Source organism: Flavobacterium aquidurense (assembly GCF_001404985.1).
Taxonomy (GTDB): domain Bacteria; phylum Bacteroidota; class Bacteroidia; order Flavobacteriales; family Flavobacteriaceae; genus Flavobacterium; species Flavobacterium aquidurense_B.
In genome coordinates, this window is sequence record NZ_JRLF01000006.1 from 403701 (window position 1) to 461371 (window position 57671).

Genomic DNA, 57671 nt, shown 5'->3' on the forward strand with positions numbered 1-57671 from the left:
GAGTTAAGCGCCCTGGCCGCATCATTGAATATTATGTCTCGAAGGCTTGAAAAAAATATTCACGAACTCGAAAACAAAAATGAGGAACTCAACAAATTTGCTTACGTAGTTTCTCACGATCTTAAAGCTCCTTTGCGTGGTATTTACAACGTTATTACCTGGATCGAAGAGGATTTTTCGCAAGAGGTTTCTCTTAATCTAAAAAATTATCTGGACATAATCCCTAAAAGAACCCAGCGTATGGAAGCGCTGATTAATGGTTTGCTGGATTATGCGCGTATCAATCGTAAAACTCCTTCTGAACTGGTAAATATCAATACGCTGGTTGCTGATATTACCCAATTGATCGTACCAAGAACGTTCATACTTACTATTGATCAGCTTCCTGAGCTTTATACAGAACGTCTTAAACTCGAACAATTATTCTCTAACCTGATTAGCAATGCTGTTAAATATGCGAAACCGGAAAACGCCCGCATCGAAATAAGATGCAAAAAAGTGGGCAGCTTTTACGAGTTTTCAATAAAAGACAATGGTATTGGCATTGATCAGGAATACCATCAAAAAATATTTGAAATTTTCCAGACCCTAAGAGAGAAAAATGAAGTAGAAAGTACCGGCGTGGGATTGGCAATAGTTAAAAAAATTATTGATGAACAGGGAGAAAACATCTATGTTGAATCAAAACTAGGCGAAGGCACCGAATTTACCTTTACATGGCGAAATAATAAATAATATGAGAACACCTAACATTTTACTAATTGAAGATGATGAACTGGACACTATTTCTGTAGAACGTTCCTTAAAAAAATTAGAAATCACCTATATTCTTCACACGGCATACAATGGGCTTGAAGCGCTTAATTTATTGCGGGATAAAAATAAACCCCTCGTTCCGGACGTTATTCTTTTAGATATTAATATGCCCAGAATGAACGGAATAGAATTTCTTAAAATTCTAAGATCAGATGAAAACCTAAAACATCTGAAAGTTTTTATTATGACCACTTCATCTGAAAGCAATGACAGGGTAATCGCAGAAGAATTGGGTATTTCAGGATATATCATTAAACCCTTAAATTATACTGATAATACGAAAAGACCTGATTCAATGGATGCCTTCGTGCAGTTTCACCTTCGGAAAATTTTAATAAATGCCGATCTCTAAATCTTAAAAAATATTTTACCAATAGCATACCAAAACCCAAAATCAAAAACTTAATCCTACACCAACGTACACCTAGCTATGAAAAAAATAAAACATATCGATAAAACACCAGACGATAAGTTGCTCATTGCCCTTCCTGTTATAACAAATGAAAATACAGCTGGCAGTAAAAGCAAAAAAAAGAATCCTGACGAGGAATCTATCCTGAGTGATGCGGAGTTTTTAAAAATTTTACTGAAAGTTAAAAATGGTAATTTCTCCCAGCGTTTTCCTACCGATCAAAACGGAATAAAAAGGTCGATCTGCGATACTTTAAATGAAATTATTGACCTGAACGAAAGGATGGTTTTTGAATTTCAGAAAGTAGGAAAAAGTATTGGTAAACAAGGAAAACTAACCAATCGTGTAGTGCTGGATGGTGCACGTGGTTCATGGAGTTCGTGTGTTGATTCTGTCAATACACTGATTTCTGATCTGGTTCATCCAACGATTGAAATAGCACACGTAATCACCTCAGTAGCAAAAGGAAACCTATCCCAGGAAATGCCTTTATCTATTGAGGGAAATCCGCTTCAGGGAGAATTTTTAAGAATTGCCAAAGAGGTAAACGGAATGGTGAAACAGCTGAACCTTTTCTCGATGGAAGTAACCCGTGTGGCACGTGAGGTAGGTACAGAAGGTAAATTGGGAGGTCAGGCAAAAGTGCGTGGTGTGGGCGGTGTATGGAAAGATTTGACCGACTCTGTAAATAAAATGGCCAGTAACCTTACCGGTCAGGTACGTAATATTGCCGATGTAACTACTGCGGTGGCAAAAGGAGATTTATCTAAAAAAATTACCGTTGACGTAAAAGGAGAAATCCTGGAACTAAAAAACACCATCAATACGATGGTAGATCAGCTGAACTCCTTTTCTTCTGAGGTGACGCGTGTGGCGCGTGAGGTTGGTACCGAAGGAAAACTGGGCGGTCAGGCACAAGTAAAAGGTGTTGGAGGAACCTGGAAAGATTTAACCGATTCTGTAAACCAGATGGCATCGAACTTAACCGGACAGGTACGTAATATTGCCGATGTAACAACTGCGGTAGCAAAAGGAGATCTTTCGAAAAAAATTACCGTTGACGTAAAAGGGGAAATCCTGGAACTTAAAGATACGATTAACACGATGGTAGATCAGCTGAATTCCTTCTCTTCTGAGGTAACACGTGTATCACGTGAAGTAGGTTCTGAAGGAAAACTGGGAGGTCAGGCAAAAGTACGAGGTGTGGGTGGAGTTTGGAAAGATTTGACCGATTCGGTGAATCAGATGGCGTCTAACTTAACGGGGCAGGTACGTAATATTGCCGAGGTAACCACAGCGGTAGCTAAAGGAGATTTATCTAAAAAAATTACAGTAAACGTTGAAGGAGAGATCCTGGAACTAAAAAATACCATCAATACCATGGTGGATCAGCTGAACTCATTCGGTTCTGAGGTAACTCGTGTGGCGCGTGAGGTAGGTTCTGAAGGAAAACTGGGTGGTCAGGCCAAAGTAAAAGGTGTTGGTGGAACCTGGAAAGATTTAACCGATTCGGTGAATCAGATGGCATCGAACTTAACCGGTCAGGTGCGTAATATTGCCGAGGTAACCACAGCGGTAGCAAACGGGGATTTATCAAAAAAAATTACCGCTGTAGCCGAAGGGGAAATTCTGGAATTGAAGAAAACCATCAATACGATGGTAGATCAGCTGAACTCCTTCTCGTCTGAGGTGACGCGTGTGGCTCTTGAAGTAGGAACCGAAGGAAAACTGGGCGGTCAGGCAAAAGTAAAAGGTGTTGGAGGAACCTGGAAAGATTTGACCGATTCTGTGAATCAGATGGCATCGAACTTAACCGGACAGGTGCGTAATATTGCCGAGGTAACAACAGCGGTAGCAAAAGGAGATTTATCACGTCAGATTACCGTTGATACCAAAGGAGAAATTTTAGAGCTTAAAAATACCATTAATACCATGGTGGGTCAGCTGAATTCGTTTGCCTCTGAGGTAACCCGTGTGGCGCGTGAAGTTGGTACGGAAGGAAAACTGGGCGGGCAAGCGCAGGTTGAAGGTGTTGGCGGAACCTGGAAAGATTTAACAGATTCCGTAAATCAGATGGCTTCTAACCTTACCGGACAGGTACGTAATATTGCCGAAGTAACCACAGCGGTGGCAAAAGGAGATTTATCGCTCCAGATTACTGTTGACGTAAAAGGAGAAATCTTAGAGCTTAAAAATACGATTAATACCATGGTGGATCAGCTTCGGGGTTTTGCCTCAGAAGTAACAAGGGTTTCACGAGAAGTAGGAACCGAAGGAAAACTGGGCGGACAAGCAAACGTTCCGGGAGTTGCAGGAACCTGGAAAGATTTAACCGATTCCGTGAACCAAATGGCAGGAAATCTTACTGCTCAGGTACGTAATATTGCCGATGTGGCGATTGCGGTTGCCAACGGAGATATGTCCCGAAAAATTACGGTTGACGTACGCGGAGAAATTCTTCAGTTAAAAGAGACCCTGAATACAATGGTAGATCAGCTTCGTGAGTTCGCCTCTGAAGTAACTCGTGTGGCGCGTGAGGTGGGTACCGAAGGAAAACTGGGCGGACAGGCAAATGTTCCCGGAGTTGCAGGAACCTGGAAGGATTTAACAGATTCCGTGAACCAAATGGCGGGTAACCTAACCACGCAGGTACGTAATATTGCCGAGGTAACCATTGCCGTGGCAAATGGGGATATGTCGAAAAAAATTACTGCCGACGTTCGTGGAGAGATTCTGCAATTGAAAGAAACCGTAAATACAATGGTGGATCAACTTCGTGCATTCGCCTCTGAGGTAACTCGTGTGGCGCGTGAGGTTGGAACCGACGGAAAATTGGGCGGTCAGGCATTCGTACCTGGAGTTGCCGGAACCTGGAAAGATTTGACCGATTCCGTTAACCAGATGGCATCGAACTTAACGGGGCAGGTTCGTAATATTGCCGATGTAACAAAAGCGGTTGCAAATGGTGACCTTTCGAAACAAATTACCGTTGACGTAAAAGGAGAAATCCTGGATCTGAAAAATACGTTTAATACAATGGTAGAACAGCTGAACTCCTTTGCATCTGAGGTAACCCGTGTGGCACGTGAGGTAGGTACAGAAGGAAAACTGGGCGGACAATCTCAGGTAAAAGGTGTTGCGGGAACCTGGAAAGATTTAACGGATTCGGTAAACGTAATGGCCTCGAATTTAACGGGTCAGGTTCGTGGAATCGCAAAAGTAGTAACCTCTGTAGCAAAAGGAAACCTGAAACAAAAATTATCTATTGATGCCAAAGGCGAAGTTGCACAACTAACCGATACGATCAACGAAATGATCGATACGCTGGCCACATTCTCTGATCAGGTAACTACGGTGGCACGTGAGGTGGGCGCCGAAGGAAAACTGGGCGGACAGGCAAATGTACCGGGAGCTTCAGGAACCTGGAAAAACCTAACCGAAAACGTAAACCAGCTGGCGGCAAATCTTACCACTCAGGTACGTGCGATTTCTGAGGTTGCATCTGCGGTAACACAGGGAGATTTAACCCGAACAATTGGTGTTGAAGCAAAAGGTGAAGTTGAAGCTCTTAAAGATACTATCAATCAGATGATTTATAATCTTAAGGCAACTACTTTACGTAATCAGGAACAAGACTGGCTGAAATCGAATTTAGCTAAATTTACCCAGATGCTTCAGGGACAAAAAGAGCTTAATGCTGTTACAAAAAAGATCTTGTCAGAACTTGCTGCCGTTGTTACTGCGCAACACGGGCTTTTCTATATATTGGAAGAAGGCGAACAATTTATGGATTCTAAACTGAATCTTATTGCTTCGTATGCTTACATCAAAAGAAAAAATTCCCCTACCTCCTACGCTATGGGCGAAGGACTTATTGGTCAGGTAGCAGTCGAAAAGGAACGAATTATTTTAAGTAATGTTCCAAAAGATTACATCAGGATCAATTCAGGATTAGGAGATGCAAAACCAAAAGATGTTATTATCCTGCCGGTTCTTTTTGAAGGACAGCTTAAAGCAGTTATTGAACTGGCTTCGCTTGATACCTTTAGCCAGACGCATTTAGATTTTCTTGAAGGACTAACAGAGAGTATCGGTATTGTATTGAATACGATTGAGTCAAATTCAAGAACCGAAGAATTATTAGTGCAATCCCAATCTTTGGCAAGCGAGCTGAAAAGTCAGCAGGAAGTACTGAAAAATACGAATGAGGAGCTGGAAGAAAAAGCTATTTTATTGGCGAATCAAAAAGAAGAAGTAGAACTTAAAAACCAGGAAGTTGAGGTGGCACGTAAAGCGCTGGAAGAAAAAGCAGATCAGCTTACGCTTACTTCAAAATATAAATCGGAGTTCCTTGCCAATATGTCGCATGAGTTAAGAACACCGCTAAACAGTTTACAGATTTTAGCTAATGAACTGATTGCGAACAGAGATGGGAATTTATCCGAAAAACAAATTCAGTTCGCGATCACGATAAACTCTTGCGGAGATGACCTTATCCAGTTAATCAATGATATTCTGGATCTTTCTAAAATTGAGTCCGGATATATTTCTGTCGATTATAATCCGATTAGTTTTGCTGAAATCAGCCGATTTGTAGAATCTACCTTCAACCCTATTTCTCAGGCAAAACACCTTCATTTTGAAATCAATATGGATAGAAACCTGCCAGAGGTTATGGAAACCGATTCGCAAAGGCTAAATCAGATTCTGAAAAACCTTTTATCCAACTCTTTCAAGTTTACAGAAAAAGGAGAAGTTAAACTGAATATTTACAAAGCCAATAATACCTGGAAAACCAAAAACATCAGTCTGGACAATGCAGAAGCAGTTGTAGCGTTTGAAATTTCGGATACAGGAATTGGAATTTCCAAAGAAAAACAAAACATTATTTTTGAAGCATTCCAACAAGCAGAAGGTTCTACCAGCCGTAAATATGGAGGAACAGGTCTTGGATTATCCATCAGCCGCGGTCTTTCGGATTTATTAGGAGGAAGCATCGAGCTGGAAAGCGATACCAATATAGGAAGTAAATTCACCCTATATCTTCCTTTAAAATTTGCTCATATTCCGGAATTAGAAGATATTACAGTCAATGAAGAAACCAATGTAATCCATGCCGGAAAAAGCCGTTTAAAATCACTTCCTTCTGCGAGTTTCAATACATCAGATATCGATTTATATTTTGTAGATGAAGTTGGCGATGACCGAACTGATATTAAACCTGACGATAAAATTCTTTTAATTGCCGAAGATAATGTAACTTTTGCCAAAGTATTGCTTGAAAGAGCCCATCAGCATGGCATAAAAGCAATTGTAACGACTAAAGGAAATGATGTCATTGACTTTATCAATCAGTTTCAGCCACATGCCATAACAATGGATCTTAACATGCCTGATACCAGCGGATGGAAAATTCTGGACCGATTAAAAACTGATTTTACCCTGCGCCACATTCCTGTTTATATAATTTCAGGAGAAGATGAAAGAAACAAAGGATTGAAACGCGGTGCCAGAAATTTCATGCTTAAACCTGTAAAAAATGAAGTCCTGACTTCGCTGTTTAATGACATTCATAATTTTAAAAACAAGAAAGAAAAAAATCTTCTGATTGTTGATGATAATGAAAGTGAACTACAACGTATTGTAGAGTCTGTTTCAGGTAATGATATTTCGATTTTTACAGCCCTGACAGCAAAAGATGCGGTGGTATTAATTGCTGAAAAATCGTTTGATTGTATTATTTTAGATCTGGCATTGCCTGATGCTGACGGACTTGATCTTATTAGCGATCTGGAAAATAATATTGCAGGACAGGAAACCGCTATCATTATACATTCTGCGGGAGATGTAAATAAAAAACAGCGCAGTAAATTAAGCAGGTTTGCACACAATATTATTACGAAAAGCGCAGTTTCTATTGACGAATTAGTAGACCAGACGGCGCTGTTTATGCATCGTGTACATAAGGATCTTCCTGAAAGTATGCGAGAAAGAATTGAAAAGTATTACCTGAAAGAAGATGTGCTGATCAACAAAAAAGTATTGCTGGTGGATGATGATGTTCGAAATTTATTTGCTTTAACCACAGCACTTGAACGTTTTGGACTGGATGTAATAAGCGCCGAATCCGGACATGAAGCTATTGATATTCTAAATCAGAACCTGAAAATTGATATTGTCTTGATGGATATCATGATGCCGGAACTCGATGGTTATGAAACAATGAAAATAATTAGAAAAAATATAAAACATAAGGATTTAACGATAATAGCTGTGACCGCCAAGGCTATGAAAGGAGACCGACAACGCTGCATTGAGTCAGGCGCATCAGATTATATTACCAAGCCTGTAAATGTTGAACAATTATCCTCTTTGATGAGAGTATGGTTAAAATAATTATTTTTAATACTAAGCCCCATGGAAGAACACGCTGTTAAAATACTAATCGTTGATGACAAAAAAGAAAACCTACTTTCTTTACAAGTTATCCTTGCTGATAAAGGCTATGAATTTGTTGAGGCAACATCCGGTAAAGATGCCTTACGAATTTTACTTAAAAATCAGGATTTTGCTATCATTTTGATGGATGTACAAATGCCTCTTATGGATGGATTTGAAACGGCAGAACTCATTCGCCAGAGCGATAAGCTAAAAGATGTACCCATTATTTTTTTGACAGCCAATATGAATACTACAGATTACATCTTTAAAGGCTATCAGTCCGGTGCTGTAGATTATATGATTAAACCGTTGTCACGTGAAATACTTCAGGCAAAAGTAGCCGTGTTTACGGAGCTGTATAAAAAAAACAGGGAATTGCGATTCAAGGAAGAAGAAACAAGAACGCTAAATTCTAAGATTACAAAGGCTAATGAAGAATTGGCAGCACAATATCAGGCAATTGAAAAATATGCCACAGAGCTTAAAAAGAAAAACATTGAACTCGATGCTTTTACTCATATTTCAAGTCACGATCTTCAGGAACCTTTGCGAAAAATACAAACCTTTACTAATATTATACTCGCAAATGAATATCCAAACCTGAGTGCTGAGGGCAAGAGCAAATTTGAAAGGATATTATATTCTACCAATCGAATGCGGGATTTAATCAACGATTTGCTGGTTTTTTCACGTACGAATATTGCTGATCGGGTTTTTGAAATTACAGATTTAAATAAATTAGTCGAAGACCTGAAAGAAACCATGCAGGAGAATATCTCAGAAAAAGGAGCCGCGATTATTACAGATCTTCATGGATCTGCTAAAATTATTCCGTTCTTGTTTGTGCAGCTTCTGGAGAATTTACTCAATAATGCACTCAAGTTCTCCCAAAAGGAAATTCCGATTGAAATTCAAATTAAAAGCTGCATTAAAAAAGGCGAAGAACTTCAACATGGCGAGTTGGCCTTATCTGAAAACTATTGCCATATCGTTTTTCAGGATAACGGAATAGGGTTTGAACCGGAACATAGTGAGAAAATTTTTGGTGTTTTTCAAAGACTTCATAGCAGAGATGTCTATGATGGAACAGGAATTGGCCTGGCGATTGTAAAGAAAATTGTCGAAAATCACAATGGCATAATTACAGCAACAGCATTCCCTATGAAAGGCGCTACATTTAATATCTATTTGCCGCAATAATCAGTAAACAATAAAAATTAAGGGACAGAAAAACTGTCCCTTTTTATATGAAGTAAAATGTTGCAATTCTTCCTTTCGAATATTAAAATTATCTCAAAAAACATCAGATTTACAAGCCCTTCCTTACTGGCAGCGTAACTGTAAACATTGTTCCTTTTGCAACAATTGATTGAACATCTATCGAGCCGCTATGTAAACTAACAATCTGTTTTACAACTGATAAACCAACACCATATCCTATTTCGTGATTTTTATTTTTTCCTCTGTAAAACAAATTATAGATTTTTCCGAGATCTTCCTCAGGAATACCAATTCCGTTATCAGAGAACGTCAGTATAATACTTTCAGCAGAAGCATTTATGTCTACATGACAAGAATGATCTGTTGAATATTTGCAGGCATTTTCCATAATATTAGAAAAAGCAATTTGCAGCAGATAAGGATTTCCGTTATAATTATAGAAATTTGCATCGCTGTCTTCTAAGTTGGTGTAGCTTATACCTATTTTATATTTTACCTCTTTTTTATTTAACAAATTTAGTTTGGCGTCAACAAGAACTTCATCGATTCTAATCTCAGACATTTTTATTTGTGATATGTCATAATTAGCACGGGCAAAGTCAAGAAGTGCAGTCGAAAGCTGAGAAACATGATTTGCTTCTTCCAGAGCATTATCTAATGACACTTTATAATCATCAATAGTTTGATTTAGTTCTTTGCCTAATTCAATTTCCGCAATTAAAATCGAAAGCGGTGTACGAAACTCATGCGAGATCGTCGTTACAAAATTGCGATGGTTATTGAAGGATTTCTCTAACCGGTTAAAAGTATCGTTAAAAGTCTCTGTAAGCTCATAAAGTTCATCTTTTGCTTTCGGGACTATTATGCGCCTATTAAGATTGTGTTCTGATATATCCCTGATTTGAAAAATAATATCCTTTAATGGTTTTAAGGTATAATAGGAAAATCCAAAACCAATAATAAAGATCAATACTATAGAAATAAAATACACATAAACTACATTCTCTTTAAAGGCATTAATATGATTTAGCCCGGTTATATCTATTGCCCTTCCTACTATATAAAATTCTTTATTATGGTCTGTATATAAAATACCGCGATATTGGTATTTATCATCTGACCAGTTTAGGTATTTATTCTTTTTTATGGACTGTAATATTTTTTTATTGCCAAGCGGTGGTATATTATCAGAAAAATAAAGATTAAAATTACTGTCATAAACACTTATATCTGCTTCGTTAAGTACTTTTTTGTTTTTTGTGTGAAGAAATTTTATAAGATTTTTATTGATCTGTGCATCAAATATAAACTCGGCACGCCAGGTTATTTTATAATCCAGACGATCAAAAAATTCATCTTTTCTATTTTTTTCTGACACAAAATATACGCTGTAGGCAAAAACAAAAAGAATAAAAGCAGTTAAAATGGCATAAGTAAGGGCTGTTCTGGTTACTAATTTCATATTTTATTGCTTAAAATAAATCCCATTCCCACTTTTGTATGAATTAGTTTCTGCTCAAAACCTTTGTCTATCTTTTTTCTCAGATATGCGATATATACATCAATATAATTGGTTCCTGTATCAAAATTATTTCCCCAAACATTATCAGCTATTTCGTCACGGGTAAGAAGCCTTTCCGGGTTTAGCATCATAAAATGCAGCAGGTTAAATTCTTTTGGAGTCAGGTTAATCGTCACGCCTTCTCTATAGATAACTTTGGTACGTTTATCCATAACAAGATCATTATATATAAGTTGAGAACTCTCTTCTAAAGTATTAGTTGTATCATTTTTGCGCTGCAGCAAAGCCTTAACTCTTGCGTAAAGTTCCCTTATTTCAAAAGGTTTTACAAGATAATCATCTGCACCGGCATCAAATCCTTCAATCTTTTCGTCGATGGTTCCCAGTGCCGTCAGCATAATGATTGGGATTTTTTTTCCCGAATGGCGGATTTTTTTACAGAATGTAATTCCATCCATTCCTCCCAGCATAATATCAGTGATAATCAATTCAAAATCAATTTTGTCTAAAAGTATCAGTCCTTCCTCAGCTTCTTCAGCAATATAAACCTGATAACCCTGACTTTCCAGTCCTCGTTTAAGCAGCGCAGAAACCCGGCTGTTATCTTCTACTATCAATATCTTCATTTATATGTGTTGCTTTTAAAATCGGAATCAAATTTACGATAATATTTTCTTTAACAAAAAGGCTACTGTTTACACACTCCTTTTCCCAGGACTTAAAAATTACTGATTATCAAATATTTAGAACTGAAACAATCTATTTTCTAATAACATTCTATAGCCTTTCTAATAGTTTTCTAATACCCCAAAGACGATGCTGAATCTACCTTTGTAGTGTCAAAAACAAGTAGTGATCACTACCAAACAGAATATAAATTTTAACTAAAAATGAAAACAGGTTATTTAAAAATTGGAATATGTTTTTCTCTGCTTACAGGGTTATTTAATACTATAAATGCACAAAAGAAGAACGATTTTGGAAACCCAACACTTACACATTATCTAAACGATGAAAAAACACGTTCGATCTCTTTTAGCGGTTATACCGAGATATGGGCACGTTATGTGGAACTTAATCCGGGAAGTCTTGTAAATGGCGAACAAGTAAACAGTATATCTGATTTATCATTGCGCAGGGTAAGGGTAAAAATGGCGTACCAGCCTACTGAGAAATTTACTTTTATATTACAGGGAGGTTTAACTAATGTAAATGTAGCCACTAAAACATCACCAACATTTGAACTTCTGGATGCTTATGCTGAATACAAATTCAATGATGTTATTGCTGCCGGTGCAGGTCGATCTACCTGGAAAGGATTATCACGATTTACAACAGGGCCATTGAACACTTTATTATACGATTTTCCCTCTTATGCTACCGGAAACGCAGGTATATCTGATGAAACCGTGAGAGAGTTTAGCGTATATGCAAAAGGACAAATAGGCAAATTTGATTACCGTTTGGTCATTGCAGATCCGTACACAAATGTAAGCTCAGATCCGCAATATAACACGGCTACTTTCAGTAAAACGCATCCTAATAAAGATTATTCAGGATATTTTAAATATGAATTTTTTGATACAGAAAATAATTCTACCCCTTTTCATTCCGGAACCTATAACGGAAAAAAGAAAGTGCTTGCATTAGGCGCCGGATTCGAATACATACACAATGAGCTGTGGCATCTGGATGAAATGAAAAACACCATAAATGATGATGAAAAAAGTTTTGCTGTTGATCTTTTCTACGATACCCCCATAAACAAAGAACGCGGTACCTCTTTTAGTGCGTATGCCATGGCAATGAATAATAATTATGGGCCTAATTATACCCGTTATTCTGGTGTAAGCAATCCTGCAAGCGGTGTAAATGCAGCCGAGAGCAGTCTTAACGGTGCCGGTAATGCATCTCCGGTGATAGGGACTGGTAATACTTATTATGTACAAATTGGGGGTACACTACCCTACTTTAACAAAGATAAAAACAATTTGCAGCTGCAACCTGCGGGAAGCATAATGCTTTCAGATCTTGACGGACTTCATGATAAAGCACTGACTTATGATGCAGGTGTGTCATTACTTATGAATGGTATGTCGTCAAGGCTGACTTTTGATGCTCAAAATCGTCCAATTTATGCATTAAACGATGCCAGTCAAGCTACAGTATCAGACAGAAAATGGCAGTTTGTTTTGAAATACAGAATAGACTTTAATTAAAACTAACGATTATGAAACGAAGAAATTTTATTATTACATCAGCAAGTGCCGGAGCGCTTTCGCTTATTGGAGGAAAAGTATTGGCTAATAACAGCGACATAACAGTACCTCAACCTAAGACAATCTATTTTCATTATTTGTTGTTTTGGCTTAAACCAGAACTTACCTCCACTCAGGTTAAAGAGTTTCAAAACTTTTTTGAAGGGCTTAAAAAATTGCCATATGTAAAAAATGTACGTTATGGCGGGCCCGCAAATTCAACTCCGAGACCTGTAATGGACAATTCTTTTACTTATAATGCGTCAATGGAGTTTGATTCTCTTGAAGATTTAGAAACTTATGGTAAGCTTGACGGACATCTCGCGTTGGTCGCAAAATACAAACCATTTTTTAATAAAATGATGGTTCACGATTCTGTTTACATTCAATAAAAATTATTACTTTTAAATTACTATCAAAATGAAAAATTTATTAAAAGGATTTATCCTATCTGTAGTCCTTATGACAGCAAACAGCAATACTGCTCAAAATCACAAAAATGTATCAGTGAAACCATTGGAAGAAGCTGCTGAGATTCCTGCTTACCGCCTTATTAATAATCCTGATGGCACGAGTTCATTCGAGAAAGGTTCTATCCCGTCTTTAAAGCACATGAATACTGCTTCGTTCTGGTACAGCAATAAAACAGAAGAATGGGAAAAAAATGCACATCCTGCACCCAGAAAGCAATATGTAATTACGGTAAAAGGCAAAATTAGATTTAAAGTATCTGATGGCAGTACTTTTATAATAGAACCGGGTGTTATTTTACTTGCAGAAGATCTAAAAGGTAAAGGTCACAGCTGGGATATGGTTGATACAGATGTTTGGGAACGTTTATATATTCCTATTACAGATAATTCAGACGATCTTTTTGAGCCTGAATCAAAATAGTTTTAAATGTCTTGTAGATTCACTAAACTAAAATCCCCTTATAATAAAGGGGATTTTTTTATGTCTTTTTAAGATCATTCTACTAATTAAAGTTATGTATTAAACTCTTCAATTTACTTTTATAAAGCAGTAATTATAAACTCACTTCGCCTGTTTACCTGATGTTGTTCTTCGGTACAATTTACGCCGTCAAAACAACCATTTAAGAGTTGGGTTTCTCCATATCCCCTGCCCGTTAGTCTACTGGAATCTATTCCGTTTTTAATGAGCCATTTTACAGTCGACTGCGCTCTTCGATCTGATAAGGCTTCGTTGTAATACCGTGTCTGGCGACTGTCTGTATGTGAACGTATATCGAGCTTCATTGTTGGATTTTCAAGAAGGGCATTTAGTATTTTTTCTAAATCAACGGCGGCTTCCGGACGAATATCGGATTTATCCAAATCAAAATAAATCATTTTAATACCAAAACATTTCCCCAGATCATCACCAACAGCTACTTTGCATTTGGCATTATCCAGCGTAATTGGCAAGCTGGTTTTTCCGCTTAGTTTTAAAATAGTGACATTTACTTCTTTCGTGGTATATTCTTTTTTCTCTGCTCTTACATTGTATGTTTTGCCACAAGAAACTGCAAAGTTATAAGAGCCGGAAAGATCTGAAAAGGTTGAGTTTATGAAGGCTTCATTTTCATAAAGCGACAATTTTGTTTCGGGCAATATACTTCCCGTTTCTGAATCTGTAATAATGCCATTCAATTCCTGGATACATTGGAGTTTTTTGGTTTCTAAAAACTTATAAATATCATCAGATCCTTGTCCTCCGTCTTTGTTTGAACTAAAATACCCTTTTCGGGTAACGGGATCGATTATATAAGCAAAATCATCTTTAGGAGAATTAACATCTGCTCCAACGTTCTGAATGTCAGTTACAGCTCCGTTACTTTGTATTTTACCCACAAAAACATCCAGTCCGCCAAGTCCGGGATGACCGTCTGAAGCAAAATAAATTTCATTTTCATTGGTAACATACGGAAAAGTTTCCCTGCCTTCTGTATTAATTGGTTTTCCCAGATTTACAGGTTGTCCAAAACTTCCGTCAGCATGTACCTCAACTCTGTAAATATCAGACTGGCCTATTGTACCGGGACGATCAGAGGCAAAATACAATGTCTTTTCATCCGGACTAAGCGCAGGATGTGCGGTACTATAATTATCACTATTAAAAGAAAGTGCCGTAATATTTGTCCATTTTCCATTTTCTAAACTCGCCTTATAAATTTTTACTAAAGTAATTTTATGTTCATCTTGCCCTTTTTTGCCTTTTAAATAATTGTTTCTGGTAAAATAAACTGTTTTACCGTCTCTTGTAAAGGCTGGCGCCGATTCATGGAATTTAGAGTTTAAAGCTGTTTTAAACTTTTCTACTTTGACAGAATCAGTATTTGAAACATAGAGGTTGGTAAAATATTCTCCACTCCAGGTATGTATCCTTTTAGAAAAATTTCCGGTGTCCCTTGCAGAGGCAAAATATATTTTATTGTTATACACGAAGCTGCTATAATCTGAATATTTAGAATTAATGCCTGCATCTTCTATTTTATAACGTCCTGAATTAGATTTTATAAGATCTTGATAATTAACATTTTCCTTATAAAGCAAACCTCTGTTGTCCTGATTAAATTTGGTATTTAACTCCTTCATAAGTTTATTAGCCTTATCAATTTGTCCTGCTGATTTTAAAGACTGGGCATATCGGTAATAATATTCAGATCCAACTGCAGTATTCATCGCAAATAATTCTCCGTACCACCTTGCAGCCGCTTCATAATCTGAATTAAAATAGTACGAATTGCCCAGCTTTTTGAACATATCTTCAGATTTATACCCTTTCTCAGCCACTTTTTCATATATTTTAATAGCATCTACATAAGCATATTTGTTATAGCTCTTATCTGCATCACTAATTTTGCTTTGCTGAGCATAACTATTGAATGAAAAAATGCTTAAAATTGTCAGGTATAAAGCGCTGTAACTTTTCATAATTATTGATTTTAAAAGAAACGCGGAGTGCTCATTTTACTCATACTTTTAATAAATTCATAACGCAGGAATATTTCGTGTGATCCTGAATTATAATTATTAAGATGTGTGGTTTCTCGATCGTAGCCATATCCCAGATAAAGACCTTCGGTTATTTGAAATCCTGCCATGGCGCTCAAAGAGGCACTCCATCTATAAGCCACGCCCAGAACAAATTTGTCTATAAACATAAAGTTCGCCGATATATCTACCTGCAACGGGGCGCCTTCTACCATTTTTGCCAGTACGGCAGGTTTGAATTTGTAATACTCATAGCGGTCCAGATTAAATACATAACCTGCCATTAAATAATAATTGATTTTGTCTTTATAAATAGCAATATCATTATCATCATAACGATTGGTTTCGATAAAATTAGGAACAGACAAACCTATATATGCCTTGTCAGAATGCCAATATACTCCGGCTCCCACATTGGGCGAAAATTTATTATCCAGATCCTGAAACTGTGGATCTCCCTGATCTTCGGGATTTAATTTATTAATGTCGAGGTTAAATAAATTCGCCGTTCCTTTTATACCAAATGATAGTTTGAAATTGGCAGATGCCTGCACGGTATACGAAAAATCAACTGAAAAGTTATTTTCATTGGTTGGACCAATTTTATCATTAACAAGCGAAAGCCCAATGCCTAGATTGCTATTATTTATAGGCGTATTGGCAGAGAAACTGCTTGTCTCCGGAGCTCCATCCAGACCAACCCATTGTGTGCGGTATAAACCAAAAATACTTAACGCTCCACGAGAACCTGCATATGCCGGATTAATATTGATAGTGTTATACATATACTGAGTATACTGCGCATCTTGCTGTGCATAACCGCTAATGGTTATGAATATAATGACTGAGGCAAATAATATAGTTCTCATAACAGCTGATTTTTTGTTCAATGAATGTTGTTCCTATCGCTAGCTTTACAGATTAATTTCCGGATAAATACAGATAACCGGTTTTGCTTACAGATTCATTGAGATAAGTTTTATAGGTGATTACATAGAAATATGTTCCGTCCGGAAGTCTTTTTTGTTTGTTTACAGTGGCTCTTCCTTCAGAAAATCCTCTAAAGGCTATCGAATTGTTATCGTAACCGTAAGCATCATATACTAAAACTCCCCAACGGTCATAAATTTGTACATAGGCATCTTTATAACATTCAATTCCTGCAATTTTAAAAATATCATTTCTGCCATCACCATTAGGCGAAACAGCGTTATAAACAATAATTTTACAGGCGTTCAGAGGAAGAATTGTAGGATCATCTTCTAAGTTAGAATTATCATCAGAGCTATCTGTAGTTTTTAAACCATCCGGACTTGCAGCTTCGACTATAGCTTGATTTTCTACACTTCCTGCATCTATATCTGCACTTGTTAAGAAATATGTTCCTGTAAAGGTTTCGTTGTCTGTTTGGTTTTGCACTAAAATTATTGGTCCTCCGGTAATGGTAACTCCCGGTTTAGGATCTTTTACCACTACATTCACCAAGAGTATATTCCCTGTATTAGTTACGCTAAAATGGTAGGTTATGGTTTCACCAATTTCGGCATAACCATTTTTATTCTCATCATTGAACACGGCTGTTTTTATAACGGAAACTGCCGGAACTGTGTTCAGATTAATTCCTGTATTGTCGTCATCTCCTAAAAGAGTTCCGTCATCACTGTCTGAAATATCAGTTACCTGTGTTCCGTCCGGAGCATCACTTATTACCAGGGCTGTATTGATAACTTCGCCTTGTACTACATCTGCAGGAGTTACGGTATACGATGCATTTGCATTACCAATTTGTCCCGGAGCCAGCACATTAGGCGTTACCACTATTTTTCCGGTACCCAGCATTGGATCGGCAATTTCGATGTTGCTTAAAATCACATTTCCTGTGTTTTTAACAATAAAGCCATAATTAATAATAGATCCTGCACCGCCATTTCCTGTTAATCTTCCTCCTTTGATCAAGGTTATTTTCTTCAATTGATTGACCGGAGTTACTGTGGGGTCGTCTTTTCCAATTAAATTAGGATCATCACTATCAGATAAATCCTGAATAGCATTTCCTGTCAGTGGCTGTGCAGTTACTAATGCCTGATTGGTAACTGTTCCTAAATTGATATCGGCCTGAGTTAATACATAAGTTCCTGTATAATTTGTTACATTCATCTGACCTACTGCTAAAGTGGCAATTGGATTTCCGGAAATCACAGCTTTTGGATCTGTAACTGTTACATTATTTAAATCTATTGTTCCGGTATTTGTAACCGAGAATGTATAGCGAATTAATTCTCCTGGCTGTGCATAACCATCTCCGTTTGTATCTGAAAATACTCCTCTTTTTACCAAAGTAACTGACGGCTGTAAAACTGTTATTTTTATTACTGCCTGATCACAATTTCCAGGATTTATATTTTCGCAAATTTCATAAACAATGGTATAAATTCCAGATGAAGTCCCTGCCGGAACATTTACTGAACCTGTGGCAGTATTTAAAACAGGAACTGATCCGGAATTAATACTATCTGCTGGCGAAAGCATATTTATTTTTACTTGTGAGACTGTTGGCGCCGTATTATTCAATAAGTCATTTGTTAGTACATTCAATACATTATTTGCTCCGTCCAAGCCATTAATTCCGCCAATATTATCATCATTTGCCTGTATTGGCCCTGAAATAACCGTTATAATAATATCAGCCTGACTACAGTTTGTTGGATTTAGATTTTCACAAATTTGATATCGAATAGTATAATCTCCGCTTGGTGTACCTGCTGGAACATTTACGTTTCCTGTAGTACTGTCCAGATTTGGCACCGAACCTCCGTTTATTGAAACTGCTGGAGTAACTACGCTAATTGTTATCTCAGGCAACTGAGCTGAAACTCCGTTTAGATTGTCGTTTGTAATTGCATTTATAACATTGGTCTGACCCTGATAACCATTAATATTTAAAACAGTATCATTATTAGCTTCTATCAAAGTTGCGGTTACTGTAATAAATACAGTAGCATCATCAAAATTGGCAGGGTTTAAATTCTCTGCAATTCGGTATTCTATTCTATATAATCCCGCAGGAGTTTGCGGCGGTACACTAACAATTCCTGTTGCGGTATCAAGAGATGGCACATTTGGATTTCCGTTGACAGGATCTGCCGGATCTAAAACGGTAATCGTAATTTGACTAATGTTTATAGGAACTGCTTTTGCTTTTTTAGTTATAGAAGAATTATTAAAGCTATCATTATCTAATACATTCAATGCATTTACTGCTCCTGTATAACCGTTTACATTGAGATCAATGTCATTATTTGCAACAATTCCGGAAACAACTACCTCAACTGCAATAGTTGCTTGACTGCAATTTAGCGGATTTAATTTTTCACAGATTCTATAATAAATTATATAGGTTCCTGCTGCAGTTCCTGCCGGTACATTTACATTTCCTGTTGTGATATCCAGAACAGGAACCGGATTTCCTGAAACATAATCCGGCGGATTCGTTGTACTTATTGAAGTTATATTAATTTGAGGCAATTGAACGGCAACTCCGTTTAATTCGTCATTTGTAATCGCATTGACAACGTTTGCTTCGCCAGTGTACCCATTAATATCGCTGGCTGTATCATTGACCGCTAAAATTGGTGCTCCAATAACCTCTATAAACACGCTGGCATCATTACAATTAGCAGGATTTATTTTTTCGCAAATGGTATATTTAATTTCATAATTGCCTGCAGGGGTTCCGGCTGCAATGCTAACATATCCGGTTAATGGTTCTAATACAGGAACTGGTCCGCTATTTATTGGGGCTGCAACGGCATCAACATTTATATTTACTTTAGAAATATCAGTAACTGCTCCGTTAAGATTATCATTTGATAATACATTAATTGCATTTGATGTGGCAACGTAACCGTTTACATTTGTAATTGAATCGTCATTTGCCTCAATAACGGGAGCGGTAACTTCTATCGAAATAATAGCAATATCAGTATTGTTGAGGTTTACTTTTTCGCTTAAGCGATAGGTGATATTGTAAGTTCCTGCTGCGGTTCCTGCCGGTACATTTACATTTCCTGTTAATGGGTCTAATATTGGCACTAAACTTCCGTTGATTGAAGCCGCAGGTATTAAAACAGTTATTTGAACTTCTGAAGGAATAACCAACGCTCCGTTTAAAGTATCATTGTCTAAAGCATTTATAGCATTCGGATTTCCGATAAATCCGTTTATTGAAGCAAACGGAATATCATTAACAGCATCAATCTCAGCCGGAATTACTGTAATGGTTATAATGGCACGATCACAGTTTCCGGCATTAAGATTTTCGCAAATTTCATACACTATTTTATATTCTCCTGCCGGAGTTCCCACAGGAACATTTACAAAACCAGTGGTGGTATCAAAAACCGGAATTGGTCCGCCATTTATGGCACTTGGATACGAAACAATAGTTGTCGTAATGCCGGAAAGATTGAGTGAACCTCCATTTAAAGTATCATTATCATAAGCATTGATAAGATTTGTACCACCGGAATAACTATTAATATTTGCCACAGCATCATCATTTGCCACAATAGGCGGTGCTACCACATTGATTATTATAACGGCATCATCACAATTCCCTTTTCTTAAATCTCCACTTATTGGCGGAACTGCAGGCGTATTAAGATTTTCGCAGATTTGATATTTAATCTGATATTGTCCTGCCGGTGTTCCTGGCGGAATATTTACCCTTCCTGAAGCTACAACTAATTCCGGAACTGGTGCTCCGGCCGTTTTTGGACTTGCGGGAATTAAAACGGTTGGTGTTAGAAGACCTGCCAGATTAATGTTTAAAGCATCTCCGTTAAAAGTATCGTTGCTCGTATAGGCATTAATTATATTCGCTGCTCCTTCATATCCGTTTACATTTGGTACAAGATTATCATTTACGATAAGTGGTGCCGCATCGACCACAATGGCAATACTCGCATCTGAACAGTTTGCCGGATTTAGTTTCTCGCAAATATGATAGGTAATATAATATGTATCAGCAGGAGTTCCTTCCGGTACAGATACCCATCCGGTTGTTGTACTGAAAACCGGTACATTGGCACCCGGATAAATTGCTGTTGCGCCGGTTTCCTGGGTTACGGTAATTTCATTACTATTGGCCGCTGTAATCAAAACTCCGTTTAAGCGGTCATTTGTCAGCGCATTAACAACATTAACCTGTCCGGTATATCCATTAATATCTTCAGCTTTGTCATCGTTAGCATCGATTATTGTTGCTTCAACCTGCACTAATATACTTGCCGTATCACAATTTGAAGGGTTGCCAATTTCGCAGATTCTGTATTTAATTTCATAAAGACCTTTTATAGTACCTGCCGGCACATTTACATTTCCGGTACTCACATCTAAATATGGTACATTTAAAACAGCCGGATTTATAGGTAAAGCCGGACTGGTTACGGACAGCGTTACATTTGATAAAGTTGCCTGTGCGATCGCTAGTCTGTCATTTGTAAGTGCGTTAATAACATTATTAGCACCTGTATATCCATTAACGGCAGGAGTAACAATATCAATTTTGGCATCTATACCAGCGGTTGTTACTTCTATAGTTTCCGTTGTTGTCGAGCAATTGCTTAAATTTCCTATTTCGCAAATTGTATAAGTAAGCGTATAATCGTCAGCCGGTGTACCTGCAGCTACAGAAATAGTATTGGTTAAGGAATCAAAAGCAAGATAGCTTGAAATAGAATTTACTGTTACCTGAACATTTGATGCAGTTACCGGAATTCCGTTCAGTGTATCACTGTCTAAAATCGTTTGTGTTCCAGTATTTCCACCAACATCTCCTGATATTGAAGCAAAGGTTTCCGGATTTGCACATATTCTGTTAAAAATTGTAAATGCTGTTCCTGCAGAAACACAAGTATTAAGACCAATTCGTCGTACATAAATCTGCACAGTTCCGGTAGGTAATCCGGTAAAAATATTACTTGCCTGAAAAGTTATTCCATCTTTACTGTATTCATATCCTGTACCTAAATCCGGATTGGTAATCGCTATTGTACCAGTTGCAATCGAACAGGAAGGCTGCTGTGTTACGGCACCAACAGGCGCAGACGGAGGATCAAAAACATTTAATGTAACCTGATTCGAAATAGTCTGACAACCTGATTGTGATTGCGAAATTAAAACTCTGAAATATCTGTTGCCTGGTGTAGGATATGCCGGTGTTGTATAAGAAGCTGTTGTTCCTCCAGTTCCGTCTGTTACATTATTATAAGGACCAGTCAGGACTGATGCGGTCTGCCATTGGTATAGCAAAGTACCTGAAGGAATATTTCCTGTTGCAGTAACCGTAAAAGTATGGGTTTGATTAATACATACTTGTCCATTTACAGGCTGTACGTTTATAGTTGGGGATTCGAAAACGGCTACTTTTGCCGCATTCGAATTCACAACTCCACAACCAATACCAGAATCTGTTACCTGCAGTCTATAAAAAGTATCTGTATTTAATGTTCCTGTTGTATAAGATGTTGTATTCGCTCCTGATCCATCTGTTACATTTGCCCATCCGGTTGTTCCATCTAAAGATTTTTGCCATTGATAGGTATAAGTTCCTGAACCGTTTGTGGCACCCGATGTTAAAGTAAAAATACCGCTTTCGCAAATATTACCGCCTACAGGCTGTAAATCTATTACAGGATCTGGTATTACGGTAGCAGCAACAACATTTGAAATAAGCGTACAAGAAGGGGTTGTTGCGGTTATGATGGCGCGATAATAAGTTGTTGCTGATAATGGTCCTGAAGTATAATTTGCAGTTGAACCACCTGTTCCGGTTGAAACATTGGCCCATCCGGTTGTTCCGTCTGCTGAGCTTTGCCATTGATACGTAAAGTTAGCGGAACCTCCATTTGAAGATGCCTGAACTGAAACCGAAACAGTTCCACCAACGCAAACTGTTGGCTGTGTATTTGGCTGTGTTGTAATACCTGGAATAATAACTGCTGCGATAGAGGATACAACAGGATCACATCCCTGAGTATTGTCTGAAATTACAACTTGATAATACGTGTTTTGCGTTAAGGCCGGAGTTGTATAACTTGCCGAAGTTGCTCCGGGAATATCATTATACGGACCTGCCAGAACGGTAGAATTTTTCCATTGATAGGTGTAATTTCCTGAACCGCCACTTGCTGTTACATTTAGAGTTGCCGATGATGCGCTGCAAATATTTGTTTTTTGAACGGGCTGTGTTGCAATAGAAATATCTGATAAAATTGTTACGGTTGCAACATTTGATGTGATTGTGGTGCAGCCATTTCCACTGGCAGCAACATCAACTCTGTAATAAGTTGTCTGGGTTAGAACCGGGGTTACATAAGTTGAGGCAGTTGCTCCTGTAATAGCTGTAAATGTTATGTTATTTGTACTGCTATACCATTGATATGTTAAACCTGGAGTTCCATTTGTCGCTGTTACTGATAAAGTATGATTTCCTCCGGAACAAATTGTAGCTCCTGCCGGCTGAACAGTTATAGCAGGATCAGGAACCACAGTTGCTGTAACCGGATCAGAAATTAATGTACAATTTGTAGCTGATGAAGTAACAATACATCTAAAAATTGTTGTTGCATTCAAAGCATCTGATGTAAAGTTTGCTGTTGTTGCTGTTGGATTTGTTTCGTTTATAAAACCGGAACCTGAATCACTTTGCCATTGATAAGTTAGCGTTCCGGAACCTCCGTTTATCAAAGCTGTTATACTCAAACTCACTGTACCTCCTACACAAATAGCAGCAGGAGTTGTTGGCTGTCCACCAATTGTAGTAACAAATACTGGAGCTGTATCAGAATATACCTCACAACCACTTAAAACCTGTGTTACTCTAACTCTATAATATAAATTTGATGTTAATGCCGCTGTTGTATAAGAATCTGTAGTATCTCCTGTTCCACCCGTTACATTTGTCCAGCCTGATGTTCCGTCCAGAGAACTTTGCCATTGATAAATTAAAGTCCCTCCTGCTGCATCACCAGAAGCAACAACATTCATCGTGTGGGTTGTGCCGGAACAAATCGTGTTACCAACTGGCTGCGTTGTAACAACAGGATCAGGAATCACATCTACTAAAACACTATTTGAAGTAACCAAATTACAACCGTTTCCTGTTGCTGACACCTCTACTCTATAATAAGTATCTGAAGTAAGAACCGGAGTTGTATAGGTATTTGAATTTGCTCCGGAAATTAATGCAAAACTAACATTATCCGAACTGCTAAACCATTGATAATTTAAAGCCGGAGTTCCTCCAGTTGCTGAAACCGATAAAGTGTAAGTTCCGCCCGTACAAACAACTCCCGCTGTTGGCTGTGTTGCTATTGCCGGATCAGGAACAACTGTTGCTGTAACTGTACTTGAGGTTAAAGTACAATTTGTAGCTGACGATGTAACTAAACATCTAAATTGTGTGGTAACAGTCAAAGCATCAGAAGTGAAATTTGCTGTAGTTGCTGTTGGGTTGGTTTCATTTACAAAACCGGAACCTGAATCGCTTTGCCATTGATAGCTTAATGTTCCTGCTCCTCCATTGACAGATGCTGTCACATTAAGATTTACAACTCCTCCCACGCAAACTGCAGCCGGAGTTGCAGGTTGTCCTGTTATTGTTGCAACAGTTACTAATGCCGGATTTGAAAAAGTTTCGCAACCACTTCCTGCCTGTATAATTTGTGCTCTAAAATACAAATTAGCAGTTAATCCGGCAGTTGTATAAGTATCTGTATTAGCGCCGGTTCCTCCGGAAACATTTGTCCAGCCTGATACTCCGTCAACTGAACTTTGCCATTGATAGGCAATTGTTCCCGCAGTTGTGTTTGTTGTAGTTGCAGCCACATTCATAGTATGTGTATTGCCGGAACAAATCGTATTTCCTGCAGGCTGCGTGGTAACAACCGGATCGGGAATAATAGTAAATTTAGCTGTATTACTGGTAATTTGAGCACAAGTACTGGAAACATTTACCCTGTAATAATATTCCCCGGCACTAAGGGAGTTAAGAGATGTAAATGATGCATTAGTCTGTCCGGAAATATCTGACCAGCCCGTTGTTCCATCTACTGATGATTGCCATTGATACGTATAAGGTGCTATACTTCCTGAAGGAGTAGTGTTTAAAGTTATAGTTCCGCCTTCGCATATTGTACTGTCACTTGCTAATGCCGAAGTAGCCAAATCTGGTGGTCTGACAATATTTACTTCATCTGAATAAGCCGTACAGGAACCATTGCTTATTGACCATTTTAATCGTGTTGTTCCAATTGAAATATTCGTTACTGTTGTATTAAATACATTTGGATCTGTTATTGCTGCTGTATTTCCGGGATTCGAAACAAACGTCCAGATTCCCGCACCGGTTGAAGGATTATTTCCTGCTAATGTCACTATTGATACATTACAGATAGTCTGATCAATTCCGGCATCTGCCAAAGGAGGCAAAGCATTTATCGTAACTGATACCATACTGGAACTTGGAGGACAGGATCCGCTTGAAATAGTCCACTGAAATTCATATACGCCTGCCTGAGTACCAAAAACTGCTGTTGCAGGAGAAGATGGGGTTTCAAAAACTACTGTTGTAGGTCCGGAAATCTGTGTCCACAATCCAGTTCCTGTTGATGGTGTATTCGCGGATAAATTTAATGTTTGAAATTCACATATCGAAATTGGTAATCCTGCAACAGAAGCTGTAGGCAAAAGATCAACCGTTATGGTAACGTCATCAAAAAATATACACGAAAGATTAGTCGCTGTCCAACGTAAAATATAAGTTCCGGCTCCATTAGGTGTAAAAGTAGCCGTTGGATTTGCAGCATTCGAAAAAGATCCGATACCCGGACCATCAAACTGAGACCATTCTCCGGTTCCTACTGTAATTGCATTTGCTGCCAAAGTCGCTGTTGATGATTGACAAATCGTTTGGTCAGGTCCTGCTTGGGGAACCGTAACATCTGCCGTAACTGTAATTTGAACATTTGTAGTGGTCGGTGTACATACTGTTCCGTTTGTAACGGTCCAGCTAAAAACATATACACCTCCCGTTTGCGTTAAATTTGAAACTGTTGTGGTTGGTAGAATTTCCGAACTAAAAATAGCTGTTGTAGGTCCTGAGATCTGAGTCCATTTTCCTGTTCCTACAGTTGGAGGCGTCGCTGTTAGTTCTGTCACGGAACCACAAATTGCATTATCGCCTTCTGCAACTGCGGCTGATGGTGAAGCAGCATATTCAACCCGGACCTGATCTGAATTATTACAGCTTCCGGAACTTACTGTCCAGTTAAAAACATAAATTCCAAATCCGGGATTCGTATATTTTGCATTTGGAAGTGTTGCATCATCAAATGATCCTCCTGAAGGCCCTGAAAGTACTGTCCATAATCCGGTTCCCTGTAACGGACTTGTTGCTGTAAGCTGAATTTCCTGTACCGGCAAATTAGCACTGCACAAAACCTGATCAGGCCCTGCGTTGGCTGTAGACGCTTGCCCATTAACCGTTACCTGAATATCATCTGAAGATTCCGGGCAGGAACCTTGCGCCGGAATTGTATATCTAAAAACATATACACCCGGTATTAGTCCGGTTACAGCAGCACTATTGTTTCCTGTTGGTGTTATAGTTGGCGCTCCGCTTCCGCCGGAAACATACGTCCAGGTTCCAGTACTTGTTGGATTTCCTGTCAAATAAAGTGGCCCGGCTAAACAAGTAGAAAAATCGGAACCTGCCGCAGCAACTTCCGTTACTTTTATACTTACCTGATCTTTACTTGCGGGGCAATTTATTCCGGTATAGGTTGTCCATTCTAAAATATATTCTCCCGTTATCAATCCGGACAAAGTTGAATTTGCAGCTGTTACATTCGAGAAAACAGGTGAATTTGGTCCGCTAATTAAAGACCACAAACCATTTGTACCGGCATCTGGCGCTGTAGCTCCAAGCGTTACACTTGTCTGATTACATATCGTTTGATCTGGTCCTGCTATTGCGGCTGATGGTACCTGGTTAACATTTAACTGAACAGAATCTGATGAAACTGCACATGCTCCTCTTGAAATAGTCCATTTATATACCCAAGAACCTTGTGTTAAACCCGTTATGGTCGTCAACGGATTTGTAGGATCAGTAATTACAGGACCATCTCCCCCACTCACAAACTCCCATAAACCGGTTTCACCTGCAGCCGGAGTATTTCCTGTCATTGTTGCTGAAGATCCGCAAATATTTTGATCATTTCCTGCCTGTGCTAATGTAATCGTTGGCGCTATTGTTATGGCAACCGTATCTTGTGCATCTGTACAGCCTGTGTTAGTTACGGTCCATTGAAATTCATAATTACCATCACTTAATCCCGTTACGGTTGTATTATATTGAGCAGGGTTTGTAATTGTTGCTGTGGTTCCCGCTGTCTGTATCCATAAACCAGTTCCCGGTGACGGATCATTTGCTGCTAAAGTCAACGATGTTGTTCCTGTTGCAAGACATTGATCTGTACCAGCATTTGCAGTAGCTCCTTGTGTAGCGTTTGTTGTTACATCTACAGTATCTGAAGAGGTTCCGCAACCGTTTACAATTGTCCATGTAAAAGTATAAGTTGTATTTTGCGTCAGTCCGGAAGCAATTGCGTTAGGATCATTTATATCATTAAAAGTTACTCCTGCAGCTGGAGAAACTGTCCATGTTCCTATTTCACTTGCAATCATTGCATTTGCCTGTAACTGAACCGGTGCACCAAAACAAATTGACTGGTCATTACCCGCCTGTGCAGGTGTAGGTGTTGCACTTGATACAATGACTTCTGCTATACTTTGTGTTACACTACAAGCCGGTCCGCCAGAAATAGTCCACCTAAATCTGTATTTACCGCTTATCAGGCCGGATACTGTTGTTTCAGGATTTTTAATATCAGAGAATACTGCCGTTGAAGGTCCTGAAACCTGAGACCAGGTTCCCCTGCCCCTTGTTGGTGTGTTTCCTGCCAATTGAGCCGTAGTTAAATTACAGGCTAAATTTTGAAGCGTTCCTCCGCTTGATGCTGAAGGCGGTGCTGAAATTACTATTGAAACATCGTCATAAACCGTTTCGCACTGACTTCCCGGATTTGGCTCTTTTATTAATCTGATCACATAAATACCTGAAACTCTTAAGCTGTCAATTACTATTGAGTTTCCTGAAAAATTAACCAAAGGTGTCGGAAAAGAAGGATATGTAATGGTGTAAGGAGTTGGACCGCTAACGATTTGCCAGCTCATTTGTCCGTTACCTGTTGAGGTAACCGGAATAGTTGCCGAAAATTCACTGCATCCTAATGTCTGGTCCGGACCGCCAGATATCGCTATTACTTCTTCTAAAGTAACATTGTAAATTCCTGTAGAAGTACATCCTGTTGTACTATTGTTTAAGGTATATAAAAAATTATAAGTTCCCAGTGCTGTCATGCCGGTAACGAGTGTTGAAGATGAATTGGGATTTTGAATTGTAGCCGTAACAGGTCCGCCGGTTTGCGACCATTGTACCGTTTCATTTACATATAACGGAATTGTTCCTTGTAAAACAGTTGAGGTTCTGCCATCACAATAAACAAAATTAGCATTTAAAACATTGGTAACATCTGCTGTTGGTGCCGGAACAGTTATGGTAACTTCATCGATTCCGTTAACACAGTTTCCCACAACTGTCCACCTTAAAACATAGGTTCCTTCTATTAAACCATTAACGTTTGTATTGTTATCGTTGGCATTTGAAAAATTAGGAACATTTGGTCCGGATACTACAGTCCAGGTACCTATTTGCTGTCCGGAAGTATTGCCGCCAAAACTGCCATTTAGATTTACATTTTGTGTCGAAGAATAACAGTTTGAGAGTGTAATATCCCCGCCTGCAGTTACAGGCTCAATGCCTCCCAAAGTAGTAATGGTTACTGTATCATAACTTTGGCAATTTGAAGCACTATTCACTATTGTCCATCGTAGTGTTGTCGTACCTGATACAGCACCTGAAATTGTTATTGCGGAATTTGGTGAATTTGGACTACTGATACTAACACCTGCATTATTACTTCCTTCTATTGTCCAGGTTCCAGTCTCAGAAGCTCCTGTTGGATTTCCATTTAAAGCATACGTTCCCGGGCAATATGTTTGGTCTGTTCCGGCATTTGCCAATGTTATGGGTTTTATAGTAATAACAAAATCATCAAATACCGTCGAACCATCCTGACATTGTGCTGTTAGTCTAAAACCATACGAATTTCCCGGACTGGCGCCCCTTACAAAACTCTGAAGACTGGCGGGATCATCAATAATAACAGAAGGTCCTGATATTTGACTCCAATTTGGATTTTGCAAATAACCTAATCCTGCATCTGCATTGGCAGTACCTAATAAAATAAACTGATCAACAGGAAGTCCAGTTTCTCCTCCCGGGCAAATTATCCTGTCTACGTTTGCATTTACAGTACAATTTTGAGAAAAAGAAAACACAGGCAAGAGCAATACAAGGCATAGCAAAACTCTTTTTGTCGCTTTAAAATCAAAAAGGGAGTAATTTAATTTCATAAATCTGATACTTAGAATTTAAAAAATAAATATGATGCTCGCGGGTATTGAAATCATTCTGAATTTATACAATTGATAATTCAGAGAGGAGTACATAGTCCTAAAGTGTAATTAGTTTTTATCTTACTATTTACATTTTTATAAAATAAAAAACGCACAGGTTTATATGGATCTGGTTTAGGCAGGTTATTCAATTTAAAAATGTAAACACATAATTATTATACAATTAGCACTTACATATAACTAACTAAAAACAAACACAATACTGAATTAAAAATTTGTAAATACAGCATTATATCCCATAAAAAACAAAGTTTACATCTAAGATTTGAGGTATAAAATTATGATAAACTTAACAATATTTTTTAATAAAGTTGTTTCAAGTTATAATTTGAAACAACTTTATTCTTACATTTTTTTCTACTGATTCTATATTTTTATAATTTTAATTCTGTATTCAATTTACATTGATTTCAACATAATTATTTGGTAATTATATGATCACCAATTAAACTTTTCTGCTATTAGCAGTCCAGATTATTATTGTATTGTATTGTATTGTTCAGCTCTTTTTTTCAAACTAAAAAAATCTTATAATGAAAAGTAATTTTTTACTATTGATGCTGCTTCCCTTGGTATTTTGCGGTTCAATACAAGCTCAGGATAACACTTCGACTAAAAACTGGCCTGACAGAACGACTTTGCCTATTGAGGCTTACCAAAAAACAGGTAAAATCGAACCCAACATCAAGGATTCAGATCCTATAGAGTGGCCAAAGGAAATAAGTGCCCCTGAAGGAGCACCAAACGTACTTTTAATTCTGATTGACGATGTGGGTTTTGGTGCAACTTCTACTTTTGGAGGTCCTATTCCCACACCTAATTTTGATGCTCTTGCAAAAAATGGATTAATTTACAATCGTTTTCATACTACGGCAGTTTGTTCACCATCGCGTGCAGCACTTATAACAGGTCGAAATCATCATACTGCAGCCACCGGAATTATTATGGAATTCTCTACTCCATATCCGGGCTATAATAGTTTAGTGCCTAAAAGTGTGGCAACAATAGGAAAAATATTAACTGATAACGGATATGGAACTTCATGGTTTGGAAAAAACCACAATGTTCCGGACTGGCAATCTACACCTGCAGGACCGTTTTATTTATGGCCAACCGGTTTGGGATTTGAATATTTTTACGGTTTTCTTGGCGCAGATGCACATCAGTTCAGACCTTCTTTAATTGAGGGAACAAAACCTATTGATCCTTATCTGGTCGATGGTAAAGTAGATCCTGATTATATTTTGGATAAAGATTTAGCCAATCATGCCATTAAGTGGATCCAAACTCAAAAAGCGGTGTCTCCAAATAAACCATTCTTTGCCTATTATACACCCGGAACTGCACATGCTCCGCATCAGGCACCAAAGGAATGGATTGCGAAATTTAAAGGCAAATTTGATTATGGTTTTGATAAACAGCGCCAAATGACTTTTGAAAAACAAAAAGCAATGGGTATTATTCCTAAAGATGCTAAACTGGCTCCCACCCCTGATGATTATCAAAAATGGGACGCACTTAGTCCAAACATGAAAAAAGTTGTAGCACGAGAAATGGAAGTTTATGCAGCACAGCTTGCCTATTGTGATAACCAGATTGGAAGAGTTATTCAGTCTATCAAAGATTTAGGAGAACTTGACAACACTCTTATTATTTATATCATGGGAGATAATGGTGCAAGTGCAGAGGACCCAACCGGACAAGGACTAACAAGCGAAATAGGAATAATGGTAAACGGGGAAAAAGATACAGAAGAATTTATGCTTAAAAATTTAGATGAATTTGGAGGCCCCTGGACACAGGAACACTATTCTCAAAGCTGGGCACATGCCATGAACACGCCTTATCAATGGGATAAAAAAATAGCATCGCATTTGGGAGGAACCAGAACCGGAATGGTTATTTCGTGGCCAAAAGGCATAAGGCAAACAGGTCAAATTCGAAGCCAATATGCACATATTACAGACATCGTTCCTACTATTCTTGAAGCGGCAAAAATTCCTGCTCCTACAACTGTAGATGGTTTTAAACAAGTGCCTATGGCAGGAAAAAGTCTTATTTACAGTTTTGATAACGCATCAGCTCCTGAGACACATACCACACAATACTATGAGATTATTGCCAACAGAGGAATTTATAAAGACGGGTGGCTGGCCAATACGACACCTAGAAATTTGCCTTGGCAGGGACATCCTATTCCCTCAGAAGATCCTATGAAAGATTACAAATGGGAATTATATGATTTAAAAAAAGATTTTAGCCAGACAGACAACGTTGCGGCCCAAAATCCGGAAAAATTAAAAGAACTTCAAAAAGCCTTTCTGGAAGAAGGACGAAAATTTAATGTCTTTCCTTTAGATGATCGTTATATTGATCGTGTAAATCCGGAAAATCGTCCTAATTTAAACAAAGGAAGAACCAGTTATGTATATCACGAAGGAAATTCCCGTATTACAGAAGGAATGGCTCCAAACATGAAAAATACATCTTTTAGTATTACTGCTGATATCGAAGTTAAAGCGGGTGATGAAGGAATGATTATTACTCAAGGCGGTTATTTTGCAGGATTGGCTTTAATGCTTCAAAAAGGAAAACCAACTTTTGCATATGCTTTTTCTCATTATCCACAATCAAAATGGACGATACAATCTAAAACAGCCTTAACTGCGGGTAAACATAATGTTACTGTCAATTTTGACTATGCAGGCGGTGGCGTAGGTAAAGCAGCAAAAGTTACTTTAATGGTAGATGGAAAAGAAGTTGCTAAAGGTGATATTCCTAAAACTGTCCCAAGCAGATTCTCAGCAGATGAAACTTTAGATGTTGGAGAAGATTTTGGAACTCCTGTAGTCAGATCTTATGATGTACCGTTTACTTTTCAGGGTGAAATAGATAAAGTTACAGTGAATTTAAAACAATAAATTCGATAGTAGTTTTTCCAAATAATTTAAAAAGTGGTATTTGCTTTGAACAATAAAATGTACAGCAAATACCTTTTTTTATTCGATTAACTTAACAAATATTAAAATGAGAAGTAAACCATTTAAAACCGGAAACTTGCTTTTTTATTTTGTACTTCTGCTTAGTTGCAAATGTATTGCGCAAGAAAGTGAAGCATCATTTAAACCACATCACCAACTGGGATTAGTGATTAGTCATGCGCATGTTTTTGAAGGAAGAAATGAGGAAGGAGATCGGGAAGTGTTGTCTTTGCCGGCATGGGGAATTGACTATACCTATCACTTTTATCAAAAATGGGCAATTGGATTGCATACTGATATTATTGTAGAAAAATTTAAAGTAGAAAAAAGTTTTCAAAAAGGCGACGAAAAAGAAACCGTTGAGCGCAGTTATCCCGTTGCTCCTGCCCTTATGGGAATTTATAAATTAACTGAACACTGGAGTTTTTTACTGGGAATGGGAGGTGAATTTGCCAAGGAAGAAAATTATCTGCTCACTCGCGCCGGTGTCGAATATGGTTATGATTTTTCTAAAGGATGGGAAGTTTTAGGAAGTATCGGCTATGATTTTAAATGGAATGCGTATGACACATGGACTATTGGAATTGGTGTTTCAAAAAATTTTGGAGAAAAACATAATTAGAAATTGATTAGAAATTGATGTCCGCATCCTACAAAATACAAATGCTATTATGTAACAAAAACATGCTGAAAAATAACTAATTTCGAGACACTTAACTAAATACATCAGTATGAAAAATTTCTTAATACCTTTAATATCAATTTTCTTTTTTTCATGTCAACAAAAAGAAAACAAGATTGCTCCTGTTTCATCTTCAGATTCAATTGTCACAAAAGATTCGGTTACTACAAACAAAATTGAAGAAGAAAACAAACAAACTGGCGATACTATCGTCCTGAATTTTAAAGACGAAAAAGGTTTTTACACAGCCGAAGGTTCACTGGATTCTATTCATCCCAGAATATATCTTAAATTTAATAATGAATATTCAGGCGAATTAAATGGAAAAATTATTCCCACTACAGGAAAGGGAAACATACGCTTTAACCAAATTATTTTTCCTGATAATACTTCAGACGGACCATTTGGAATGGATCTAAAAATAAACCTCACGCAAAAAGGTGATCATATTATAGTGGTTGGTCATTCGCAAATGGCTGATAATCCGTTTTGGGGTAAATTCAGAGTGCAGCTTGAGAATAAAAAACAATAATATTCATTACTTAACCTAGATTAATCGATAAGTCTTTTCTACCCCTGTAAATTTGTAAAAGAATTTAAATCAATAAAAAATTAACACAATCGAGATTTAAAACTCAAACATTATTTATAAAAGTTATTAACCTAAAACTAAAAGAAAGATGAGCACATTTACAGTAAAAGACGGAACAGAAATTTATTACAAAGATTGGGGAACAGGACAACCAATTGTTTTTCACCACGGCTGGCCATTATCCAGTGATGATTGGGATGCACAGATGATGTTTTTCCTAAAACAAGGATACAGAGTTATTGCACACGACAGACGCGGACATGGCCGTTCAGGACAAAGTTCTGAAGGAAACAATATGGAAACTTATGCAGCAGACGTAGCGGAATTAACCGCTGCACTGGATTTAAAAAATGCCATTCACATTGGTCACTCAACCGGTGGTGGCGAAGTAATACGTTATGCAGCAAAATATGGCAAAGAACGTGTTGCAAAAGCGATAATAATTAGTGCGGTAACGCCAATAATGATAAAAAACGAATCAAATCCTGATGGTGTGCCCTTGTCTGTTTTTGATGAGATAAGAGAAGGTACAGGATTTAACAGAGCACAATATTTTTATGATTTCCCAATACCATTCTACGGATGGAACCGCGAAGGAAAAACAGTTCAGGAAGGTATTAAACACAACTGGTGGCGTCAGGGAATGATGGGTTCTGTTTTGGCTCATTATGAAGGAATCAAAGCTTTCTCTGAATCTGATTTTACAGAAGATCTTAAAAGTTTAGATATTCCGGTTCTTGTATTGCACGGCGAAGATGACCAGATTGTGCCTTATAACCAAGCACCCAAAGCAGCTAAATTATTGAAAAACGGAAAACTAATTTCGTATCCGGGATTTCCACACGGTATGCCAACTACTGAAGCGGAAACTATTAATAAGGATATTTTAGACTTTATAAAATCTTAAGAAATAGCTAAAAACAGTATTTACTTTATCTCGTAAGCATTAATTATAATGTTTAGCAATTACTAGAAGAAGTATGTCTGTCCACAAAAAAACCTTTCATTTCTGAGAGGTTTTTTTTGTATTAAAAAGCTAAAATTTATACTGACTTTTGAGAAGATTGATATGTTGTAATCTTTTTAATTTATTTTTCTTTTTCTGTCCTCGTTCGGCTGCATACCAAACCAATCCCGGTTGGATGACCAATGCAAATACTCATTTCGCAATTGACGCAGCATTTTTTGAGAATTGTAATAGTAAACATTAAGCTCCGGTAATGCTACAGGAATCAATTCAGTTTCCCGGTTAACCGCTTCTTTTGGTATTTTAAGCGTTCCTAAATCTATTCTGGGTTCATATGGTTTGCGGATCTTATCGTTTACTTTTTTGAGGCCCTCATATTCATAGGTATGCTCTTTTAGCTTTTGATCTGTACTTTTTATTTTGGTTTCTAATTCCTCTCTTTCCAGCATCTCTTTTTTTTGTTTCTCTATTTCTTCATCAGTACTAAAATCCCATTCTTCAATCTCGTTGGTTTCATCCATTGCGTAGGGTTTTAAATAATTTTCTACACCGGTTAAAAAATGATCCAGCGGGAATTTTATACTGGATTCTTCTATAAAAACCTCTTTCATTTCTGTGCTTCTGGCATAGGCTTCCATAAAATGCAGGAAGAGATAGCTGTATTCTTTTTTTACTCCCTCATATAGATCGGTTCCCTCTATTTTATGGCCACGGGTTCCTGTTAGTTTTTCATAAACAGGAATACTCCATTGTGTTTTTACCTTTAGCTGTTTTTCGGTATACCAATATTGCCTGATTAAATCTTCCCGCAAAAGGTCAAGCCCTGCTATTTCTTTTAAAAAAATACTTTTGTCCGGAAAAACAGAGACATAATCGGTATCCTTTAAGCTGGTTCCTATTTCATCGATAACCTCTTTTTCGGTCATATAGGCTCCCCCAATATCACAATGCACCCCAGGAAAGTTTTTCTCGATATACCGGCCTTCTTTCTGTTTGATTCTGGTAAGGGCAAAGTTTTCACGATGTTCATCCTTGGCGGTAAAGTGAACTACTTTCTGGCAGTATAAATTGTTAAGTTGTGGTTTAGTGTTATAACCTGCACTTTTTTTCTCGGTTATCGCATTAAGATGTAATTCCTCGACATCATTATTAAAATGTGCCTGCCTGAACTTATGCAGTTTAAACCCTTCGTCTTTTACATTTCCGTAAGCATCATAATGGTCCCAAATACCGTTAAGCTCATAATAGGACGAAACCGTATCATAAATACCTACAAAGCGTATTGTGATTTCGATCTTTTTTAATTCATCAAAATCAAGCTCTGTTTTTTTAAGCAGGCTATATCCCAAATGCCCCATTTTGGGTAACTCTTCATTTTTTAAAAGACTTGTATCAACTTCATAATTATCAACATCAACATAAGCATTACGTACTTGCTGGATGCCTACTCTCCCGGATTGTAAACTTTTGGATTCTCGATATTCTACCCCGCACGGAATTTCTTTTTCTACCGCGTCCTGATACCCATAATCCAGATTTAGCTCATACACCAGATTTCTGGCTGTAGCAGCACCACGGCTAAAACCAAAAATATCGACCGTGATTTGAGCTATTTTGATTTCTTTTTTAGAAGTATTTTTCTTTTTTTCAAATACTTTATCTGCAATTTGCTCGCAGGCATAACGAACCCTGGCCCGTATCCCGGTTTGTCCGGAACCAAAAGCAAAACCATCCGTACTGTCACGCATCAGGTTATCGGTACCCATGCCCGGTACATAAATAGCATAATCTTCCTGCTCGCAGCATTGCCACATGCGCGCCACATTGGTATAGTCGTTGCTGTAACTGTTGTCCGTACCCATACGGTCCAGCCCAAATTCGTTTAATGCTATCCTGTGAGATGCCACGAGGTATTTAGTTTTTTCATCGATGGCCTTAAACTCAATTTCCTCAGCAGGGGTTTTATTGCGTTTAGAAAGCAATTCTTCTATTCTGCCTTTATTCTCTATTTTTTTATATTCTATTTCATCGTCAGTCTCCAGTTCCTTATTTCCTTTGGAATAGTCAATTTTGCCCTCTTTATTTGTACGGCTGTGCCTGGTACGCATCTCAGTATTGTCCTTGTTGTTTAGTGTACCGTCAATAAAGATCCCAAAAGTGAGGCGTAGTTCATCTTGTTTTTCTTCATCTTGACTGCTCCCTTCATTGTATGCAAACGATTTTTCCATAGCAACTATTCTTTTTTGTATTTCTCTGTTAATGATCTTGATTCATAAACTTCTAATTTATTCTTAAGTAATGATAGGGCATTAATTCCATTTTTCAATGTCACTCTTAAGTGTTCACTACCCGGATTTATTTTGATTTCAAGGTCTATATTTAGCTCGGGATTCTTTTGATGCAATTCCTTAAAAGCTGCAAAAATTTCCCTTTCATCAAAAAGAATATAACCTCCATAACCCTGTCCATTTTTATCCCACCAAGCAATACTTAATATTTTAGGGATTGCTCTTTCTTGATATTCATTTTTAGTAAACTCTTCCTCTAATAAAGTTTCTCTTTCTCCATTAAAAACAGTAAATGACACATCATCTAGCATTTTTCCTTCTTTAATAAATACATAAATAGGCCGCCAGCAGTATTTTATGCGATAACTGTCCCAAAGTCCGTACGGGATGGGTTTGTTTTTGTTAGCTTGCTGTACTTCCAGTGGTATAATTTTAGGGTTATTTAAAGTTCGTTCCCTGTCAGCAGGATCAAACAGCAAGTGTTCGTGACTGTCGAGTGATGCGATTTCTTTCGGGCTTATAACAGTTTTATACCCCTGGTAACGTCCTATTTCTACAATTTTTTGACCTTCTTGAAGCCACACTACCACTACTCCGCCAGGAGCAAAACCTACCGTAATGTGATTATAAGTGGTCATTACTTTTCCTCTTTTTCTGTTACTGTCCTGAAACCCTTCATTAAAGAGTTTGATCATTTTATCGTAATCCAGCTCCGTATCTATTTCGTACATGACATCCTCTACATACGAGTACCAGATGCAGTAAAGGCTTTGGGGAATGGGTTTTATGCCATAACTCATACCTGAAGAATTTTTTCCCCAATCGCCCTTGCCTGTTGTAGTGCCAAAACCAAAAATACTGGTACTGCTGTTGGGTGTTTCGTTTACTCCGTTTGATATTTTTGGGCCTTCAAGCCAGCCTCTGTAAACTTGTATAGGATATCCTAACGGACAGCTTAATCCTTCCTGCCATTTAAAATCTGTTTTCATATATAGTGTGTCTTTGGTATCAGGTTTAATATTCGTTTCTTTTTTTTCCTGACAGCAGATCGTCAGGTTGCTTATTGACATAAGCAGAAGAAAATATAAAGATGTTTTTTTCATATTCTTTTTAGTTTGTACCTGCTTTAATTATAAATTTTTATTGCCTGACTTGTTTTAGTATTTAAAAATCTGTCAGTACATATTTTAGCAAATAAGTGATTGTGTAAAAAATAAATTGCGAAGAAGGGTTTAGTAAATTAAGAGTAATGTTTTTCGCGAAATGACCTTTATAAGTTTTTAAAACAACAGAATAAGGTAACCGTAGTTTTAAATTTCATCCTTTGCAGGAAAAGGCAAAACACAAAAAACCTCCAAAATCATATGACTTTGGAGGTTTTTAAGTTTTGAGATGCTTAATCCCGTTTTGAAATTAGGTGTCTTACTGACCGTTTTTTACAATTCGGTATTTAGCATGTATCAAGATGTTTATTTTACATCAAACCACAATTTTGTAGTCAGTAAATCTTTTCCCTGAGCAGATACTGCCGTTTGGTAACTTGTTCCGTTTAGGGATTGTTCTGTACCGGGATAAAAGAAACGCGAAGGAATCTGTCCGTTCAAAACGGTATCAGGACCTGCTTTTAATACCGGGTAATCCAATCTTCTCCACTCTACAAAAGCATCAAGACCCTGCCCGAAGAAGGCAATCCATTTTTGCGTACCTATTGATTTTGCATAATTCGACGCATCGTATTTTACGGTTGGCTGATTTAGATAATTCGCTACAGTTGTTGCATTGGTAATTCCAAATTGATTCAGCGATGCCGTAATGGCATTTTTATAAAGCTGCTCAGCATCTCCTGCAATATAGCCACGGGCTACAGCTTCAGAAAGATTGAAAAGCACTTCAGAATAAGAAACAATTACAGCCGGTGATGCAGAAGTCAGGAAATAAGTTCCGGGTTTTGATGTTTTGGCAAAACCCTGACTATTTGCAGCACTGTTTGACAATCCATTGCCGCCGCCAACATATTTACCTACAGTTGCATCTGATGGTAATTGAGCATAAACAGGTAAACGCGGATCTGATAGTTCGTTTAGCTTATCAACCAATGTTTTCGAAATACGAAAATCATCTCTGGTTTCAAACCACGCCGAAGCCGGATTTTGCTGAGGAGAACTGATGTAAATAAACTGAAAAATGTCACTATTACTGCTAATTAATCCTCCGGCATCACTTGTAGCTTCTATCGCCGCTTGTTTTGCCAAAGCTGGTTCCTTGTCTGAAATTCTCAATGCGATACGCAAACGAAGGGAGTTTACCAGTTTCTTCCATTTTAAAACGTCTCCTTTATAAGCCAAATCACCGGTTACAGTTCCGTTTGCCGGACTTAATAAAGACTGCGCTTGTTTTAAATCTTCAAGCAATCCTGTATAGACTTCTTTTTGTGTGTTATATGCCGGCGTTACTTTTAGACCTGCTTCTTTATAAGGAATACTTCCATAAGCATCTGTCAACAATAAAAAGGTCCAGGAACGAAGGGCGAGTGCAATTCCTTTATAATTAGCATTTGCCTGCTGATCCGGGAAATTGATAATCGTGTTCAAATCTGTAATCAGGGTGGCATATCCGGTATTCCATAAAGAAACAAAGGAAGTGTTGGATACATCATATCTATCCGGCTCCGTATATTGAATTTTAGCCCAATGCTGAACAAACAGCAAAGAGGAGTTAAAGTTATTATCTGATCCCCAATATATATCAGCACCCTGTTTTAATGAGCCTGTTAATAAATAAGGTGCCAGAGGTGTTTCGGTTGCATTTGGATTTTTATTAATTTCATCCAGATTGTCGCTGCAAGAGACCAGTGATACTGCAAACAGCGTTATGTAGGCTAATTTTTTTAGCATGATTTCGTGTTTTTAAAATTTAAGATTAACATTAAGGCTAAAACTTCTCGTCGTTGGCAACGCAAGACTTTCTAATCCCTGACCGTTTCCGGTATTAAATGCTGATTCAGGATCGATATTTGGTACATCTTTGTAGATAAAAAACAAATTACGGCCTACAGCAGTGATACTTGCCCCTTGAAAGCCCAGCTTTTTAGCAAATGACTTATTAAAATTATAAGCCAGTTTTACTTCTCTTAATTTTACAAAAGTTGAACTGTAAATATAAGCTTCACTAATATTGTATGATGCTTTGTAATATTCCTGCGCACTAAGTATCGAAGTATTTGGAGTTCCGTCAGCATATACACCATTAAAGATCATTCCGTCATCATAAACAGGTACACCACCCGGAGCAGCAGCTCCGGCAGGAAGCAACGTTTTAGTAGTTCCGGTACTTGTTGTTGTTACATAGTAATTTAAACCTCCATTTGCAGCATCACGACCCGGAAGAGTCTGCTCTAAAACACCAGTATAATTTCCTGTTCTGTTCGTTCCTGAAAAAAGTTCTCCACCTACGCGGGCATCAACAAGAAATGAAAATTCAAAATTTTTATAGGTCAAAGTGTTTGTAACACCTCCCAAAAAGTCCGGAGTATAATGCCCTAATACTCTTTTTTGAGGATCTGCTTGTGGTAATCCATTTGCTCCCACTACTATATTTCCATTGGCGTCGCGTAAATAAGCTGTACCATAAAGCGCACCATACGCTTGTCCTACAGATGCCAGTACATCAACACCTCCAGAAGTGGCAATGGTATAGTTCTGAATCTGTTTTTCATAGTCAAGAACCTCTACTTTGCTTATATTCTTAGAATAATTTACCCCTACATTCCATTTGAAATTATCCGTTTGAACAGGAGTTCCATCCAACTGAATTTCGATACCGTGGTTGTTTATTTTACCTGCATTGATTAATTGTGAATCATAACCACTAGCATTAGTCGTTTTTATTTCCAGAATCTGGTCAAAACTATTCGTGTTGTAGTAAGCAAAATCAAGGTGTAATCTGTTTTTCCAGAAAGAAGATTCTAAACCTACTTCAGTAGAACGGGTTGTTTCCGGTTTCAGGTTTTCATTCAGTTTCTTTTTAGATGAAGTCTGAATTGGGTTTCCGTCAAACGCAGTCTGAAAATTATAAACTGTATTCAATTGGTACGGATCTGCATCATTACCAACTTCAGACCAACCACCACGTAATTTTAAGAAATCAAGTGTGTTACTTTTTATATTCAAAGCATCAGATAATACTAAACTTCCACTAACAGAAGGATAAAAATAAGAACGGTTACTGCTTGGTAATGTCGATGACCAGTCGTTACGTCCGGTTACGTTTAAAAAAGCATAGTTTTTATATCCCAATTGTGCCGAAGCATAGGCACTGTATACTTTTAATTCTGAGAATACATTTGATGAAGTCAACGGATCTCGAGAATTCGTCAAAGTATATAAATCCGGAACAGCCAAACGCGGTGCTTTTTGATAATTGTTTGCATCACTATGATTACGTACGTTGAATCCGGCAAGCGCATCTACGCTAAAATCATCATTCACTTTTTTAGTATATTGCAAAATACCTTCTGTATTTCTCTCGTCTACAGTATAAGCATCTTCCGCATAGGATCCAAAAGGTGTTCCGTTTGTACCATATTTAATCGTGTATTTTCTGCGGTCATTATAATAATCAACTCCAGTGCGGAATTTAAAAAGAAGACCATCAATAATCTTTGCTTCTAAATGGATATCTCCTATAAAACGGTTACGTTGTTGACTGGTAGTGTTATAATAAGCATTCCAATACGGGTTACTATAATAACTGTTATTCCAGTTTACATCTCTATTATTTCTAAGCTGATCTGTATCTACCTGACGCCCGAACCAAAGAAACTGAAGCATTACACCCGCAGCACGGTTACCTGATGGTCCGCCCGGTAATGTTGGCGCCGTAGTAACAATATAATTTCCTGTTACCCCTACTTTTATGCTTTTTGTTATTTGATAGTTTGTATTTACAGTAAAATTAGTTTTGTTTATTTCACTGTTAGGTACTGTTCCTAATTGCTTTTGATTGTTTACTCCTAAACGAAAATCTGATTTCTCATCTGATTTGGCGATAGAAATACTATTATCATACGTAAGTCCTGTATTAAAGAAGTTTTTCACATTATCAGGATGAGCCACAAAAGGTACAGCTACTCCATTCGAATTAAACTGAGGAATAAGACGTCCGTCCATTTTAGGTCCCCAACTTTCATCAACCCCATCATTAATTCCGCCTCCTTTACCATCTACATAACTAAATCTTCCATTTGATCCTTGTCCAAATGTATTTTGAAATTTAGGCAAACTCGCCACTTGAGAGATTGTGATACCTGAATTAAAAGTTATTCCCAATCCTTGTTGGCTTTTTCCTGATTTTGTAGTGATAAGAACCACACCATGTGCAGCACGTGATCCGTAAAGTGCAGCAGCATTTGGTCCTTTTAATACTGTTATTGTTTCGATATCCTGCGGATTCAAATCGGAAACTGCATTTCTAAAATCGCGCGACGCTACAGCCCCACCAGCACTGCTCAACTGTGAGTTATCTACCGGAACTCCGTCGACTACAAATAATGGCTGGTTGTTTCCTGAAATAGAGGTTTCACCACGAATAATAATACGTGAAGATCCCATATCTCCTTGTGAATTCGTGATACGTACTCCTGCGAGTTTACCACTAAGACTGTTTAAAAAATTGGTCTCTTTTGTGTCTGACAATTCCTTGCCTTTAAGTGACTGAGTGGTATATCCTAATGATTTCTTTTCTTTTGTTATACCCAATGCTGTAACCACAACTTCAGATAATGCGTTTTGTTCCTGAGTAAGGGCAACAGTAACCGGATTTGAATTCACCACGATTTCTGTTTTTTTATATCCCAAATAACTCACGATTAAGGTATAAGGAAACTTTTGTCCGGTCTGGAAATAAAACTTTCCATCAAAATCTGTTACGGCACCGTGTGTAGTACCTTTTATGTTTATTGAAGCGCCAATAACAGGCTCTTTTGTAACGTCATCGATTACTATTCCTTCAAGTTTGGACTGAATTAACGGCTTGGTTTCCTGAGCTTTAATTCCTATGGAAATTAACAAAATGCAAAACCATGCATATCTATTTAATTTTTTTTTCATTACTTTGTTTTAGTTTAATAATAAGGTGAGCCGAAAACGGATTTACTCTATTCTCGCTTTCCTTACAGAGATGTACAATTTCTTTAAGCTTCGCCATTTCTGCTGCAACAGAAATGGTTTTTTTATCTGCAACACATTCGTTTTTTCATTTTTACTTATTTTTGAATTACTATTATTTTGAAAAGGTTTCTACAAGATTTTAACCCTGAAATTCAGGCTCCGTCTTATTAAATATTTTTGTGATTTAGATTTTGAAGAATTTTCAACAGCAGCAAATTATAAGGCTTAGATTGCGAAATGGTTATTGCCTGCTCAAAAAATGAAAATTTATATACTGCTTTTTATTGTTTTGTTTTAATCCTATTTTAAATTCTACCAATTTGATAGAACAAAAGTATGTTAAAAATATTAACCCTAAAATTTTAATCGTTTTTTTTGTAAAAAAAATGTTAATTAAAATTTTACTAAAATTTTAGATCTCTGTAAATAAAGGACTTAGCACATATACCATTTTCTTTAGCGTGTAAGATTTTTTTTAAAACTATAGCAGCGAATACTCAATACTACTACTAAATTCGCGCTCTTAGTAGTACTAAAACGATTTAACAATAAAGATTACATTATAAAATTTTCGATTATTTTTAAATTCTCTCCTACTTCGTAATCTTTAATTAATTAAGAAATATGAGAATCACAGGCTTTGAAATCTAAAATAAAGAACATCAAATACTTAGAAAATCATATGAGAAACCTGAAAAAAATTAAGATATTACTTATTAACAATTTTAAATAATAATCAGATATATCTTGTTATAAATTATATTTAATGTATAAATTGTGCACACTAAATGGACTAATTATTAACATTAAAACTATAATAAATTCTTCATGAAAAATTTACAAGAAGCATCAGATCGCTGGAAAAAAGAAGGAACCGAGTACAAAACCGCCATTAATGAATGGCTGGATATTATCTACATTCAAAAAGAAAATCCAACAACAGAATGTCCCGAAGAAACCAGAAAAGACATGGGAGATTATGTTCTGGAACAACTCATTGAACATAACAACAATGGCAAGCACAAAGAATTTCGTGATTTGTTTCCTCCTGATAATGATCCGCTTTCTGATATTTTAGATGATTCAATGTGGTACAAAGTACGAAAAGTAGCCATATTAGATGATAATCGAATAATAGCGAAATTAGGAGATTATTATGAATGGCAGGGTGTTTATAGCATTAAGGATGACGAAATAACATTATTAGATGACTTAATTGGGTTTGGTTTTAGTGAGAATAAAAAATACTTTGCAAAAGTTTATCATGCCAAAATTGAAGTACACGAAGGCTGGGACGGAGCAATAATAGCCGCTTTTGATTTGCCGGACAATCTGACTATCGAACAACTTCAATACGAAAGTATAGAAGTTTTTTCTACAGGTAAACAAGTTGTGTTAATCACTTATAACGGTATTTTTGTAATTAATGAAAATGGTTTTGAATTAATTCACGGAAGTCTTCTGGCAGATCAAGAAACCGAAGGTGATGAAGAAGAAGAAAACGAAGAAGAAAACGAAGAATATGAAGAAGAATCTAAATACCAATTTCTTCATTATCCACATGCTGCCCTTTCGCCTGATGATAAATACATTACCGTAGGATCGCAGAGTTCATCGCATATTGTGCTGATGCAGCAAAATCAAAAATGGGTAGAAACTGCCAATATAGAACAACGCTCATCTTATCCTAATATAGCGTGTTTTAATTATAAATTTCAACCGCCTTTGCTTGCTTTGAGTTCTTGCCATTTTTCACGCAGCGGAACTTTGGGTGTTTTTCTGGACAAACTTGAAGGTTTGCAAGCTTCCGGTTATGATATGGATAGCGATGCACTTTTTGTTGTAGACGACAGAAGATGGATATTTAGTATGTATGCGTCAGCTCATGGATTTTATCTGGGATCAAATGATGGTTATTTATGGCTAAAGGTAAGTGATGAAAAATCACATTACACACATATAGGCGGCACAATTATGTCTATAGATGTCGCACCAGACAGGCAGCATATTGTTTTGGGTACAGCATCAGGACAAATAATTGTATTGCGCTGGGAAAATATAACACCGGTCGAAGGAAAAAACAATCGCGTAGATCCTTACCTTATTACAAACTTACCGGTGGTCGACGAAAAAAGATACCTTTTCAGGAATGGAAATGAACCTTTGATCTGGTAATAAACAGTTTAATTACACTTTAAAAATATTTTAAAAAAAATGCTAAACTTAATTGTTTAGCATTTTTTTATCTCTGTTTTTTAATCTGTAAATTTTATTTAACTAGATTTTTTTGCTGTAATAATTACAGGATTCTATTGTATTTTAACCAGTTCTACTCTACGATTTTCTGCTTTATTTTCTTCGGTATCATTAGCTTTTAAAGGTTTTGAAGATCCAAATCCTTTTGCTTTTAATCTTTGTATGTCAATTCCTTTTGCTGCCAGCGCATACATTACAGTATTGGCTCTTTGGGTTGAAAGCGCTTGATTTCTGGTTTCAGTACCGGAGTTATCCGTATGACCTTCTATAGACAATTTTAGTTTTGGATCAGCATTTAACAAAGCAGCTATTTCGTCAACAATTTCTTGTCCGTCTTCTTGTAAAGAAGCTTTATCTGTATCAAAATTAATATGTAATATCGCTTTACCAGTCTTATCAATGTCGGTTTTCATTTGTGCAGCCGAATATTTTTTAATTGTTTGCTCAAAATTTTTAAGCTCCATAATAAAAATATTTCCTTGTGCTGAATTCGATTGAATATTTACAATATATTTTTTCCCTCCATTTTTAAAAGCATAAACCGCAAATGGTGAATCACTTTCTCTTAAAAGTCCGCTAGTACGTTTTTTTCCGTTCCATGAGTTTTTTTCTAATGCAGCCCTTTGCTTTTCATCTTCAGGAAACTCTCCTTTATAGATTTGTTTTGCCCCTATTTTATCCAGGTAATCATAATAACTTTTGTCAAAAAGTTTTTGGTTAAAATCTTTACCGTCAGCACCTTCAAATGATAAGATTCCAAGTTTTCCCTCGGAAGTATAAATACTGCTGCCTGTATAGTTTTGCATGGTTTCATAATCAAAAAATTCAGAAAGCCCTTCTTTTTCATCACTTATCTTAAGTCCTGCGGGAGCAGTAAAAAAGGGGAAATTACCAATATCTTTGAGATCAGGAATTTCATTCCAGTTTATATCTTTTGAAACAGCTTGTTCTTTTGTGTTTTCTACTGTATCCGTTTGTATGTTTTGCCCCTCTTTTTTCTCGTTTTTACAAGAAAACATTAAAATTCCCAATAGTGCAACAATTGCTGTTTTTTTCATTTTTACAATTTTAGAATTATAGTTTTAAGTTGATTAAAAGATGTATTAAGGCAATCAAATATTCTTTAAATACTTATGAATAATCTGTTTATAGAGATCATATCTTTTATTATAGCTAATATATAATTATAATTTTTCATAATAAAGTGTTTTTTGTTACCATTAAAAATCAAAAAACATCTTATCATTAAAAAACATAAATAGTAAAAGTGGTACAGATTTTTTTGAATTCAGATTGCATAAAATTGATATGTTGTTCCTTAAAAAAAATTCTTATTTTTAACTAAACCTTCATTTTTTTATTATGATCAACAAATCAGAACTCCGAAGTTCCATTTTCAGACATCTTGACGGCTTAGCTGTTGCGCCTGTAGCAATAGCATTAAAGAACAATGCAGTATTAGATTTTATCCTGAAAAAAAAGCAGGTACAATTACCACAGCTTGTAACTGTTTTTAAAGCAAATGAAGGCTATCTTAATATTGGTTTGAGGATTTTGGCTTCTCAGGGATTTTTAGATTATGAAGTCGATAACAAAACACAGGAAATTACGATTTTGGTAAATGAAAAGACAGAAATTGCTTTTTCGATGTTTCATCTGTATGAAGATGTGGTTGATTTATTACAGTTTTCTCTACAGTTTCATCCGCGTTTATTTGAAGATGTGCCTTTTGAAAAACTCAATCTTATTTTTGAAAAATATAAAAAAAGATACGGAATCGAACCTTCAGATGATATCCTGACAAACAGCATTCAGGAACAGATTTTAAAACATATCGAAGGATACCTGATTGGACCTACAATAGTGCGTCTGGCTATGAAAGGAATGTTTCATAAATATTTTATGGAGACTTCTTTCAAACCCGAAGAGTTTCATAAATCTCCTGAAAATTTCAAAAAAATACTGGATTTTTTTACCCATCTTGGCTGGTTTCTCGAAAAAAACGGCAATTATCAATTTACCGAAATGGGTTTGTTTTTTGCAAAAAGAGCCAGTGCTTACGGAGTTACGGTTTCTTATTTGCCCACATTTGCCAGAATTGAAGAACTAATTTTTGGTGATCCTGCTGTATTAAGAATGGTTGCCAATGGCGAAAATGAAATTCATGTTGATCGTGAAATGAATGTATGGGGAAGCGGCGGCGCGCACGACACTTATTTTAAAGTTGTAGATGAGATTATCATTAAACTTTTTAATAGGCAAATCGAGGAACAGCCAAAAGGAATTCTGGATATGGGTTGTGGAAATGGGGCTTTTCTTCAGCACATTTTTGAAGTCATCGACAGGCAAACCTTACGAGGTAAAATGCTCGACGAATATCCGTTGTTTCTTGTTGGCGCAGATTATAATCAGGCTGCCCTTAAAATAACAAGGGCCAATCTTATAAAAGCTGATATCTGGGCAAAAGTTATTTGGGGAGATATCGGGCGCCCAAATCTATTATCAGATGACTTGAGAGAAAATTATAACATTGATCTGAAAGATTTACTCAACGTAAGGACTTTTTTAGATCATAACCGAATTTGGCAAGTTCCCAAACACATCGACGAAAACAGAATCAGTACCTCTACGGGTGCATTTGCCTACAGAGGCAAAAGAATTAATAACAATCTTGTAGAAGATAATCTTCTCGAACATTTGCAAAAATGGTCGCCTTATGTGAGCAAATTCGGTTTGCTTTTGATAGAATTACATACTATAAATCCAAAACTAGCGGCGGCCAATTTAGGAAAAATTCCTGCCACAGCTTATGATGCTACTCATGGTTTTTCTGACCAGTATATCGTTGAGATAGATGTGTTTAATAACGTAGCTGCAGAAGCTGGATTGTTTCCCGATAAATCAATCTTCAAAAGATTCCCGGAAGCTGATTTTGCAACCGTAAGCATCAATTTATTAAAGGGACAATAAATAAAAAACCTCCAAAATCATTTGACTTTGGAGGTTTATAATTTTAAAACTCTAATTTAAATAAAAGAAAGCATAGATTATTTCACAATTAGTTTTTTAGAAACCTTAAAATCATTAGAACTTATTGTAACAACATATATACCCGAAGCCAAATCATGATTGATCTTTGAAGACGAAGTAATGTTTTTTACCAGAACTTTTCGACCGTTAATATCTATAACCGTAACTGTTGTGATATCTCCTGTTTCTAATTCCGGCAGAACAATATTAAATTCATTGTTGGTTGCAGGATTAGGATAAATACTGATTGAAGAATTATTCTCAACTGTTATTTCTGCCTCAGTAGTATTGATTTTTTTTGATGTAGAAGCGGCTTGAAATTGCCATTGTGCACTTTCCCAATTGTTTTGGGCTCCGGCATATTGAGCAGAACTATTTAGGTTTTCGATATGGATCATACTTCCTGTCTGCCATCTGTTTTTGATTCTTACCCAGGTACCATCAACATTTTCAGTTGACCATTGTGCACTGTACCAGCCAGTCGATCCTGCAGTACATTGCACTGCTCCTGTTAGGTTTTCGATATGCATTATATCCCCTGTGCCTACATTTTTTAAAATATAATAAGTAGCATCAACAGCGACTTTTTCCCATTTGTAGTTATTGTTTGCTACAGTTGCGCCGTATCCTACATTCGCACCTGCATCATATAAATAATTATTCGTCCATTTGTTTTTGATCGTAAAGTAATTTCCTGTTGCCGTACTCACAGTAATTGCGGCGGTACTTGTTTTATTTCCGTCTTGAGTTGTTACTGTAATTGTTGCTGTTCCGTTAGCAATTGCTGTAACCAGACCAGAAGCATTAACCGTTGCTACACCAGTATTGTTTGAAGTATAACTAACCGTTTTATTTGTTGCATTAGCAGGTAAAACAGTTGGTGTTAATTGTTGAGTTCCTCCTACTGATAATGATGCAGATGCCGGACTTAAACTCACACTTGTTACAACTACATTTGATGAATTTACGGTAATTACAGCAGTTGCTGTTTTGGCACCGTCTTGAGTTGTTACTGTAATGGTTGCAGATCCCGAAGCAATTGCAGTAATTAAACCTGCCCCGTTTACCGTTGCTACACCAGTATTATTAGAACTATAGCTTACTGTTTTGTTTGTAGCATTTGCCGGAGCAACAGTTGGTGTTAATTGTTGTGTTGTACCAGCGCTTAAAGTAACTGTTGCGGGCGTAACAGTAATTCCTGTAACAGGAACTGATGTGCTGGAACAACTACTGCTTTGTGTCCAGGAAAATGTGCCAATTGCGCTGGTTTCTTCATTAGCAGTGGCATTACCGCCTCTGTTCGAATAATTCATGTTACAATAAGTCCCATTTCCTGCAGGAGAACCGGCGATAAGTACAAAAAAACCTCTGCCCCAATTTCTGTTAAGTGCATTATTATTTGGATATTCTTTCCCTGTTCCGTTTACGGTTATATCTTTAAAACTAAGATTATAAATACCATCTCCTGATCTTTTACTTATAGAAATAGCATCATTTCTTGAATCTAAAATGTCGATATTATAAAGCTGAACATTTTTTACCTGAGATCCGGCATTTGTGGCACTAAAAATATCTACCGCCGCAACAGGATTGTTGTAAGTATCATTAAAAGTTCCGCATGTCGATACTGTGATATCGTGTATTTCGTGCATACCATCATTGTTAAAAGGTGCTCCCGGAAAATTATTACTAACTCTGATTCCTGCTTCCAGATTATCCTTTATAATCAAATTGTAAGCTTTATTATTTTTTCCGCCATAAATAGCCAAACCACAAGCACGCCAGCAATTTTCTGAAGTATTGTATCTAAACGTATTATTGATACATTCCAGTCCGTCAGCAGACCAAATCGCCTGATCGTCATCGCCATTGTTTCTAAAATTACAATGCTCTACAATTGAATTTGCAGTTCCTTTGCAAAGATTAATTCCATCAGCATAATTATTTCTAAAACGACAATGTGACAAAGTAAAGCCATCTGCAATTGCAGGTCCGCCGACATTATATTGGGCTATCCAGGCGCCACATTCAAAATGTTCTGCCCAAATATTTTTTACTATCGAACCAGCTGTAAAAACACCATTTATCGCTTTATAAGAATTACTTCTCGATGCTGAATTGGTTGTTAAATAAAGATCAGTAAATGAAATATTGCCTGCATTGGCACGTAATCCACCGTTTCCGCTGCTGGTATTGGTAAAATTAATTTGAGTATACCACATTCCAGCACCTATTAGTGAAGTATTTGCAGCACCAAAATATAATTCTCTGTTAACGTTATAAACACCACTTGGTATAAATATTTTTTTACCTCCGTTAGCATCAATAAAAGTTTGAAGATCACTTCCGTTTCCGGTATAAGTTACTGCGCCTGAAGGAGCTGCAACAGCTGTAGGAACTGGTTCCATCTCGGCAAAATCTACATGAACATTACCGGATTCTCTTACCAGTCTTAATGTTCCGGATGCCGCAATTTTAGAAGGAAGTTTATAACGCACTTCATCAAATCGCATTCTCGGGTTTTGATTTGTTATTCCATTATTATTTGGATTTCCGTTGCTCCACAAATATTCCCAGGACCAGGTTGCAGTCAATGTAAGCGTTGTAATTTTTGTGCTTCCGCTATATACGCCCAAAGTAGCCGTTTGACCGTCAGGCACACTGTATCGAATTACAAGTCCATCGGCAGCTTCATTAAGTGTCCATTGAACTGTTGCATTTGTTGCAGACATGTTTACACATTGCTGGTCTGAAGCTTCTGATTGAAGATCAGCCTGAACATATGATTTTGGAGTTACAGTACTTCCATTAGACAATTGCCCCAGGTTTGCTTCATATCTTTTATACGGCGCATCATAATAACCACGCTGCGCTTGTAGATTTGGGGTTAAGAGGATGAAAAACATCCAAATTAGAAGACAATATTTGCCTCTTTTAAAAAAAATAGCATGTAATGGATTATTCATAATTTCGGTTTTTATTAGATTAGTTAATTCCTACAAAAAGGATATAACGAAACTAGACCTAAAAACGAAATTAAAAAAAAGATGGGGTAAAAATCAAGATTTAATCACACAAAAATAAATTTAAACACCTGTTAATCAATAAATTAAAAATTCAAATGAAATTAAAAATCAAGAATCAATATAGATAATAAATCAGCATTTTAGAGAAATAAAATACGAATATTAAAAAAATTAACATCATTTATAATGACATTCTTTCTTTTTATATATAATAATATAAAATTCATTTTTAAAGAAGCAAATTTAGTAGAATTGTCAATGTAAGATATTGTAAAAACTGTTTGAAAGATTTATTTTCTCATACTTTCTTTGACTTTCTCTCTGTGCAGTTCTCCCCAATTGCTGAGTTCGCGTATTACATTTTTTAGTGTCCGGCTATATTCCGTTGCTTCATATATAATTGTAACAGGAGTGGTTGGATGTACGTTACGTTTAATGAAGTCATTCAATTCCAGGTCTTTGAGTTCTTTTGCTAAAATTTTTGGTGATATTCCTTCAATCTCTTTCTTTATTTCATTAAAACGTTTAGGAGACTGAATAATACTTAGAATTAAGGCAATCTTCCATTTTCCATTTAAAACATAGAGCGCATCGATAATATTTCTAAGAGATCCTGCACATTCATTCTTTGTTGGAAGCTCTTGTTCTTCAATTGTTTTCATGAAAGTAAAGATACAAACTTTCCTAAAAGTAACTGATTTCCTTTAGGAAACTGCTGCCTTTTGCACACTTCGCAACTGTAACTTTGCTTTAATTAAAACCTATAGCGCTAATCATTATCAGGCTATAAAAAAGTAAAATTAAACCTTATAAATTATGAAACACATTCTTCATGTAATGTCCAGTATTCAGCCTCAGGAATCGTATAGTATAAAACTTGGTAAGGCTATTATCGAAAAAATTCAGCAAAAATATCCTAATAGTACGCTTGACGAATTAAATCTAACGGAACTTGATATTCCGCATCTAAACCCGGAATCGCTTCGTAAACTATTTACTCCTGCTGATTTTTTAAACAAGGAAGAAACGGAATCTGTAGCATTTTCAAATAATTTACTGCAGCAATTATTAGCAGCAGATATCGTTGTTATTGGTGCACCGCTGTACAACTTCACCATTCCTTCTACATTAAAAGCGTGGATTGATCATATTACCAGACCGGGAATAACTTTTGGATATGGAGCAGACGGCAGGCCCACAGGTTTAATAAAAGATAAAAAAGTATATGTTGCCATGTCTTCCGGCGGTGTATATTCTGAAGGTGCGGGTAAAGTAAATGATTTTGTAGTTCCTTATCTGCAGGCTTTTTTAGGATTTCTGGGTATGACAAATCTTACAGCGTTTCGGGCAGAAGGACTAAAAGTTCCGGAATTAAAAGAATATGCCATGACCAAAGCCATCAATAGTGTAACAATTGATTAATACTTTAATCGCTATAAATGAAAAAAACCTCCAAATTCATTTGATTTTGGAGGTTTTAAATTTTATAAAATATAATATTACATTTCGTTCAATTCGTTGAACTCGTGTAAAGATTTTAATGTGTTTTCGTAAAATAAGATTGCTGCAATAAGATTTCCTTTATCAGAATACGGCATCATTTTTCTTTGAAACTCTACTGTAGTATCTAAGAAAGTTGTAGTACCAACTGCTTGTGCATCTAATACTTTTTTGTGCTCACTGTCGTCCGGAATACCTAAATCTGCCATTGTAACTCCTGGTTTAGTAACCAAAGCTATGTACGGTAGCGTTTTCACTAACACTTTAATACGTTCAATGTATAGTTCCAAAAGTTCTCCCTTTTGCATACCGCTCAATTCTTTTTGATCATGGTATTTACGGATAAGAGCTGTTGTACTTATAATACTTCTTGGAGCATTTTTTGCCTGAGCTGAAATAGCTCCGGTTGTCAAGAAAAAAAGGATACTTAGTAAAATAATTTTGCTGTTCATTTTCTTAATGTAATTGGTTGTTGATTAAAACAAAAATATATAAATTAACTTAAATTGCAACTTTATTGATTTCTTTTTTTTTATTTTTTTTAACAAATCATATTATGCGATTCTATTGGCCTGTAGCGGCACATTAATGCAATCTGTTTTTAAAAAGAAATGTTATCGAGCTTTTTATTTATGATTTTATGATTCTGAAACGTCCCGGATATTTGATCCAGATGCTTTTTTTGTTGCCATAATAGTCCATAAAATCTTCACAGACAAAAACGGCATGTGCTGTTGACCATGCTACAACACCGCAATATTCACTGCCGGATTCTCGTTTTAGTTTTTGTATTTGCTTGCCTTCTTTAAATCCCAGATATTTGTAAATTGTCGGGGTATATACTGTACCGTCTTCCAAATCTTCGAGTGCTTTGTCAAAAGTGGACTTTTTATCAATGATTTGTTTGTATTTTGCCATCACTGCGTAGGTCAATACCGCATAATCTGTAATTTTTTCGCTCTCGCAATTGTCTTTTATATAGACAAATCCGGCAGAAAATTTAGCTTTTTCTATTTCCGAATTTTTAAGATGAAAGGAGGCATTATTTTTTAATGTTATGTTATACAAACTGTCATTTACGGTTTCAGTTACAAAAAGGTTGTCTAATCCATAAACATTCAAAGCTGCCTTAATAAATGCAATTGACGAACAGTTTGTCCGTTCTCCTTGTTTAAAGCTTTCAAATATTTGATCTGAACTCAATTGTGCATAAGAAGTGCTGCAAATAAAAATGAAAAATAAAAATGTTGAAGTAACAGTTTTCATTGTCTTTAGATTTTATAATTTTTTCTCCACTATTTTTTGGAAATATATTGATTTTACAAATCTATAAAAATCAGTCGATACTTGTCTTTTTACTTCTTAACTTTTATTAAAATTTATAAAAGGCAGTAAATTCAGGGGTTTTCACAAGTATAATGATCAAATAATTTTCCAAATAAAAAAAGTCCGTAAGAAAAATAATATTGTTTCCAAATCTTGTAACGAGAAATAGCCAATAACATAAACTAAATAAAAACGTCCCAAATCCTAAAATTTGAGACGTTTTTATTTTCTACTTTTTTTCTTCGTTATTGAGCTTATCATCCAAATCCGGTTGCTCACCTTTGAACTTGTGCGTGTCAACATCATAATTCTCATCGTTTGTTAAAACTTCATCATGATCTTTATATTGATGTTTTCTCATGTCACTACGATTATCAGAACCACTTTTCTTAGTGTTATTCTGATTTTGATTGTTTGTGTTCATATCTCTGAGTTTTAATTTTAATAAAATTACTTAAATACTAAGACTAACGCTTATACAATCCTTTCTAAAAGTTATAAAATAACCCCGTAAATATCTCGATTATTAATTATTATTTCAGTTTTCATCCCTTATAAACTCTGATTTAAAATAGATTGAATCCTGTTGAGCCATTCAGCGTATTTTACTTATTTTTGTGTAACTAAATCCAACAAATGAAACGTTCCGGCACAGCAGATCTTCCATTACATTATGGACATGTTCCTTTATGGCTTTCAGAACGAATGGCTAAACTTGGTTTTGCTATTGTAGAAACCATTGCCTTAGAATTTTCTACTTCAGAGGTAATCAGTAAATTGAGCAATCCTTTCTGGTTTCAAAGTTTTGGTGCTGTAATGGGAATGGACTGGCATTCATCCGGTATTACAACTTCTGTACTTGGGGCTTTAAAAAGATCCGTAAACCCACATTCTAAAGAACTGGGAATATACATTTGCGGAGGCAAAGGAAAAAATTCGATGCTAACGCCTCAGGAACTTCTATTTGTAGGAGAAAAAACGGGGCTTGACGGTAACAATCTCGCAAATTGCAGCAGACTTACCGCTAAAGTCGATAATACAGCCATTCAGGACGGATTTCAATTGTACCAGCATAATTTTATTGTAGACAACAAAGGACAATGGGCGGTTATCCAGCAAGGAATGAACCCTAACTCTCAGACTGCAAGAAGATATCACTGGCAATCAGCAGATTTAAAATCTTTTATAAATGAACCGCATACCTTTATTTATGGCGAAAATCAAGGTACAATATTAAATCTTACTGCTCAGGCCGCCACAAAATCACGAGAAGGCATTTTGGAATTATCAAAAGAGTCTCCCACAAAAATCATGAAGGAGATGCAATATCTTGCTATGCCGGCGCATCATGATGTGCGAATAGAAGATGTAAATATGAAAAGACTTGGTGCAATGCTCTGGACAACGCACGAGAATAAACCGGAAGATTTTGAGGAACTGCTGCTTTTAAAAGGAATGGGACCAAGAGCCTTGCAGTCACTGGCATTGGTGAGTGAAATAATCTATGGTACTCCTACCCGATTTGAAGATCCTGCGCGTTTTTCATTTGCTCACGGAGGAAAAGACGGACATCCGTTTCCTGTTCCTGTAAAAATCTATGATGAGACTATCGATACCTTGCAAAGAGCAATTCAAAGGGCTAAAATTGGTAACAGTGATAAAATACACGCAATTCAGAAATTATCTGAAATATCAAGAAAAGCCGAAGAAAGTTTTACACCCAATTCAAACTTTGATGCACTGATCCAGAGAGAACGCGATGAATCACATAAATATGGCGGAAGAACTATTTTTGGCGATGCAAAACCTCCTAAAAAAAGACCTGAAAATCCGGGAAATCAACTGGAATTATTTTAACTTAGTTGTAATTCAGCTACAATAAAAATTTTATTGTAATTGCTACATTTTCACAGCAATACTAACAAAAACATCTCATAACTATAAAAATGACTGATCCGATTTTAGAAAATCTAAACGCCCAACAACTTCAGGCTGTTAAAACTACCGAAGGTTATGTACGTGTTATCGCCGGAGCAGGATCAGGAAAAACAAAAGCCCTGACATCTAGATTTGCTTATATCGTAAACAGGCTTGGAATTAATTCCTCTAATATTCTTTGTGTTACTTTTACCAATAAGGCAGCGCAGGAAATGAAAAAAAGGGTAAAAGCACTTATTGGCGATACTTTTGATGTGAGCCTTATCACAACTTATCACGGTTTTTGTGTACGATTTCTGCGTGAAGAGATTAACAAAATTCATTATCCTAAAAATTTTATAATTCTGGATACTGAAGATCAAAAAACAATTTTGCGTGATGTTTTTACAGAACTTGATATAAACTCCAAACATCTGACTTTTAAACAGGTGCTTCAGTTTATTTCAAAATCAAAAAGTACATCAGATTATCTGAGTTATATTTTGGATAATAAAAGTTTCGACGATCAGGAAACTGAAAATTTATCGCTTAAGGTATTTCATAAATATCTGGACAAACAAAAACGTAATTATGCACTGGACTTTGATGATCTGATACATTTTACGGTTTATATCTTAAACTCTTTTAAGGAAGTACTGCTCAAATGGCAAAAGAATATGCATTATATTCAAGTTGATGAAGCTCAGGATAGCTCTGACAGTCAGTTTGAACTTGTAGAAATGCTTTCGCGAATTCATAAAAATTTATTTGTGGTGGGAGATCCTGATCAGACTATTTATGAATGGCGTGGTGCGAAACCGGAATATCTGGTAGATTTTGATAAAATGTTTCCGGACTGTGAGACGATTATCATGAATCAGAATTACCGCTCGACACCTAATATCCTGAAAGTTGGAAATCATATCATTAAAAACAATAAAATAAGGGTTGCCAAAGATATGATTACTGAAAAACCCGAAGGGTTTGAAGTGGTTCATTTTCATGGAAAAAATGATTTTGAAGAAGCTTTATGGGTCGCTAATGAAATCAAGGATATCATTAAAACCGATAATGCAAAATACTCTGATATCACGATCTTGTATCGGGCGAATCACATTTCAAGAAATATTGAACAGTGCCTGATTAAGGAAAATATCCCTTATTCCATTTTTGGAGGAATAAAATTCTTTGAAAGAAAAGAAATAAAAGACGTTTTATCGCTGCTGCGACTCCTCGTTTTAGGAGATAATATTTCGTTTTTGCGAATGTTCAACCATCCGTCAAGAGGTCTTGGCAAAAAGTTTCTGGAGCGTTTGAACTATGTGGGCCGCGAGCAGAATCTTTCTCTTCTGGAAGCACTGAAAAGAAACATTGAGGATAAGGAATTAGCCAAAAAAGGAGCAATTGAATTTCTGGCTTTACTGGACGAATTAAAAGAGTTGTCCCAAACCAAATCAATATCTGATCTGGTAAAAGATATTCTGGAAAAAAGCGGTCTGGCAGAGCTTTACAGAAAAGACGGCGATGAGGACCGACTCGAAAATATTAAGGAATTAGTAAGTTCAATGCTGATTCTGGAAAAGGAAAATAACGGTGCCATAAATATTG

The 57671-nt window shown here is 36.7% G+C and carries 31 protein-coding genes (2 of these 31 cut by a window edge); 16 read left to right on the forward strand and 15 right to left on the reverse strand.

Annotated features, from left to right (window positions below):
- From RC62_RS03465 to RC62_RS03480, 4 genes are all read left to right on the forward strand, one after another.
- Nucleotides 1–735, forward strand: the 3' portion of a protein-coding gene (locus RC62_RS03465) for an ATP-binding protein (protein WP_082421203.1). 711 nt of this gene lie to the left of the window's left edge; the window shows 735 of its 1446 coding nt (coding positions 712–1446); the start codon falls outside the window, past its left edge; it ends in the stop codon at nt 733–735.
- A gap of 1 nt (nt 736) precedes the next feature.
- The gene (locus tag RC62_RS03470) at nt 737–1168 is read left to right on the forward strand and encodes a response regulator (protein WP_082421204.1); all 432 of its coding nucleotides are present in this window, start codon (nt 737–739) and stop codon (nt 1166–1168) included.
- A 78-nt stretch (nt 1169–1246) separates the two neighbouring features.
- Complete coding sequence (locus tag RC62_RS03475) at nt 1247–7624, forward strand: HAMP domain-containing protein (protein ID WP_082421205.1); 6378 nt, start codon at nt 1247–1249, stop codon at nt 7622–7624.
- Between the two features lie 21 nt (nt 7625–7645).
- Entirely contained in the window at nt 7646–8869 is a 1224-nt protein-coding gene (locus RC62_RS03480; protein ID WP_082421206.1) for a sensor histidine kinase, read from the forward strand.
- 109 nt (nt 8870–8978) lie between these two features.
- On the opposite strand, the gene RC62_RS03485 is transcribed toward RC62_RS03480, so the two are convergent.
- Entirely contained in the window at nt 8979–10352 is a 1374-nt protein-coding gene (locus RC62_RS03485; protein ID WP_055092645.1) for a sensor histidine kinase, read from the reverse strand.
- Nucleotides 10349–11038 carry a response regulator transcription factor gene (locus RC62_RS03490; RefSeq protein ID WP_055092647.1) on the reverse strand — a complete coding sequence of 230 codons (690 nt, stop codon included), beginning with the start codon at nt 11036–11038 and terminating at the stop codon, nt 10349–10351. The genes RC62_RS03485 and RC62_RS03490 overlap by 4 nt, the downstream gene beginning before the upstream one ends.
- 264 nt (nt 11039–11302) lie before the next feature.
- Between RC62_RS03490 and RC62_RS03495 the strand changes: the two genes are divergently transcribed.
- The 3 genes from RC62_RS03495 to RC62_RS03505 are packed head-to-tail and all read left to right on the forward strand — an operon-like array spanning nt 11303 to nt 13564.
- On the forward strand, nt 11303–12631 hold the full coding sequence (locus tag RC62_RS03495; protein ID WP_055092648.1) for a hypothetical protein: 1329 nt from the start codon (nt 11303–11305) through the stop codon (nt 12629–12631).
- 11 nt (nt 12632–12642) lie between these two features.
- Nucleotides 12643–13062, forward strand: a complete 420-nt coding sequence (locus tag RC62_RS03500; RefSeq protein ID WP_055092650.1) for a Dabb family protein — start codon at nt 12643–12645, stop codon at nt 13060–13062.
- A 28-nt stretch (nt 13063–13090) separates the two neighbouring features.
- Nucleotides 13091–13564, forward strand: a complete 474-nt coding sequence (locus RC62_RS03505; protein ID WP_082421207.1) for a hypothetical protein — start codon at nt 13091–13093, stop codon at nt 13562–13564.
- Nucleotides 13565–13683: 119 nt separating this feature from the next.
- On the opposite strand, the gene RC62_RS03510 is transcribed toward RC62_RS03505, so the two are convergent.
- Genes RC62_RS03510 through RC62_RS03520 form a run of 3 tightly spaced genes read right to left on the reverse strand, consistent with a single transcriptional unit; the run spans nt 13684 to nt 29268 of the window.
- A complete protein-coding gene (locus tag RC62_RS03510; protein ID WP_055092652.1) occupies nt 13684–15606 on the reverse strand; it encodes an OmpA family protein in 1923 nt (640 codons plus the stop codon).
- 11 nt (nt 15607–15617) lie between these two features.
- Entirely contained in the window at nt 15618–16535 is a 918-nt protein-coding gene (locus RC62_RS03515) for a type IX secretion system membrane protein PorP/SprF (RefSeq protein WP_055092957.1), read from the reverse strand.
- A gap of 52 nt (nt 16536–16587) precedes the next feature.
- Entirely contained in the window at nt 16588–29268 is a 12681-nt protein-coding gene (locus tag RC62_RS03520; protein WP_055092654.1) for a PKD domain-containing protein, read from the reverse strand.
- A 596-nt stretch (nt 29269–29864) separates the two neighbouring features.
- Between RC62_RS03520 and RC62_RS03525 the strand changes: the two genes are divergently transcribed.
- The 4 genes from RC62_RS03525 to RC62_RS03540 all read left to right on the forward strand — a co-directional run bounded on the left by RC62_RS03525 (nt 29865) and on the right by RC62_RS03540 (nt 34493).
- Nucleotides 29865–32252, forward strand: coding sequence for an arylsulfatase (locus tag RC62_RS03525; RefSeq protein ID WP_055092656.1), 2388 nt, complete (start codon nt 29865–29867; stop codon nt 32250–32252).
- A gap of 106 nt (nt 32253–32358) precedes the next feature.
- On the forward strand, nt 32359–32934 hold the full coding sequence (locus RC62_RS03530; RefSeq protein ID WP_055092658.1) for a hypothetical protein: 576 nt from the start codon (nt 32359–32361) through the stop codon (nt 32932–32934).
- Nucleotides 32935–33043: 109 nt separating this feature from the next.
- Nucleotides 33044–33526: a hypothetical protein gene (locus tag RC62_RS03535; RefSeq protein WP_055092660.1), complete on the forward strand. Its 483-nt coding sequence runs from the start codon at nt 33044–33046 to the stop codon at nt 33524–33526.
- A gap of 148 nt (nt 33527–33674) precedes the next feature.
- The gene (locus RC62_RS03540; protein ID WP_055092662.1) at nt 33675–34493 is read left to right on the forward strand and encodes an alpha/beta fold hydrolase; all 819 of its coding nucleotides are present in this window, start codon (nt 33675–33677) and stop codon (nt 34491–34493) included.
- Nucleotides 34494–34669: 176 nt separating this feature from the next.
- Here RC62_RS03540 and RC62_RS03545 read toward each other — a convergent pair whose 3' ends face one another.
- From RC62_RS03545 to RC62_RS03560, 4 genes are all read right to left on the reverse strand, one after another.
- On the reverse strand, nt 34670–36781 hold the full coding sequence (locus tag RC62_RS03545) for a T6SS phospholipase effector Tle1-like catalytic domain-containing protein (protein WP_055092664.1): 2112 nt from the start codon (nt 36779–36781) through the stop codon (nt 34670–34672).
- Between the two features lie 5 nt (nt 36782–36786).
- Nucleotides 36787–37944 (reverse strand): DUF2931 family protein, encoded by a 1158-nt coding sequence (locus RC62_RS03550; protein WP_055092666.1) that lies wholly within the window; start codon nt 37942–37944, stop codon nt 36787–36789.
- Between the two features lie 366 nt (nt 37945–38310).
- Nucleotides 38311–39735: a SusD/RagB family nutrient-binding outer membrane lipoprotein gene (locus tag RC62_RS03555; RefSeq protein WP_055092667.1), complete on the reverse strand. Its 1425-nt coding sequence runs from the start codon at nt 39733–39735 to the stop codon at nt 38311–38313.
- Nucleotides 39736–39747: 12 nt separating this feature from the next.
- Complete coding sequence (locus tag RC62_RS03560) at nt 39748–42948, reverse strand: SusC/RagA family TonB-linked outer membrane protein (protein WP_055092669.1); 3201 nt, start codon at nt 42946–42948, stop codon at nt 39748–39750.
- Nucleotides 42949–43836: 888 nt separating this feature from the next.
- Here RC62_RS03560 and RC62_RS03565 point away from each other — a divergent pair.
- A complete protein-coding gene (locus RC62_RS03565; RefSeq protein WP_055092671.1) occupies nt 43837–45183 on the forward strand; it encodes a hypothetical protein in 1347 nt (448 codons plus the stop codon).
- Between the two features lie 134 nt (nt 45184–45317).
- Here RC62_RS03565 and RC62_RS03570 read toward each other — a convergent pair whose 3' ends face one another.
- A complete protein-coding gene (locus RC62_RS03570; RefSeq protein ID WP_055092673.1) occupies nt 45318–46322 on the reverse strand; it encodes an OmpA family protein in 1005 nt (334 codons plus the stop codon).
- 304 nt (nt 46323–46626) lie between these two features.
- Here RC62_RS03570 and RC62_RS03575 point away from each other — a divergent pair, with 304 nt between their 5' ends.
- On the forward strand, nt 46627–48234 hold the full coding sequence (locus tag RC62_RS03575) for a class I SAM-dependent methyltransferase (protein WP_055092675.1): 1608 nt from the start codon (nt 46627–46629) through the stop codon (nt 48232–48234).
- A 77-nt stretch (nt 48235–48311) separates the two neighbouring features.
- On the opposite strand, the gene RC62_RS03580 is transcribed toward RC62_RS03575, so the two are convergent.
- Both RC62_RS03580 and RC62_RS03585 read right to left on the reverse strand, forming a co-directional pair.
- Nucleotides 48312–51260 (reverse strand): Ig-like domain-containing protein, encoded by a 2949-nt coding sequence (locus RC62_RS03580; RefSeq protein ID WP_055092677.1) that lies wholly within the window; start codon nt 51258–51260, stop codon nt 48312–48314.
- A gap of 350 nt (nt 51261–51610) precedes the next feature.
- A complete protein-coding gene (locus RC62_RS03585) occupies nt 51611–51982 on the reverse strand; it encodes a winged helix-turn-helix transcriptional regulator (RefSeq protein WP_055092679.1) in 372 nt (123 codons plus the stop codon).
- A gap of 154 nt (nt 51983–52136) precedes the next feature.
- Here RC62_RS03585 and RC62_RS03590 point away from each other — a divergent pair, with 154 nt between their 5' ends.
- Nucleotides 52137–52742, forward strand: coding sequence for an FMN-dependent NADH-azoreductase (locus RC62_RS03590; protein ID WP_055092681.1), 606 nt, complete (start codon nt 52137–52139; stop codon nt 52740–52742).
- Between the two features lie 77 nt (nt 52743–52819).
- On the opposite strand, the gene RC62_RS03595 is transcribed toward RC62_RS03590, so the two are convergent.
- The 3 genes from RC62_RS03595 to RC62_RS03605 all read right to left on the reverse strand — a co-directional run bounded on the left by RC62_RS03595 (nt 52820) and on the right by RC62_RS03605 (nt 54570).
- A complete protein-coding gene (locus tag RC62_RS03595; RefSeq protein ID WP_055092683.1) occupies nt 52820–53272 on the reverse strand; it encodes a hypothetical protein in 453 nt (150 codons plus the stop codon).
- Nucleotides 53273–53450: 178 nt separating this feature from the next.
- Nucleotides 53451–54086: a hypothetical protein gene (locus tag RC62_RS03600; RefSeq protein WP_055092684.1), complete on the reverse strand. Its 636-nt coding sequence runs from the start codon at nt 54084–54086 to the stop codon at nt 53451–53453.
- A gap of 289 nt (nt 54087–54375) precedes the next feature.
- Nucleotides 54376–54570 (reverse strand): hypothetical protein, encoded by a 195-nt coding sequence (locus RC62_RS03605; RefSeq protein WP_055092686.1) that lies wholly within the window; start codon nt 54568–54570, stop codon nt 54376–54378.
- A 212-nt stretch (nt 54571–54782) separates the two neighbouring features.
- On the opposite strand from RC62_RS03605, the gene RC62_RS03610 reads away from it, so the two are divergent.
- Nucleotides 54783–56003 (forward strand): DUF763 domain-containing protein, encoded by a 1221-nt coding sequence (locus RC62_RS03610; RefSeq protein ID WP_055092688.1) that lies wholly within the window; start codon nt 54783–54785, stop codon nt 56001–56003.
- A gap of 89 nt (nt 56004–56092) precedes the next feature.
- On the forward strand, nt 56093–57671 hold the 5' portion of the coding sequence (locus RC62_RS03615) for an ATP-dependent helicase (RefSeq protein ID WP_082421208.1). The gene runs 824 nt beyond the window's last position; the window shows 1579 of its 2403 coding nt (coding positions 1–1579); it begins with the start codon at nt 56093–56095; its stop codon lies beyond the right edge, outside the window.

What these genes read in the sequence shown, in the direction of transcription:
- RC62_RS03470 (WP_082421204.1), top strand. Translation starts at nt 737, where the DNA reads ATGAGAACACCTAACATTTTACTAATTGAAGATGATGAACTGGACACT.
- RC62_RS03475 (WP_082421205.1), top strand. Translation starts at nt 1,247, where the DNA reads ATGAAAAAAATAAAACATATCGATAAAACACCAGACGATAAGTTGCTC.
- RC62_RS03480 (WP_082421206.1), top strand. Translation starts at nt 7,646, where the DNA reads ATGGAAGAACACGCTGTTAAAATACTAATCGTTGATGACAAAAAAGAA.
- RC62_RS03485 (WP_055092645.1), bottom strand. Translation starts at nt 10,352, where the DNA reads ATGAAATTAGTAACCAGAACAGCCCTTACTTATGCCATTTTAACTGCT.
- RC62_RS03490 (WP_055092647.1), bottom strand. Translation starts at nt 11,038, where the DNA reads ATGAAGATATTGATAGTAGAAGATAACAGCCGGGTTTCTGCGCTGCTT.
- RC62_RS03495 (WP_055092648.1), top strand. Translation starts at nt 11,303, where the DNA reads ATGAAAACAGGTTATTTAAAAATTGGAATATGTTTTTCTCTGCTTACA.
- RC62_RS03500 (WP_055092650.1), top strand. Translation starts at nt 12,643, where the DNA reads ATGAAACGAAGAAATTTTATTATTACATCAGCAAGTGCCGGAGCGCTT.
- RC62_RS03505 (WP_082421207.1), top strand. Translation starts at nt 13,091, where the DNA reads ATGAAAAATTTATTAAAAGGATTTATCCTATCTGTAGTCCTTATGACA.
- RC62_RS03510 (WP_055092652.1), bottom strand. Translation starts at nt 15,606, where the DNA reads ATGAAAAGTTACAGCGCTTTATACCTGACAATTTTAAGCATTTTTTCA.
- RC62_RS03515 (WP_055092957.1), bottom strand. Translation starts at nt 16,535, where the DNA reads ATGAGAACTATATTATTTGCCTCAGTCATTATATTCATAACCATTAGC.
- RC62_RS03520 (WP_055092654.1), bottom strand. Translation starts at nt 29,268, where the DNA reads ATGAAATTAAATTACTCCCTTTTTGATTTTAAAGCGACAAAAAGAGTT.
- RC62_RS03525 (WP_055092656.1), top strand. Translation starts at nt 29,865, where the DNA reads ATGAAAAGTAATTTTTTACTATTGATGCTGCTTCCCTTGGTATTTTGC.
- RC62_RS03530 (WP_055092658.1), top strand. Translation starts at nt 32,359, where the DNA reads ATGAGAAGTAAACCATTTAAAACCGGAAACTTGCTTTTTTATTTTGTA.
- RC62_RS03535 (WP_055092660.1), top strand. Translation starts at nt 33,044, where the DNA reads ATGAAAAATTTCTTAATACCTTTAATATCAATTTTCTTTTTTTCATGT.
- RC62_RS03540 (WP_055092662.1), top strand. Translation starts at nt 33,675, where the DNA reads ATGAGCACATTTACAGTAAAAGACGGAACAGAAATTTATTACAAAGAT.
- RC62_RS03545 (WP_055092664.1), bottom strand. Translation starts at nt 36,781, where the DNA reads ATGGAAAAATCGTTTGCATACAATGAAGGGAGCAGTCAAGATGAAGAA.
- RC62_RS03550 (WP_055092666.1), bottom strand. Translation starts at nt 37,944, where the DNA reads ATGAAAAAAACATCTTTATATTTTCTTCTGCTTATGTCAATAAGCAAC.
- RC62_RS03555 (WP_055092667.1), bottom strand. Translation starts at nt 39,735, where the DNA reads ATGCTAAAAAAATTAGCCTACATAACGCTGTTTGCAGTATCACTGGTC.
- RC62_RS03560 (WP_055092669.1), bottom strand. Translation starts at nt 42,948, where the DNA reads ATGAAAAAAAAATTAAATAGATATGCATGGTTTTGCATTTTGTTAATT.
- RC62_RS03565 (WP_055092671.1), top strand. Translation starts at nt 43,837, where the DNA reads ATGAAAAATTTACAAGAAGCATCAGATCGCTGGAAAAAAGAAGGAACC.
- RC62_RS03570 (WP_055092673.1), bottom strand. Translation starts at nt 46,322, where the DNA reads ATGAAAAAAACAGCAATTGTTGCACTATTGGGAATTTTAATGTTTTCT.
- RC62_RS03575 (WP_055092675.1), top strand. Translation starts at nt 46,627, where the DNA reads ATGATCAACAAATCAGAACTCCGAAGTTCCATTTTCAGACATCTTGAC.
- RC62_RS03580 (WP_055092677.1), bottom strand. Translation starts at nt 51,260, where the DNA reads ATGAATAATCCATTACATGCTATTTTTTTTAAAAGAGGCAAATATTGT.
- RC62_RS03585 (WP_055092679.1), bottom strand. Translation starts at nt 51,982, where the DNA reads ATGAAAACAATTGAAGAACAAGAGCTTCCAACAAAGAATGAATGTGCA.
- RC62_RS03590 (WP_055092681.1), top strand. Translation starts at nt 52,137, where the DNA reads ATGAAACACATTCTTCATGTAATGTCCAGTATTCAGCCTCAGGAATCG.
- RC62_RS03595 (WP_055092683.1), bottom strand. Translation starts at nt 53,272, where the DNA reads ATGAACAGCAAAATTATTTTACTAAGTATCCTTTTTTTCTTGACAACC.
- RC62_RS03600 (WP_055092684.1), bottom strand. Translation starts at nt 54,086, where the DNA reads ATGAAAACTGTTACTTCAACATTTTTATTTTTCATTTTTATTTGCAGC.
- RC62_RS03605 (WP_055092686.1), bottom strand. Translation starts at nt 54,570, where the DNA reads ATGAACACAAACAATCAAAATCAGAATAACACTAAGAAAAGTGGTTCT.
- RC62_RS03610 (WP_055092688.1), top strand. Translation starts at nt 54,783, where the DNA reads ATGAAACGTTCCGGCACAGCAGATCTTCCATTACATTATGGACATGTT.